Here is a 57,671-nt window from a genome sequence, read left to right on the forward strand (position 1 = left end):
ATTAGAAGCACTTCCAGAAAGTAAGCGTAGTGAAGTTTTAGAGTACGCAAAGAAGATTTATGCAAAGCATTTTAATAAAGCTTAGATTATTAAATTAGCAGTTTTTACAGGTATAAATTGGAGCTTATAATTTAAAAATAAATGCACAAAATATAAATGAAAATTTATTAAAAAGAGGTGCAAAAATATGGGAAGATTTATGAGTGGTGTAACTACTGGAGCAATAGTTGGAGCAGCATTTGGAATGATGATAATGCCTCAACTAGATAGGAAAACACAAAAGTCTCTAAAAAGAGCAGGAAGAATGGTTATGAATCTTGCTGAAGAAAGAGCAGATGGAATGATGGGTTTGTTCAAATAAAAATACTCGAGGACTATTCCTCGAGTATTTTTATTTTGATATAACTTAGGTAATTGTTTATGAATAATAAAAAAAGGTTTTAAATTTAAGTTTTATAAGCATAATTAATGTAAATTAAGGATTAAAGTAACTACAAGTTTTGAAAAAAGTTATTACAATAATTAAAAAGAAATGGTAAAAGTATATAATATTACAAAGTTTTTTAGAAAAAGTAGAGAATAAAATAAAAATTAGAAGAAGTTTGTAATGTTTTGATTTTATTAGCTGAATTATGTGATATAATAAATTATAATTTTAAATCTAAAAAAATTACATAATTAAGGAAAAAGGAAGAGTGTGTATGGAGATTCTTTCACTAGGAGAAAAAATAAAAAGAAGAAGAAAAGAATTGGATATGACTTTAAAGGATTTAGCTGGTGATAGAATAACACCAGGTCAGATAAGTCTTGTTGAGTCAGGAAGATCAAATCCATCTATGGATTTACTTGAATATCTAGCTGCAACATTAAAAACTTCCGTAGAATATTTAATGGAATCAGAAGAAACTCAAGCAGAAAATATATGTACTTATTTTGAGCAGGTGGCAGAATCATATATATTAGACAATGATACGATTACAGCAGAAAGATATATAGAAAATTCACTTTATTATGCAGAGAAATATAGCCTTGAGTATAGAAAGGCTAGAAATCTATATTTGAGAGCTAAAATTTATATGGCAAAAGGAGAAAATGTTTCAGCACAACAGTTTTTTCTTTCAGCAAATGTTATCTTTATAAAAAATAATAATTTTGAGGAAATGGTACAAACTTTCTTGTATTTAGGTAAGATAACCCTTGAACTAAAAGCTTACCATTCTGCAACATCATATCTTAAACAAGCAGAAAAACTGTATATAGATAGAAACATTGGTGATGACTTCTTGCTTGGGGAGATATATTTTACTATTTCAAAGACGTATTTTAAGCTGGAAGATGTTAAAAATTCAATGAACTATGCATTCCTTGCTAAACAGAAATTTGAACAAATATATGATCAAAAAAAGTATGCTAAGACACTATTACTAATATCTGAAGAATACAATAAAAATGGTGATTTAGCTAACGCTATAAAATATTCTAAGAAAACCTTAGAGGTTTATAAGAACTTACAGGACTTGGAAAATGTTTCGTACATAGAAAATAATTTAGGTAGACTTTTCTATCAGTTTGAAAACATAGAAGAATCCTTTAAGCATTATGAGATAGCAAAAGAGCTAAGGGAGAAGAATAAGGATAGTAGACTGCCAGAAACTTTGATTAATATTTGCGAAAATTATATTAAATTAAAAGATATTGCAAGTTGCACCTCTGTTATGAAGGATATTGAAGATAACCTAGATCCAAGTAACTATTCAGATATTATTGAATTTATGTTAATTAAGTTCAGAGTACTAATCATAAAAGAAAGCTATTTAGAAGCTGAATCAGTTTTGTTAGATACCTTTAAGGTGTCACAAGATAGTGAGAATTTGAAAAAAGCAGGAGAGATTGCTGTAATGCTCGGTAAATTCTACCTAGATCAAAAGAAAGATACTGAAGCAGCTAGATTTTTAGATGAAGGCGTAGGAATCTTTAAAAAATTAGGCATAATTAGAAATTAGTTTTTTTGATAGGTGAGGGGAATGGAGATTTTATCAACTGGTGAAAAGATAAAAAGGGCTAGAATATATAAGGGAATAACTTTAAAAGAGTTATGTGATGAAAATATATCTATTTCTAAGATGAGTTGCATAGAGAACGGAAAAGTTAAGGCTGAGCCTTGGATTTTAGAAATTGTGGCAAAAAAGCTAGATTTAGATATAAATTATTTAAATGAAGATGTTAAAGATCAATTAGAAAGTAATCTTAAATTGTTAAAGCAAGGCTTAAGGAATGATAATTATGAAGAGGAATTAAAGTTGTGTGTTAGCTATTCTACATACTATAATTATTCAGAATTAGCCTTTGAGTTTATGCATCTTCTTTTTACATATTATTTAGAAGAACTAAAGTATAAAAAAATACAAGATATGATGAACCAATATTATGAAGTAGCTCAAAAGTTAACTGATAAAGCGTATATATTTTACAAAGACATGGCAAAATACTTTTTTGATAATAAGGAATACAATGAAGCACTAGCTTATTACAGTAAATTAAGAATAAGCCGTCAAGTTATAAAAGAGGATTTTGTCACCGAAATAATTTATTCTGAGGCAGAATGCTACCTAAAATTAAAAAAAGATGACTTAGCGTATAATCTGCTAAGAGATTATATTAAGAAACATGAAAAAATTGAAGATATAATAATTAAAGGGAAGATTTTAAGCTTGTATGGAGGTCTCCTTATAAGATTCAATAACATTGAAAGTGGCAAGTACATAAATAAAGCCTCAGATTTTCTTAAGGGAAGCCCTAAGGATTTAGCTAAAGCTAAGCTTTTTTACGGTGAATCTTATTTTAAGATTGACGATAGTGAAAATGGTATAAAAGAAGTTCGTGAAGCTATGGACATGCTACCTAAAGAAAATAAGGATTTTTACTGTGAATTATTGAATAAAGCTATCACCATTTATATTGAAAATGGTGAGCTTGAAATTGCAGATGAGATGGCATCCGAAGCTTTAAACATAGCTATAGGATGCGATAATGTCAGATTGATTGAAAGATCCTATTATTTAAAAGCATTCGTTTTTCAGAAGAAAGGATTATACGAACAATCAGAGATGTATATGAATCTTTCAATAGATTCTTTAATGAAGTTCGGAAATTACTCACAAAGATATAATAGATACATCGAGATGGCAAATATGTATCATGAGATTGGTGAAGTAAGAGAAGCAATAAAATATTTTACACTTGCAATGAGTATGGAAAAGAAGCTTTAACATTATGTTAAAGCTTCTTTTTTTATCTATTCATTAAGAAAATATTTATCATATTGTTAAGGCGTTTTTGTATTTAGTGATAATAAATCAACGTTTACATTTACAATATGAAAAATTAATAAATTAATTATGAATTTAGTATAAATAGTATAGTATTGTTGGAATAAATATGATAGAATGATTTATAATGTTTTTTGTATACAACTATACATAAAATATTATAAGTAAAAGCTATAAATAATAATTTATGTATGGAAGTAATTAATTTTATTTTATAATCATGAAAGGGGGCTTCTAAATGGCTGTTTTTGAAAAAGAGACAGGCAAGAAAATTTATATTGTAGATACAACTCTAAGAGATGGTGAACAAACTGCTGGTGTTGTATTTGCAAACCATGAAAAGATATCCATAGCTGAGATGTTAAGTGATCTAGGGGTGGATCAGCTTGAGGTTGGTATTCCAACTATGGGTGGAGATGAAAAGCAGGCTATAAAAGCCATAGTTAAAAAAGGACTTAAGTCAAGTATAATGGCATGGAATAGAGCTGTAATCAGTGATATTGAGCAATCAATAGACTGTGGGGTAGATGCAGTAGCTATTTCTATATCAGTTTCTGATATCCATATACAGCATAAACTACAGACTTCTAGAGAATGGGTTATTGAAAATATGCTTAAAGCAGTTGAATTCGCTAAGAAAAATGGGCTTTATGTTTCTGTAAATGGAGAAGATGCTTCAAGAGCTGATAATGAATTCTTAGTGCAGTTCATTAATGCAGCAAAAAAAGCAGGAGCAGACAGATTTAGATATTGTGATACTGTAGGTATAATGCACCCAGCTAAGATACAACAAGAAATAAGTTTTTTAAGAGATAATACAAATTTTGATATAGAGATGCATACTCACAATGATTTTGGTATGGCTACAGCAAATGCCTTAGCTGGACTTGCTGGTGGCGCTACTCATTTGGGGGTAACTGTAAATGGACTAGGTGAAAGAGCTGGAAATGCAGCATTAGAAGAAGTGTTAATGGCATTAAAACACGTTTACGGCTATGATGTAAATGTTGATACAAAGATGTTTAAAGAAGCTTCAGAATATGTTGCTAAGGCTTCTGGCAGGGAACTTCCTGCATGGAAAGCAATTGTTGGTTCTAATATGTTTGCACATGAATCAGGAATACATGCAGATGGAGCAATTAAGAACCCATTGAATTATGAAGTTTTTGAACCTTCAGAAGTAGGTTTAGAAAGACAAATTGTTATTGGAAAACATTCTGGTAAAGCTGCTATTGTAAATAAATTTAAAGAGTATGATATAGAGCTAACTCAACACGATGCTGATGAACTTCTTGTTATGGTAAGAGAATTATCAGTAAAGCTAAAAAGAAGTCTTTTTGATAAAGAACTTGTACAGTTATATAAAGACTATTCAAAAAGATAAGATAGATATACTACTTTATCATATGAGTAATTTTAAAATTCTAATAGATTATTAAAAGAATTTTTTAAGGTTTAATGCTATGACAAAGTAGTATATCAATAATAGTGAGAACAAGGAGGAATAAACATGGGATTAAATTTAGTATATAAAATTTTAGAAAAGCATTTAGTTGAGGGACAACTTATTCAAGGTGAACCAATTGGGATAAAGATAGACCAGACGCTTACCCAAGATTCTACTGGAACTATGACTTACCTTCAATTGGAAGCAATGGGGATAGATAGAGTAAAAACTAAAAGATCTGTAGCTTTTGTTGATCACAATATGCTTCAACAAGGTTTCGAAAATGCTGATGATCATAAGTATATACAAACTGTTGCAGCAAAATACGGAGTACTGTTTTCAAAGCCAGGTAACGGCATCTGTCATCAAGTCTTCCTAGAAAGATTTTCGACTCCTGGAGATACTTTAATTGGTTCTGACAGCCATACACCAACAGCGGGTGGTGTAGGTATGATAGCTATAGGTGCTGGTGGTCTTGATGTAGCGGTTGCTATGGGTGGGGGAGCATATTTTATAAACGCTCCAAAGGTATGTAAGATAAACCTTACTGGTAAGTTATCACCTATGGTTTCAGCAAAGGATGTAATCCTTGAAGTTTTAAGAAAACTTACTGTAAAAGGCGGAGTAGGCAGAGTTTTTGAATATGGTGGAGAAGGTGTTAAAACACTTTCAGTTCCTCAAAGAGCAACTATTACAAACATGGGAGCTGAACTTGGAGCAACTACTTCTATATTCCCAAGTGATGAAAAGACTTTTGAATACTTTAAAGCTCAAGGTAGAGAAGATGAATGGAAGGAACTTCTACCAGACGAAGATGCTGTATATGATGAAGAAGTGGTTATAGATTTAGAAAAATTAGAACCACTTGCTGCAAAGCCACATAGTCCTGATAATGTTGAAGAAATAAGAACTATAGGTAAGATTAAAGTTGACCAGGTAGCTATTGGAAGCTGTACAAATTCTTCCTATGAAGATTTGATGAAGGTAGCTAAGATTTTAAAGGGTAATAAGGTTCATCCAGATGTGTCATTAGTTATAGCTCCAGGTTCAAGACAAGTTATGGAGATGATATCTCGTAATGGAGCTTTAGGTGATATCATAAGTGCAGGTGCAAGAATTCTTGAAAATTCCTGTGGACCATGTATAGGAATGGGGCAGGCTCCTGGAACAGAAGGAGTTTCACTAAGAACCTTCAACAGAAATTTCTATGGAAGAAGTGGAACTTTAACAGCTAAGGTTTATTTAGTAAGTCCAGAAACTGCTGCTGTAAGCGCAATAACAGGTGTTCTTACAGATCCGAGAGAATTAAAAGCTGATATAAATATAGAACTTCCTGAAAGATTTATATTAGACGATTCTATGATATTAAAGCCAGCTGATACATCAGCAGAGGTTGAAGTTGTAAGAGGACCTAATATAAAGCCATTCCCAAATGGAGTTGCTTTAAAGAATAGCTTAGAAGGAAAAAATCTTTTAAAGGTTTCAGATAATATAACAACAGATCATATAATGCCTTCAAACTCAAAATTACTACCATATAGATCAAATGTACCTTATCTTGCAGATTTCTGTTTTAATACGGTAGACACTGACTTCCCGGCAAGAGCTAAGGAATATAATGGTGGATTTATAGTTGGTGGCAATAACTATGGTCAAGGTTCAAGCAGAGAGCATGCGGCATTAGCACCATTATATTTAGGGGTAAAAGCTGTAATAGTAAAGAGTTTTGCAAGAATTCATAAAGCTAATCTAATTAACAGTGGCATACTTCCATTGACTTTTGAGAATGAAGAAGACTACGATACTTTAGAACTTCTAGATGAGTTAGAGATAAACAATATAGATAAAGACATATATACTGGAAAGCTTAAAGTAGAAAATAAGACTAAAGGAACTAGTTTTTCAGTAGTTGCAGATTTATCTCAAAGAGAAATAGAAACACTACTAAGTGGTGGAAAGCTTAACTATACTAAGGAATTAATGAAAGAAGGTACAGAGAATGCATAAGATAACATTAATACCTGGAGACGGAATAGGACCTGAAGTTAGTAATGCTATGAAGATGGTATTAGAAGCATCAGGAGTAGAAATAGAGTGGGAAGAGGTTCAGGCTGGAGAAGCTCAGATAGAAAAATACGGCACACCACTTCCAGATCATGTTATAGAAGCTATTAAGAGAAATAAAATTGCAATAAAAGGACCTATAACAACTCCTGTAGGAAAGGGTTTTAAAAGTGTTAATGTTACTTTAAGGCAAAATCTTGACCTTTATGTTAATCTTAGACCAGTTAGAAGCTTTAAAGGGATAGAATCAAGATATTCAGATATAGATCTAGTTATCGTAAGAGAAAACACAGAAGATCTTTATGCTGGTATTGAACACAAAATTGGCGACTATGGTGCTGAAAGTATAAAACTTATAACAAAGCCTGCATCTCAAAGAATTGTGGAATTTGCTTTTAAATATGCTAAAGATAATAAGAGATCAACAGTAACAGCAGTTCACAAAGCCAATATAATGAAGCTTTCTGATGGATTGTTCTTAAATACCGCAAGAGAAGTTGCTGAAAATAACGCTGAAATTAAGTTCAATGATTTAATCGTAGATGCTGCAGCGATGAATTTAGTAATAAATCCCCAAAAGTATGATGTTATGGTTATGCCTAATCTTTATGGAGACATATTATCAGACTTATGTGCTGGCCTTGTAGGTGGACTCGGAATAATACCAGGAGCAAATATAGGTAGAGATTATGCAGTGTTTGAAGCTGTTCACGGAAGTGCTCCTGATATAGCTGGCCAAAACAAAGCTAATCCAACAGCACTTATACAATCTGCTATAATGATGCTTAGACATATAGGTGAATATAACCATGCTGATAAGATAGAAGCTGCACTTTCTAAAGTGTTCTTAGAAGGAAAGGTTCTTACAGGAGATCTAGGTGGAAGTGCTACAACCACTGAATTTGCTGAGGCAATCTGTGGAAAATTATAGTTGAATGGAATTTCTAGAGTTGTCTAAGCTAAATTTCAGGATTGAGATATAATTTCCTAAAGAATAAAAAAACTTGCTGACAGTGTGAAACTGTTAGCAAGTTTTTTGTATAAGTACTAAGTAGTTTATTACTATTAATGACCTGCATTTTGAGCAAATTGCATCATAACAGCTTGTACTTCTGCAACCTTTTCAGGCTTTAATAGAGCAATGATTTTTACAGCGGATTGCTTTACATCTTCAGGAGTGAAAGTTCCTTCTGCTTGCTTCTTGAAGTTATCAGCAAGTAATGCCTTAGCTTCTTCAACCTTGTCTTCTTGTACTCTTTCTAAAATATAGCCTAAAAATCTTTCTTGTCCCTCGTTCATAAATTAATCTCCTTTAATCATATTTATAGTAAATTACCTTGTTGAAGTTTAAGAATATTTAATGTTATTCTGATGTTTATTATAGCAGATAATAAAATTGCATTAAATATCTTTAAAATAGTTTGAAAGTTTATCTCTATCTGGAATAAAGATTTTTTTGCTTTCAACTATTATCAAATCTAGCTCTTGTAATTTTTTTAAAGCTCTAGATATAGTTTCTCTTTGGCTGCCAAACATATCAGCAAGATATGTAACTGATACGTTAAGGTTGATTAAAGTTCCTAAAGGATGAGAAACACCATAATCCTTAGAGAGCTTCCAAAGTTTTGCTGCTAATTTTTTTTCTATCTTTATAGGAGTAGTATTTTTCATCTGTCTATAAAGTCTTCTGACTTTTTTAGCTAAAGAGTTTATAACATTTTTAGTGAAAGTAAAGTTTTCTTCCATAAGTTCTATGAAAGCTTTTTTATCGTATACGAGAAGATACCCATCTTCAAAGGTCTCACAGCAGATTGAAGATTGTAAGTCATCTAAAATAACTTCATTTAAAATCTTTCCTTCTCCTAAGATAAAAATAACTTTTTTTTGTGCATTTTCGCTTAATTTATATAAAGAAAACTTGCCCTTTAAAACAATAAAAATATTGTTAACTAGATCCTTATCTAAAAAAACATGAGCATTCCTATCAAACCTTTTTACTTTTCCAAGAGTGTAAAGCTTTAATAAGAACTCGTCGTCAAGTCCTGCAAATACTTCTAAATTTTTAATGTAATCAAAGTTAAATTCAGTCATGTTATCCCTTCTTAAAGAAAATATAAATTTATTTTATCAGAGTTTAGACAAAAGATACACAGTAACATAAATTTAAATTTAGATCGTATTTAAAGAAAAACTTTATTTTTGCTATACTTTGTTGAATTTTACAATGGTTAAATTTTAAGATTAATTTAAAAATTTAGAGGGGAATTTTTTTGGTTTTGACTGCACATAATAATACCGTTCCAAAGTAGGCTTAAAAAATATATATTATCTTTCACGAAAAGCCTTAATAAAATATAAAGGAGGGAATTCCAATGGCAAATGCAAGACAAAACGTACAAACAACTTGTGATGAGTTAAATCACTGCAAACAACATCTTCAAGATGCTTTAAACACAGTTGAAAAGGATCAAAACAGACAAAAAATCCAAAGATCTCTAGATGCTGTTAACAATGCAATCAATGTAACACAAGACACACTATCAAGCTATACTGAAAGCTAGTGTACATAGATATTTAAGAGGAACCCTTGATTTTCAAGGGTTCTTTCTTTCTTTATTTATTTATAGGAAAGTATATTATAACAAGTTCTATTTTAGTAAATATACTACAATTTATATTAAGTCTAGCTTAATGTAAAAATTTCAAACAAAGTATAAACTTTTTTAGTTAAAAATTTGTCTATTAAACATTTTCCGTCTTTGGAATGATATGTTTATTAAAGAAACATTAGTAATGTCAAATTTTTGTTAAAAGATTACTTGGATTAGTAAAAGTTTTTAAGCGGATCGTGATAAAAATCACAGTCTGCTTTTGTTTTTTTTAGTAAACTAAGGATATACGGGAGGGATTTTTTATGTTTAGTGAAGAAATTAACAAAGTTGCCCAGGCGGCAAAAGGAAAAAGCGAATTATTAAAAAAGAATAAGGTTGGTTATTTATTATCATCAGCTTTTGCAGGATTGTACGTAGGATTAGGTATAATGCTTATATTTACTGTAGGTGGATTGCTATCAGCAGCAAACTCACCAGCTACAAAGATAGCAATGGGAGCATCTTTTGGTGTAGCACTTTCATTAGTTGTTTTTGCTGGATCTGAGTTATTTACAGGGAATAACTTTGTAATGACAATAGGTGCTTTAAAGAAAACCGTTTCATGGTTAGACGTTATATTAGTTTGGATTGTAAGTTTTATAGGTAATCTTGCAGGTTCAGTGTTTGGTGCATTCCTATTTTATTCTGCTGGACTAGCATCAGGGCCAGTTGGAAAGTTTGTATTAAGTGCAACTAATACTAAGATGCATTTATCAAGTCAGGAACTTTTTGTTAGAGGAATTTTATGTAATGTGTTAGTATGTCTTGCAGTTTGGTGCAGTTTTAAGATGAAAGAAGAAATAGGAAAGTTAGTTATGATCTTCTGGTGCTTATTTGTATTTATAACAGCAGGTTTTGAACATAGCATAGCAAATATGACACTTTTATCAATAGGTTTATTTGTCCCACATCAAGCTACTATAAGCTTAATTGGATTTATTCATAATTTAACATTTGTAACTTTAGGCAATATTGTTGGTGGTGCTGTAATATTGGCAATACCTTACTATTTAATTTCTAGAGAAAAATAAGGAGTGCTATTATGGGATATAAGATGACTGTAGAAAGTTATAACGAGTATTTAGAAAAGCTTTCAGAAAAGTACAAGATATTTGCGCCAAAAGTATTTGAAGGAAAAGGAAGTTATTCAGATACAGATGTGGTTAGATATGGCGAAATAAGTGATATAAGTGAAGTTGTGTTTGATAAAAAATCAGATTTTTCATATAAGGAAGTATTGCTTCCAATTACTCAAACTTTGTTCTACTTTACAGAAGATGAATGGATAGAGCCAAAGCAAGAGGAAAAAGGAGCAATAATATTCTTAAGAAGCTGTGATATGCATTCTGTAAGAAGAATTGATGATATATATTTAAGAAATGGTTTCGAAGATCCATATTATAAAGCTCTGAGAGAGAGAACAAAATTTGTTCTTATAGGATGCAGTGAAAGCTTTGAAAACTGTTTCTGCGTAAGTATGGGAACAAATAAAACTGATGAACATCAAGCTTATATAAAAGTTGAAGATGATATGGTTTATTTTGATGTTAAGGATGCTGAACTTGAGGCTATCTTAGGAGATCTTTCAAGAGAAGAAGCAGAAGTTGAAGTTGATTTTGTTACTGAAAATGGTGTAAAGGTCAACATACCAGAAAACTTAGATTTAAGTGTAATGAATTCATCTATGTGGAAAGAATACTCAGCTAGATGTATAGCTTGTGGAAGATGTAACTTTGTATGTCCTACCTGTACATGCTTTACAATGCAGGATGTATTCTACAAAGACAACAAAAAGGCTGGAGAAAGAAGAAGAGTTTGGGCTTCTTGTCATGTAGACGGATATACAAACATGGCTGGGGGACATGGCTTTAGATTAGACAAGGGTCAAAGAATGAGATTTAAGGTTCTTCATAAGGTATATGATTATAAGAAGAAGTGGGGATATAACATGTGTGTTGGTTGTGGTAGATGTGATGATATCTGTCCAGAATATATATCCTTCTCAAACTGCGTAAATAAATTAGAAAAAGGAATGGAAGAGGTGAAAGCAAATGAATAACCCATATATGCCATCAAAGTCAACGATTTTAGATATAAAAAAGCATACAGAAATAGAATATACTTTTAGGCTTTCATTTAAAGGTGATGTAAAACCAGGGCAATTCTTTGAGGTTTCTCTTCCAAAGTACGGAGAAGCTCCTATATCAGTAAGTGGAATAGGTGAAGATTATATAGAACTTACAATAAGAAGAGTTGGAGTAGTTACAGAAGAAATATTTAATTACTACGTTGGTCAACAATTATTTTTAAGAGGACCATATGGTAATGGATTTGATATAGAAAATTATAGAGGAAAAGAAGTTATAGTTGTAGCAGGTGGAACAGGACTTTCACCAGTAAAAGGAATAGTTGATTATTTCTCACAAAATCCTAGTGAAGCTAAGAAATTCACTTTAATATCAGGATTTAAGTCTCCGACTGATATGTTATTTAAAGATGATATGGAAGTTTGGAAAAACAATATAAATCATATTTTAACTGTAGATACTGCTCCAGAAGGATATGAAGGTAATGTTGGACTAGTTACTAAGTATATTCCAGAACTGCAGATTGATGATATGGAAAATGTTGAGGTTATAGTAGTTGGACCTCCAATGATGATGAAATTTACAGTAGGTGAATTTTTAAAGAGAGAAATTAAAGAAGAAAAGATCTGGATATCTCACGAAAGAAAGATGTGCTGTGGTCTTGGAAAATGTGGACATTGCAAGATCGATGACACTTATGTATGTTTAGATGGTCCTGTATTTAATTATTCAGTTGGAAAGCTTCTAAGAGATTAGAAGGAGGTAGAGATAATGGATATAAACACTAAAGCACTTAAAAAAAATGCCTTCAGAGTTACTAAGAAAAGAGGAATAACTTCATCTAGAATAAGGGTACCCGGTGGACATTTAGATTCAAAGTATTTAGCAAAGATTGGTGAGATTGCTGAAAAGTTTGGAGATGGTTCTGTTCATATAACTACAAGACAGGGATTTGAAATAACTGGAATAGATATGAAGGACATGAATGAAGTAAACTTAATGCTTCAGGACTTAATCGAAGGTTTAGAGATAAACCAAGAAGAAGAAGGAAAAGGATATCCAGCGGCTGGTACTAGAAATGTGACTTCTTGTATAGGTAATAGGGTGTGCCCATTTGCTAACTATGATACAACTGCCTTTGCTCAAAGAATTGAAAAAATGATATTCCCAGACGATCTTCACGTAAAGATAGCTTTAACAGGTTGTCCTAATGATTGCTTAAAGGTTAGACAACATGACTTTGGAATCATAGGGATGACTGAACCTCAATATGATGCTTATAGATGCATAGGCTGTCAAGCTTGTGTTACAAACTGTAAGAAGAGAGCTACTGGAGCTTTAAAATTTGAAAATTTCAAGGTTGTTAGAGATCACGACAAGTGTATAGGATGTGGTGAGTGTGTAGGTAAGTGCCCAACTGGAGCTTGGACTAGGAGCGAAGAGAAATATTATAGACTTGCTATAATGGGTAGATCAGGAAAGAAAAACCCAAGACTTGCAGAAGATTTTATAATCTGGGTCGATGAAGAAAGTATAAAGAAGATAATAATGAATACTTACGAGTACGTAAGAGAATATATAGATAAAGATGCTCCAGGCGGAAAAGAACATATTGGATATATAGTTGATAGAACTGGTTTCCAAGAGTTTAAAAAGTGGGCATTGAAGGATGTTGAGTTAGGTCCTAAGGCTATTCTTAAGGATAATGTATATTGGAGTGGAATAAGATATTAATTTTAAGGGGAGCAAACTATTGCTTCCCTTAATGCTTTGGCCAAGATACTTAATGTTACATTTTTCACTCTTTACTATTCTGTAGCAAAAGTAAGATTTCGGCAATTACTTATGTTAATGCTAGATATAAGTAGTATTAGAATTTATATAAATATGTATTACTTCAATCTGAAGAATATTTTCAAAACTTCTATGGATTTTGATAGGAGCATTAAAAGGTATAAATTTGATTATGAAGTGGTACATCAATATATAATTAAATAGGAGTAAATATGTCCACTTTGTTGAAGTATAGCTTTTATTAGGTTATACTTTTGTTGTTAAGAATTTATACAGAATTCCACTATGATAACTTGGTTACCTATAAAATTTATTAATAAAAAAATTCTTATAGGATTTTTGAGCGTATATTATTTGCCTTTTATTTTCTTTATGTAGTATTTTTTAGTGTGGAGTAATTTAATGAATAAAATTATAATCGATAAAAAGCAAAGTGATAGTTCAACATAGTGAAATGTAGTATAATAATAAGAATGTATAAATGTAAAATTTTATATTAATAAAATTATAAAAATATAAGAATATAAGAATTTACAGTAATACTGGGGCTTAAGAATATTTGGAGTGATAATTTATGAATCAGCTTATTGGATTTAAACGAAATGTATCTCTTGATATAAGAGAAAAGTTTGCCATAAGGCAAAGTAAGACAGAGCAATACCTTTGTGAACTCACTAAAAGATTCTCAGAGGTTGTTATTATAAATACTTGTAATAGAATAGAGATTTACTTTAATGCAGATAACTGCAGTAAAGCAAATATAGATTTCATATTTGATATATTTAATTGGGATAAAGATTTAAAAGAGTACATCTTTCATGATAAGGATGACAAAGTCACAGAGCATCTAATGGAGGTTGCCTGTGGCTTTCATTCTAAGATATTGGGTGAAGATCAGATACTTGGGCAAGTGAAAGATAGCTTTTTATATTCAAAGGATAGAGGGGCAGCCTCTAATGAACTAGGAAGGTTATTTCAAACTGCTATAACTTGTGGAAAACAATTTAGGACAGAAGCGAAATTATATGAGATTCCAGTCTCATCATCTTCAATAGCAGTTCATGAAGCCATAGATAGAGGCCATAAGACCTATATGGTTATAGGTTATGGAGAGATAGGAAGTCTGGCTGTAAAATATCTTTTAGGGCAAGATGTAGGTAAGATATTTTTGGTGGTTAGAACTCCTGAAAATGTGAAAGATATATTTGATCCTAGAGTTGAAGTAATTAATTTTAATAGAAAAAATGAAGTTCTGAACGAAGTTGAATGTATCATATCTTGTACGTCAGCGCCGCATCCTGTTGTAAGATATGAAGAGATTCCTAAAAAAGTAGACTTATTTATTCTCGATCTAGCAGTACCAAGAGATGTGGATAAAGAAATTAGGGATTTAGATAATGTAGAGCTTCTTGACATTGACGATATATCAAGGATTGATGATAAGAATAAAGCTTTAAGAAGAGCGCGAATGATAGATTTTAAGTATATAATAAAGGAATACTTTACTGAGTATAGTAACTGGTTGAAGATGAGAGAATTATCTCCTGTAATTTCAGCTATGAAAGAAGCGGGAAAAGAGGTTGTAAGTGATAGATATGCAAGTTATAGAAATAGAGCAAATGCTAGAAACTCTGGAGAGTTAGCAGAAGTTCTTATAAAAAGTACTTCAGATCACTATATAAATAAAGCAATTAATGTACTTAAAGAAGCAAAGTTAAAGGGATGTGAAGATCAGTGCATGGAGATAATAAGCAGGATATTCCTAAGCTAGAATATATGTTTTTATCCTTTATAAGTAGTAAGATAAGAGTTTTAATCATCGGTGGAGGAAAGGCCGCTTTGATAAAGGCCACAACTTTGATTAAGAATGGATGTAGGTTAACAATTTTAGCTGAGCATTTTGATGAAGAGATAGAAGCTTTGATTTCTACAGGAGTAGTTAATCTCATAAAAGAAAGCTATAGTGAGACGTGTTTGAAGGATAAGCATTTAATATTTATATGTATTAATGATAAAAGCACCATAGGAAGAATTATTGAGGACTGTGAGAAGCAAAGCAAGGTGTATATAAACTGCAGTGATTCTAAAAATGGTTTGGCAGTTTTGCCAATACAAAATAATAATGAGAGTTTTTCATATGCGATCCATACTAATGGTGGTAATCCTAAGATGTCTAGAAAGCTATTGAGCGAAATGAGTAAAGCTGTGGAACCTTTACAGGCCATAACAGATTTTTCAACTTCCTTAAGGATTAAGATGAAAGAAATAGGTTTTATTGATAAGACTATAATAGAATTTATTATTTCTAATGAGTACAGTTTTTTCTTTGAAAAAGGTTATGGAAAAAAAGTACTATACTTGTATTTTAGTAAAGAATATTTAGATAAATTACTTGAAGATGATTTTGTTTTATATGGAGGATATGACCATGAGTTTGATTATAGCAACTAGGAAAAGTAAGCTTGCACAGACCCAAACTGAAATAGTTATGGAGCTTCTAAAAGATAAATGTGGAGCTGAAAGTGAAAAGCTTCTAATGAGTACAGAGGGAGATAGAAGGTTAGATGTAGCACTTAATAAGATAGGGGGAAAAGGATTATTTGTAAAAGAAATAGAATATGCTTTGCTTGACGGAAAAGCTGATGCTGCAGTACACAGTATGAAGGATGTGCCTTTTGCATTAGAAGAGCCTTTCGAGATTGTAGCAATGCCTGAGCGTGAAGATCCTAGAGATGTATTTGTATCTATGAAAAATATCAGTTTTTATGATTTGAAAAAAGGAGCTAGAATAGGTACTTCTAGTATAAGAAGGAGCTCTCAACTAAGAGTCTTAAGACCAGATATTGAGATTGTTCCTATCAGGGGAAATGTTCAAACAAGACTAGATAAGATAGAAAAAGAAAATCTAGATGGAATAATTCTAGCGGCAGCAGGTTTAAGAAGGTTAGATATGGAAGATATAATAACTGACTACTTTAATGAAGAAGTGTTTCTTCCAGCAGTGGGGCAAGGGGCTCTAGGTATAGAGACCTTAAAAACAAGTGATAAAAAACATATTTTCTCCAAGCTTGATGATGCTAAAACAAGAATCACTGTAGAGGCTGAAAGAAGCTTTATGAAAGAACTTAATGGGGGATGCCATTCTCCTATAGGTGCTTATGCAAGGATTGAAAATGATGATATTTATATATTAGGTATATATGAAATTAATGATAGATTGGTAAAGAAAGATGTTCAAGGTAAAGTTGAAGAGCATATTGAGCTTGGGAAGACTTTAGCTAAAAAGATTATAAAAGAACTATAATTATCAGCTGAGTTTAAGTTTCGTGCTGAAATTAGAAAAGAGAACTACGATTGATGAGGTGGAAAAATGTCAAAAGCATATATTATCGGGGCTGGTCCAGGAGATGAAGGACTACTGACTTTAAAGGCAGTAAAGGTGATGAAGGAATGTACTGCGGTACTTTATGATAGACTTATAGGAAATAATGTATTGTCACATTTGAGTGATAGCTGTGAAGTTTACTTTTGTGGGAAAGAGCCGGGGTGTCATTATAAAACTCAAGATGAGATAAATGCTATGTTAGTAGAACTAGCTAAAAAGGGACACACTGTAGGAAGAATAAAGGGTGGAGATCCTTATGTATTTGGAAGAGGTGGTGAGGAAGTTCTAGCTTTAGAAGCTGAAAATATTCCTTTTGAAGTTATCCCTGGGGTGACTTCAGCAGTTGCTGTTATGAGTTATGCTGGAATACCAATAACTCATAGAGGGCTTTCTCAAGGTTTCCATGTGCTTACAGGTATGAGTGCAGCTACCTTAAACATTCAATGGGAGGTATTAACCAAATCACAAAATACCTTGGTATTTTTAATGGGACTAGAAAATCTAGGTGATATAGTTAGAAATCTTATAGAAAATGGAAAGCCTAAAGATACTCCATGTGGAGTTATAATGAGAGGGACCACTGCAAAGCAAAAAAAGGTGATTGGTACTTTAGAGAACATACAAGAACTAGTAAAAGCTAATAATTTGAAATCTCCTTCAATAATAGTTGTGGGAAAGGTTGTAACTTTAAGTGATAAATTAAATTGGTTTGAAAGACTGCCGCTTTTTGGAGCAAATGTCTGTGTAACCAGAACTAAAAAACAGGCTCAAAGTATGAAGGAAAAGCTAAGAAGCTTAGGTGCAGAGGTTACTGAAATACCAGCGATAAAGATAGTAAGCACCTCTGAAAATCTAAATCAATATAAAGATAATATAAGTTCCTTTGAATATATAATTCTAACTTCAGTTAATGGAGTTAATATATTCTTTGATTATTTAAGAGATAATAGTATGGATATTAGAGAAATTAAAGCTGAGTTTGCAGTTATAGGAAAAGCAACTCTTAATGCATTGAAGGAAAGAGGAATAATTGCAAATATAATGGCTGATGAATTCGTAGCTGAAGGTCTTGTAAAAGAACTGAAAAACTATAAACTTAAGGATAAAAAGATTCTTATGCCTATTTCTAAGAATTCAAGGAATGTAGTAGAAGAATTTTTAAGAGAGCAGGGAGCTATAGTTGAAAGAGTACATACATATGAAACTCAAAAGGCTGAATTTAAGAATATAGCTGCTTTTGATAATGTGAATACAATTATATTTACAAGCCCATCTACAGTAAATAATCTAGTAGATATGGTGGGAATTGATAAGGTTAAGGAAAAGTTATGTATAGCTATAGGGCCTATAACTTATAAGGCGTTAGAAGAAAAGGAAATAAAAGCAGTATTATCAGAAGCCCATAGTGAAGATGGAGCTATAGAAAAACTTACAGAAGTATGGAGTGAACGACATGAATAAGAGAAATAGAAGACTGAGAACAAGAAAAGAGATAAGGGATTTAGTTAGAGAAAACTCTTTATCTCCTATGGATTTTATATACCCAATTTTTGTGGTTGAAGGAAATAATATAAAAAAAGAGATAGAATCTATGCCGGGAAATTATCATTTCTCAGTAGATAGATTACAAGAAATAGTTGAAGAGATTAAAAAAGCCAAGGTAAGAGGTATTATGATTTTTGGAATTCCTGATGAAAAAGATTGCTGTGGATCAGAAGCTTATGCAGAGGATGGAATAGTTCAAAAAGCTGTAAGAAGAATAAAAGAATTAGATAAAAACCTATGGGTAATTACTGATGTTTGCTTATGTGAATATACAGACCATGGTCATTGTGGAATTATAGAAAACGAATATGTTAAGAATGATGAAACTTTAGACGTTTTATCTAAGGTTGCAGTATCTCATGCAAAGGCAGGAGCAGATATGGTTGCGCCTTCTGACATGATGGATGGGAGAGTAGCAGCAATAAGAGGAGCCCTAGATGAAAATAACCTTGAAAATGTAGGAATAATGGCATACAGTGCTAAGTACTGTTCAGCTTTCTATGGACCATTCAGAGAAGCTGCAAACTCAGCTCCACAATTTGGAGACAGGAAGAGTTATCAGATGGATCCTGCAAACAGCAGAGAAGCAGTAAGAGAAATGGAAAATGATATAGAAGAAGGCGCAGATATCATAATGGTTAAACCTGCTCTATCCTATTTAGACATAATAAAAATGGCGAGAGATAAATTTGATTATCCAGTAGCGGCGTATAGTGTAAGTGGTGAGTATGCTATGATTAAAGCTGGTGCAAAGCTTGGATATATAGATGAGAAAAAAATAGCATTAGAAAGTCTTCTTTCTATAAAAAGAGCAGGTGCTGATATAATAATAACTTATTATGCTCTAGAAGCATCAGCTTGGCTTAAGGAGGAATAAAAATGAATAATAGTGAAATATTTCAGTTATCACAAAAGTATATGCCTGGTGGAGTTAATTCACCAGTAAGAGCCTTTAAAGGACTAGAGATAGATCCTCCTGTAATAAAGAGAGGGGAAGGGGCTTATATCTATGATGAAAATGATAAGAAATATATAGATTTTGTTGGAGCTTGGGGACCTATGCTTTTAGGACACAAGGATGAAGATGTTATTTCATCGATGAAGGAAGCTTTAGATAACGGTCTAGCTTTTGGTGCTCCAACCTATTTAGAACTTGAATTAGCCAAATTTATGTGCGAAACCTTAGAAAATGTAGATATGGTGAGGATGGTTAACTCGGGCACTGAAGCTACTATGAGTGCTGTAAAGCTTGCTAGGGGATATACTGGAAGAGATAAGATAATAAAATTCTCAGGTTGCTATCATGGACACTTTGATGGCTTCCTAGTAAGTGCAGGTTCAGGAGTTCTTACTGGTGGTATACCTGGTAGTGCAGGAGTTCCAAAGGGAAGCATATCCAATACATTAGTTGCTGAGTACAATAATATATCTTCTGTAAAAGCTATCTTTAATGCTTTTGGTGAAGATATAGCTGCAGTTATCATAGAACCAGTGGCAGGAAACATGGGAGTAATAAAAGCTGAAGATGCTTTTATGAATGAACTTAGAGCTCTATGTGATGCAAATAGAAGCCTTTTAATATTTGATGAAGTAATGAGTGGGTTTAGAGTAGCTTACAAAGGTGCGCAATCCTTATTTGATGTAAAACCTGATTTAGTTACTTATGCGAAAATCATGGGTGGAGGAATGCCTTGTGGTGCTTATGGCGGAAGAAGAGATATAATGGAAAAATTATCTCCATCAGGTCCTATATATCAAGCAGGTACAATGTCAGGTAATCCTATAGTGATGACTGCAGGAATAGCTACTTTAAAGAAACTACATAGCAATCCTATGTATTATGAAAACATAGAAAAGTATGGAGCAATGCTAGAAAGGGAAATAAAAGACATTTTATCACAAAAGGGAATAGCTAACGTTATCAATAGATGTGGTGGAATGATGACTTTATTCTTTACTAAAAATGAAAATGTAAAAACCTATGATGATGTTAAAACTTGTGATATAGATTTATTTAATAAATATTTTACTCATATGTTGAGTGAGGGAATTTATCTTCCTCCATCACAATATGAAGCTATGTTTTTATCAGTAAAGCATGGGGATAAAGAAATACAAAGTTTTTCTGAGGCTTTAAGAAGACTTTAAAACGAGGTAGAAATGAAAAAAGGGTTGATTGTATTAAGTAATGGTACAGCAGATTTAGAGGCTTTAGATAGATATGAGCAAGTTATAGATAATATAGATACAAGTAGGTACTCTGAGGTAATTAAGGCATTTGCCTCAGATAAAATAATCGGTAAACTAAAAACTAGATATAATATTTCAAAACCTAACCTAAGAGATGGAATAGAGAAGCTTATAAAAATTGGTGTTGAAGATATAACTGTAGCAACTTTGTTTTTAATAGAGGGTAAAGAGTATGAAGAGGCTGAGAGACTAGTTAAAGAGCTTAGAGAAAAATATAGTAATTACAGTATAAATATAACTCATGCAGCTCTTATACAACAAGATAAACATAGAAGTTATGAATTTATTGATAGAATTAGTCCTATTATAAATAGAGAATATGAAATAATTTTGGTAGCGCATGGAACAAGTCATCAAGCACAGCTGAGCTATTATGAATTTCAAAAAAGTCTTAGAGATAAAGGCTATGAAAACATTCATATAGGTACAATAGAAGGAGAACCTTCTTTTGAGGATATAGTGAATCAATTAAAGAAGAGAAATATTAAAAGAATTGTACTTCAGCCGTTTCTTTTTGTTGTAGGCTTTCATGGAAAGAAAGATTTGATTACTGACAATCCTAACTCTTGGAAGAGCAGACTGATTAGGGAAGGTTTTGAGGTATTTACGTCAGATAAATCATTATCAGAGATACAGGGCGTTATTGATTTCATTATTAATAGCGAATATAAAAAAGAATATCTTTAATATAAGTTTTTCTTTTTTCATCTCATAATAAAGTTAACCGTTATAAGCTATAAACCCCACTATATATAAATCCTTTAGCACAAGCTTAAATTTATATATAGTGGGGTTTTATTTAAAGAGATGGTCTACAGAGAACATTACTATTCATTATATCCGCAGTTGAACTGGAATATCTCTGCAGTTTTTTTAAAGCGTTCAGCTTTTTCTAGGTCACCTTTAAGCTCTTCAAGTTTTGATATCAAAAAGTAAGTTTCGCCACAATCATCTTTAATAGTAAGAGTTTTCTTTAAAACTTCCTCAGCTTTTTCAATTTCATTTTCATCAAGAAGCTTCTTCGCAAGAGTTAAATGAGCAACTAAGTTATTTTTTATAGAATCCTTCTTAAGTACTTCATCTAATACAGCCTTAACTCTTTTACTTGTGAAAGGTTTCTGAAGGTAAGCCGCAGCACCAAGTTTTGTACATTCAACAGCATTTTTTATCGTACCGAAAGCTGTCATAACTATCACAGTTATATTCTTATTGTATTTTTTTATATATCTCAATAATTCAGTGCCACTAACCTCAGGCATTTTTATATCAGTAAAGACTATTGCTATTTCTTCTTTTCTTATGATATCTATAGCTTCGTTAGCGTTTATGGCTTCAAATACATGAAAACCTTCCATATCCAAATATGTTTTAAGCATCTCTCTTATGTTTTTTGTATCATCTACTACTAAGACTTTTTTCATAATTAATCCCCCTTATTTGGCAACTCAAAAGTGAATATACTACCTAGGCCATACTGACTTTCACAATAGATGCTTCCGCCGTGAAGCTCCACAATCTGTTTTGAAAGTGCTAAACCAAGACCAGTACCTTCGCTTTCACTATTAGCTCTAAAGAATTTTTCAAATATTCTAGTTTGATATTCATTAGTTATACCTATTCCATTATCTTTAACGAATATACTTATATGATCAAAATTTTCATAGGCACCAATCAGCACAGTTCCAAAATTTCTAGTGTATTTTATTGCATTAGATAAAAGATTGTTAAGCACCCAACCTATCTTTTCTTCGTCCACATATACTTCAGTTAGGTTGCGCTGGATACCTATACGAAGTTCTATATTTTTATTCTCTAGTAGTGAGTAGTATTCATCTACGCTTCTATTTATAATATCTTCCACAGAGCAGAAGGACATGTTTAATAGTTTTTGATCAGACTCTAACTGACCATATCGTAAGAAGTTATTTATTAAGTTTAATAGTTTTTGGCTATCCTCACTTATTGCAGAAACTATTTTATTAAAGTTTGTGTTAGATTCCATAAGCTCAGAATCTTCAAGTAAGCTTGCGCCCATCATAATAGAAGTTAATGGAGTCTTTATCTCATGAGATAGTGATGATATTAAATCATGTTTTAATTTTTCTATCTTTTTAATCTCAGTTATATTTTGAAAATATACAACTATACCATTTGTTTTATTAGCATTGTCTTTAATTAATGATAAATTAATCTTAAATACTGTGCTATTATTTTTAAAACTCATGATTTTGCTGTCTTTTTCTAGGGAATTATCCATTACATTTGATATAAAGTCAAATAACTCTCCATATGTTAAGGTCTCTAACACATGTCGGCCAACAGCTTGAGCTTGAGATATCTTAAAGTAATTTTCTGATTCATCATTAAGAAGAACTATTCTGTAATTTGTATCTAAAACTATGATTGGGTCAGATATACTTTTTAAAATAGCTAAAGACCTATTCTTTTCATCTAATAGTTTACCAAAAGTGCTGTGTTGAAATTGGCCTATTTTTTCACTCATATTATTAAATTCTTGAGCTAAAATACCAATTTCATCATCTGATAATATCTCTGCTCTATGTGTAAAGTCACCTTCCTTGGTTTTTATTATATCGTCGTGAAGAGAATATAAAGGACTAAGGAATTTATTTATATATCTTTTGGAGAAAGCTAGTCCTACTAAAATCAAGAAAATGCTCAAGCCTATGGTTGTATTTATGGAGAAGCTTATACTGTTTTTCATTGAGTCTTTTTGGTTTACGATAGCAGTATCATTTATATTAATTATTTTACGCAATGATTTTGTAAGGCCTTCATATAATGGTTGTATTTGTTCTGTATATTGTGATAAGGCAGCTTCTTTACCTTTTGAATCTCTTATAGCTATTATATTGGTCAACGAATCTAAAAAAGCAGAGTAATCAGTGTTTATCTGTTTAATAGCAGATGATTCTCCTTCCTCGGTTATATTGTTTAATTCCGAGAGATAATTTTCATGAAAACTATTGTTTGTATCATAAAAGTTTCGTATGAATACAGGATTTTTTGTGTTTATGTAGCTAATTATGTCTTGAGATTCTTCATCTATAATTTGGATCATTTTATTTGAGGTTTGTATGCTGTCATAATTATTAGACACCAATTTATTAGTATCCTGTTTTACCTCGAATAAATTAAAAAGTGATATTCCTACAATAATGAAATTGATGAATAACAAAGCTAGAAATAAGCAAATAAACTTTAGCTTTAAACTGTTTTTCATAATGTCCCCTTTGATTATGTTTTGTATAATATATTATCGTACTTGAATCGTAAATTTATATAACATTAAAATTATACATTAAATAAGGTTCAAGCGCTATGCTTGAACCTCATAATAATGTAATCTATTTTATTGAATGTTCGTATTCAGCAATCATTCTCTTAACCATTTCTCCGCCAACGCTGCCACATTGTCTTGAAGAAAGATTACCATTGTATTCCTTGAAAGGAACTCCTAATTCATTAGCAACTTCATTTTTAAATTTTGATAGAGCAGCTTTTGCTTCTGGAACTAATTTTTGTGCCATAGTAAAATCCTCCTTTAAGATTTTTATTTGCTAAAGCTTCTTTTGCTTTGCAATATTATTATGTGTACATATGTTTTTTATAAACTATGAAAATAAGTCTAATTAAGGAAATCGGCACAGAAAAAAGCAGATTAAGGAATAAATATTATCCTTTAATAAATACTCACCATGATAATTTTAGCATTTTAAATTGAAATTATTTATTGAAATTTTTACAAATTTATTTTTTCTTTATAGGATTTAAAACCGTAGCTAGATTCAGCTGATTTTATAGCATTAATAATGGCCTTTTCCATAACTCTGGCTGAGAGAAGACCTACAACATTGATATCAGAATTTACCTTACCTGTTGCCATTGTAAAGATTGTATCTCCATCAACCATTGTATGCGCTGGTCTCATTGTTCTTCCAAATCCATTATGAGCCATAGAGGCTACCTTATTAGCTTCTGCCTTTGTAAGGATAGCATTAGTAGCAATGATTCCAATGGTTGTATTTCCATTGAATACATTATTCTTTTTAGAATATTGAGATATCATAACCTCTTCAGTATTAACAAAGCTTTCAAGGTTTTCATCTAAAGCGCCAGCGATAATTTCATTAGTTGAAGGGTCGATTACATCTCCAAGACAATTAACTGCAACTATTGCACCTATTTGCAAATCACCTATTTGAACAGCATATGTTCCAAGGCCGCCTTTCATGGAAAACTGGGGTCCTAAAATCTTTCCCACAGTAGCACCGGTACCAGCTCCAATATTTCCGTTTAAATCCTCTTTTAGTGATTCTGAGTTTACACAAGCATCAAAGCCCATTTTTTTATCAGGTCTAATTTTCCCGTTTCCACATACCAGATCAAATAGGACAGCTTGACAAACAATTGGTACTTTGGTTATAGAAACATCAAAACCAATATTATTACTTTCTAAGTATTCCATTACACCTGCAGCAGCGTCTAAACCAAAAGCGCTACCACCTGAAAGCATAACTGCATGAATCTTTTCTACCATTTCCGTAGGGTTTAATAGATCCGTTTCTCTAGTACCAGGAGCTCCACCCCTTACTTCAACTCCACCAGAAGCGCCTTCTTCACATATTACAACAGTACACCCAGTTCCGGCTTCAAGGTTTTCACTGTGCCCAACTCGAATGCCTTCTATATCGCAAAATTTTATCTCGTTCATTTCTTTTACTCCTCTCGAATAATAATGAAATTAAAGATTACATAATAAATAAATTAGTTCATTGATTTGGGTATGATGTTTAAGAGCATTATTTAAATTAATTGGTTACACAGGAGATGCTATATGAGCGAGCTATTAGAATTAATATGATAAAATCATATTAATTCTTTGCGTAAGCTCATTAAAGAGTAGGATGAGTAAGCAATTAATTTAAACTGCTAATTATATTAATACCAAAAAAGTGTGCGGCTATTTTTATAGCTGCACACTCATAATATTATTTTCTAAGTTTAAGTATTGCTAATACAACTGGAACTGTTATTATTGTTGAAACTAAAGCTTCTGGAATACCATTAGTCATTCCGATTGCAACTATAGTCTTTCCAGCTGCTGAAGAGCTTATATTTATAGCTTTCGCAAATCTATCAACATAGACAATGTAAATCAAGCTTAAAACTAAAACTGTATTTGTAAGAGTACCAAGTACTGCGGCAGTCCCTACTGATAGTGCATCGCTTTTTTCACTTAGTCTAAATTTTACAAATAAGAAGTTAAGTAATACCAAAACAGCAGCGGCTATACCATAGCTAACCATTACAGGTAATAATACTTTAAGGGCTAAAGCAACTATAACTGATAAAAATGTTATTACAATAGCACCTGAAACTGCAGGATTCTTCTTAACTGCTTTTGTTATTCCAACATATGAGTAGTAACTTACAACACCGATTAGTATTCTAGGAAGTAAAGCTACTATTGGATTCCAGAATACAAAGCTTGTAACTGTTGGAGCTGTAAATGCTTGATACATACTAAATAATCCAAAACATAGTCCTATTAGACCACCAACAATTGGTCCTTCTACTATAGCACCTATTATAACTGGTATATGCATTATTGTAGCATTAACTGGCGGTATTTTTATAAATCCTAAACCGCTTAGTCCTAAGAAGATTGATATGGCAGCTAACATTGCAGTTACCACCATTTGTCTAGTACTGAATTTTGATTTGTTTAAACCTCTTTCCATGTTTTGCCTCCCGTTCTTATTCCTTTAATATAGTAGGATATAATTCGGCTTTTAGTAAAAAACCATTTAGTTCGGTTTCGTGAGAATACCGACAAATGTATTTTAGCATGTATTAATTTTTTATCAAGACATTTAAACAAAAAAATATTTTTCATAAATTCATTGTAAAACTATAGTTATTGGTATTACTATATTAAATGTAAGTATAAATAATATTCTGAATTTTACTGGTGAAAGTAGATACTTTGACCAACACAGTATAATACTAGAAATTTTTAAAGCTTAATCATGATTGTACATATTGTAAATTAACAGTTTTTATAAAGAAAGAAGTGAAATATTTTAGGATAGATATTTATACAAGATCATTAGCTGAATCTTTATATAAAAATAGGGTAATAATAATTAAAGAGAAACGGAGGTGGTATATTTGTCTAATTTAGAAATATTTAATGATATAGAAGCACATTTGTTATCTGATGATAGACCATCAGAATATTTAAACAAGCTTAAAAAAGATGGAGTTTTACATAAAAGACCTTTTGATATAATAGGTGGATTAGAAAATATTGAGCAGGAGAAGAAATTTCATCCTGAAGGAAATGTGTGGAATCATACTATGATGGTAGTAGATCAGGCTGCCTCAAGAAGAGAAATCAGTGAAGATAAAAGAAGTTTTATGTGGGCAGCACTACTTCACGATGTTGGGAAAATAAAAACAACTGTAAAAAGAAATGGAAGATGGACAGCTTATAATCATGATTCAGTTGGGGCTGAGATGGTTAGACGTTTCTTAAGAGATTTTTCAGAGGATGAGGTTTTCAATGACTCTGTAATTGGTCTTGTAAGATGGCATATGCAAAATCTTTATGTAAATAAAAGACTTCCTTTTGCAGAAATATCAAGTATGGTAGAAGATTGTTCAGTGCATGAAATTACGCTTTTATCATTATGTGATAGATTAGCCAGGGGTGAGATGAAACCTAACGAAATATATGAAATAACTGAAAAACTTGAGAAATTTGTGGACACAATAGCGTCTACAACAGGTGAAAACTATGCTCATATCAAAGAAGAAATATTGAATAAAGAGATTCAGCATGCTTAATTACAATAAAGTAATGTCAATAAAATGGTTTATTCTAGATTAATAGGATAAATCATTTTTTGCTGTAAAGGAAATTTTTTATTTTGTAAAAATCAAACAGACATAATTAAGATAAAATTAAGATGATTTTAATTTACTTTTTATTAAATCATAGTAAGATGTATATATGAAGATATGTGCTTTTGTAGTTAAAGAACATTGATTTGGTTATAATTTTGTGATTTATTAATAAGACAGACAAGGTAGAATATCTAAGAGGAGGAGTTTATGAATAAACTAATAAGCTCATGTAAGAAGAACAAAGGAATAATTCTTCTAATACTTTCTATATTAGTTTTATTTTTATTGTTTATTATATTTAAAAGAGATATACACAACATGATTGAAATACTAAAGAATAATGAGAAGTTTAAAAGATATTTACTTTCCTTTGGACCACTAGCTCCAATAGTTTATACTCTTCTTCAATTTCTTCAAGTAGTAATATTCTTTATTCCAGGAGAAGTGTTTCAAACTGCTGGGGGATACGTGTTTGGAACAATAGAAGCTACAATATTATCGATAGTAGGAATAAACTTAGGATCAATTATATTATTTAATCTTACTAAAAAGTATGGAACTAGATTTGTAGAAAAGGTAGTGCCAGATGTAGCAATAAAGCCTTTTGAAAGGCTTATGAATTCTGAAAGATTAAATCTTGTGGTTTTTCTAATATATATAATGCCAGGAATACCGAAGGATAGCTCTATATTTTTATGTGGTCTATCAAGAATTACATTAATAGATTTTTTGATATATTCAACTTTAGGAAGATTACCGATGCTAATTCTTTCAAGTTATTACGGAGCAAATATAGCAATTGGAAATAAACTAGTATTTTATACTGGAACAACTTTGTTTATAATGTTAATTGTAATTGGGTTAGTTTTTAAAGATAAGTTATTTAAGAGATTAGAAAAAGTAGGTTAGTTTAAGAAATAAATATAAGTAAATTTGGGTGTTTAGAGTAGAACAGTGATATATTTTTAAGTATATCACTGATTTTTTTTGAAAGAAGCTACTTAAAAATCAAGTGCTGTTAAAGTATAGCGGTGAAATCAAGTATATCAAGTTAATTTACAGTTGAAAAAAGTGAGATAATAATGTAAAATATTATATTTGATGATTGTAAATAAAAATATTTATAATTTCACATATTTGGTAAATTGTACAATGATTGATTTACAGATAATAGTATAAAGGCTTTTAACTTTATAGTGGCTGTAGTTTAATATAGAATTGTGAAAATTATGATACTGAGAGGGTGATAAAATGGAGGTGTATTTTGACAACAGTGCAACCACCAAACCTACTGAAGAAGTTATTGAAGCAGTAATAAATGGAATGAGGGAGTTCTACGGTAATCCTTCATCATTACATAAAATGGGTATAAAATGTGACAGAGAACTTTTAAGCTGCAGAGAGAAGTTAGCGAGCTTAATTAACTGTACAAAAGAAGAAGTGTATTTTACTTCTGGAGGAAGTGAAAGCAATAATATGATAATAAAAGGTATAACTAAGCCTGGAAATCATATTATAATATCAAATTTTGAACATCCAAGTGTTTTGAGTACTTGTAAGGAACTAGAGGAACACGGAGTAAAGGTTACATATTTAGATGTAAACAGTGTAGGTCAAATTGATATAGAACAGTTAGAAGAAAGCATTTGCAAGGATACTGTTTTAGTATCTATAATGCATGTAAATAATGAAATTGGAACAATACAAGATCTTGAAAGAATAGGTAATCTTATTAAAGAAAGAAGTCAAAGAGCTAAGTTTCACGTTGATGCAGTGCAGAGTTTCGGAAAGTTTAAGATAGATGTAAAAAAATATAAAATTGATATGCTTTCAGTAAGTGCACATAAGATTCATGGACCTAAAGGAATTGGGTTTTGCTATATAAGAAAGGGACTTTCTCTTGCACCTCTTATAAGTGGTGGTGGACAAGAAAAAGGCTTTAGATCTGGAACAGAAAATTTACCATCAGCTTTGGGAATGGTAAAGGCTGCTGAAGAAATTTCAAAAAATATAGAAAGTAATTTTAATAAGGTTACAGAATTAAAGAGATATTTTATAGATAAATTACAAAATATAAAGGATATAAAGATAAATAGTCCTTTAGATAATAAAATCTCACCATATGTTTTAAATGTTTCGTTTATAGGAGTAAGAGCAGAAGTTCTTCTTCATCTGCTTGAAGAGAAAGATATATATGTTTCGACAGGATCAGCTTGCTCCTCTAGACATATATCTACTAAAGGAAGCCACGTATTAAATGCAATAGGATTAACTGAAAAAGAGATAACTGGAGCAATCAGGTTTAGCTTCTCTAGCTTTAATACGATTGAAGAAGTTGATTATGTAATAGAAGTTCTAAGAAATTCACTAACTTTTTTAAGGAGAGTAAAGATATGAAAAAATTAATTCTTGTAAAATATGCCCCTGAGATATTTCTTAAGGGTTTAAACAGAGGTAAGTTTGAAAGAAGACTTAAAGAAAATATAAAGAAGAAATTAGTTGGACTAGATTTTGAAATAGTTGAAGATCAAGGTAGATGGTTCATAAAGTGTGAAGATCTTGAAGAAGCTTGTAAAAGATCAAAAAGTGTATTTGGAGTTATGGAAATTTGTGTGGTAACTCAGGTTGAAAGAGATATGGATGCCATAAAAGCCTTAGCGCTTGAAAAAGTTAAGGAAAGTGGATCAGAAACTTTTAAAGTAGAAACAAATAGAGCAGACAAAAGATTCCCATTTAACTCTATGGAAACTTCTAGAGGTGTAGGTGGATACGTACTTAGCAAGCTTGAGACTGTTTCGGTTGATATACATAAACCACAATGCACTTTAAAGATTGAAATAAGAGAAAATAATGCATATGTTTATACTAATAATGATAAGATAAAGGGTGCTGGTGGACTACCATATGGAATGAATGGAAGTACTATGCTTATGCTTTCTGGAGGAATTGACTCTCCTGTTGCTGGATATCTTATGGCAAGAAGAGGTGTAGAACTTAGTTGTGTATACTATCATTCACATCCATACACATCCGAGAGAGCAAAGGATAAGGTTAAAGACCTCGCAAAAATATTAGCTCAATATACTGAAAAGGTTAGATTATATGTAGTTCCTTTTACTGATATACAAATGGCTATTATGGAGAAGTGCAGAGAAGATGAGCTTACCATCATAATGAGAAGATTTATGATGAGAGTTGCATGTAAACTTGCAGAAATCAAAGGAGTACAATCAGTTTCAAGTGGAGAAAGTATAGGTCAAGTTGCATCACAAACTATGGAAGGTTTAATGGTTAGTAACGATGTTGCGGATAGACCAGTATTTAGACCATTAGTTGCAATGGATAAGGAAGATATAATAGAAATAGCAAATAAAATAGGTACTTTTGAAACTTCAATATTACCATATGAAGATTGTTGTACAATATTTGTTCCAAAACATCCTAAGACAAAACCAAGAGTTGATGTTACAAGAAAGTCAGAAAGCGTTCTAGCTATAGATGAACTTGTTGATAAAGCTATAGAAAATATTGAAACTTACACTTTCTAACATAAGTAGGAGATAAGATGTATTATATTTACATCTTATCTCCTTTTTTCGAATGTTAATGATATTCTTAAGCATATGATATTGAGTAGATGTATATATATTCAAAGATTTTTGATAACTTTTACATTAATTATAAAATGACCTTTTTAAAAGATTTGGAATGTGATAAAATAGTTGTGAAACCGTATGCACAACTTTTAAATTTAAATAGAGGTGATATATAGATGGAACGAAAATGGTGGAAAGAAGGAGTTGTTTATCAACTTTATCCAAGAAGCTTTAAGGACTCTAATGGAGATGGAATAGGTGATTTAAGAGGTGTTATAGAAAAATTAGATTACCTTAAAGAACTAGGTATTAATATAATGTGGCTTAATCCTGTATATAAGTCTCCGAATGATGATATGGGGTATGATATCAGTGACTATAGAGATATAATGGACGAGTTTGGTACTATGGAGGACTTTAAAGAATTACTTAAAGGGCTTCATGAGAGAGACATAAAACTTGTAATGGATCTTGTGGTAAATCATTCTTCGGACGAGCATAAATGGTTTGCCGAAAGTAGGAGTTCTAAGGACTCTAAATATAGAGATTATTATATATGGAGAAAAGGTAAGAATGGACAGCCTCCTAATAACTGGGGGTCATGCTTTAGCGGTAGTGCTTGGCAATATGATGAAATAACAGAAGAGTATTATCTTCATCTATTCTCAAAGAAGCAGCCTGATTTGAACTGGGAAAATCCAGAGGTTAGAAAAGAAGTATATGACATGATGAAGTATTGGTTTGAGATGGGAGTAGATGGATTTAGAATGGATGTAATTAACTTTATCTCAAAGGTGCCTGGTCTTCCAGATGGACCTAAGGGTGAAGGCGATTTATATGGAAACTTTGCTCCATATTCTATGAATGGGCCAAGAATTCATGAGTTTATGCAAGAAATGCATAAAGAAGTTCTAAGTAAATATGACGTTATGACTGTAGGGGAATGTCCAGGAGTTTCACCTGAGCTTGCAAAGGACTATGTTGGTAGGGATAGAAATGAGCTTAATATGATATTCCAGTTCGAGCTTATGGATATAGGAAAAGGTAGAACTAAGTGGGAAGAAAAGCCATGGACTCTTGGTGAATTTAAAGCAATAATGAGTAAATGGCAGGAAGAATTAAGTGATGATGGATGGAACTCACTGTACCTAAATAACCATGATCAGCCTAGACTGGTATCAAGATTTGGAAATGATAAGGAATATAGAGTGGAATCAGCAAAGATGCTTGCTACAATGCTTCATACAATGCATGGAACTCCTTATATATATCAAGGTGAAGAAATAGGAATGACCAATGTTAAATATGCGTCAGTTAATGAATACAAGGATTTAGAAATTTTGAATGCCTATAAGGAACTGGTTGAAGGCGGTCTTATGAAAGACGAAGACTTTATGGCTGGTGTATATAGGATGGGAAGAGATAATGCCAGAACTCCTATACAGTGGAGCAACAGTTTAAATGGTGGATTTTCTAATGGAACTCCATGGCTTAAAGTAAATCCTAACTATACAGAAATAAATGTTGAAGAAGCTTTAAAAGATAATAATTCAATTTTTTATTATTACAAGAGATTAATTCAATTAAGAAAAGAAAATGATGTCATAGTATATGGAACTTTCAAAGAATATTATAAGGAAAGTGAAAGTATTTACTGTTATACAAGGCAATTAGAAGATAAAAAGCTTTTAGTAGTACTTAACTTTTTTGAAGAGGAAGTAGAGTTCCTAGTTCCGGAAGAATTAAGAGGATCAACAAGAAATGTTCTGATTTCAAATTATGATAATGTACCACAAGATGATCATATTAAACTTAGACCTTATGAGGCTATAGTATATAAAATATAGGATTAAGTAACATGCTTTTTTACTGTATAGGAAGTTATAAAATTCTCAAGCTATTTAAACCTATATGTTTCAATGGTGTTGTACGTTTTCTGTGCCTAAAGATGAACCACTTCAATCCGAAATCTATTTTTAAAACTCTCACGGGTTTTAGTGAGAGAATTTAAAAATATAAATTCTACTATGAAGTGGTTCATCTATATACAGTAAAAAATAAAACTTATTCGCATATAAGTTTCCTAGTGTACATTTGGAAAGACATATGCGTAAAAAACTATCGTAATTGTAAATTTATAATTTCAGATATTCTTTTATGTTAATAGATTTAAATTTAGGAGGGGTTATCTTGGAAAGAAAGTGGTGGAAAGAAGGCGTAGCATATCAGATTTATGTAAGAAGTTTTAAAGATTCCAATGGAGACGGTATAGGTGATTTAAGGGGGATAATTGAAAAGTTAGATTATATTAAATCTCTAGGAGTTGATATGATATATTTAAATCCAATTAACAAATCTCCGAATGAAGATAATGGATATGATATCAGTGACTTTGAAGATATAATGGTGGAGTTTGGTGATTTAGATGTTTTTGATGAACTTCTAAAAGGCATACATCAAAGAAATATGAGGCTTATAATGGATATGGTAATAAATCATAGTTCTGATGAACACCCTTGGTTTATAGAAGCGAAAAAATCAAAAGAAAATAAATACAGAGATTACTATATTTGGAGCAAAGGAAAAGGAAACAATCCACCTAATAATTGGGGGTCATTCTTTGGAGGAAGTGCATGGGAATTAGATGAAAATACAGAGGAGTATTATCTTCATATATTTTCTAAGAAGCAGCCAGATTTAAATTGGACAAACAAAAAGCTAAGGCAAGATATGAAGAGTATGCTTCGATATTGGGTTGAAAAAGGTGTAGATGGTTTCAGAATGGATGCCATAAATCATTTAGCGAAGGATATGAATTTTCCAGATGGAGAAATCAAAGAAGGAGCGCTTTATGGTGACTTCATACCTTATGTGCAGAACCTTCCTGAAGTTCATGATTATCTTAAAGAGTTAAAAAGAGATGTATTTACTGACAGTCATGTGGTTATTGGAGAGACTGGTGGAATCAACTACGAGAATGCTCATGTGTATACTGGAGTTGATAACAAGGAGTTAGATTTTACTTTTCATTTTGATTTACATAGTGTAGGTAAAGGCGACAATCCATGGGAGAGAATTGGTATTGATCTTATAAAAGATGTAAAAGAAAAAATGACTGGTTGGGCTACTAGAGATGAAAAAGAAGGCTGGTGTCCAATATTTTACTCAAATCATGATACTACAAGAACTGTATCAAGATTAGGAGATGATAAAAAATATCATAAGTTGTCTGCAAAGATGTTAGCAGCCTTGCAATTAACTCATAAGGGAACACCATTTATATATTATGGTGATGAAATTGGTATGACTAATGCAGAAAATTTTAAGTTAGAGGACTATAGAGATGCATCTATATTTACCCGTTATGATGAATTTGTTTTATCAGGTATGGTAAGTCATGAAAATTATATTAAAGGATTAAATCTTACTTCAAGAGATAACTCAAGAACTCCGATGCAATGGAATGATAAGAAGAATGCAGGATTTACCGATTCAACTCCTTGGATTAATGTTAACTCAAATTATCAAGCTATAAATGTTGAGAAGCAAGAAAAAGACTATGATTCTATACTGAATTTTTATAAAAAGCTTATTGCTTTAAGAAATAAAGAATTAGCCTTAGTGTATGGAACTTTTAAAGAAGTAGATAAAGAAAATACTTCAATTTATTCATATCTAAGAATATTAGGAAATAAAAAAATTCTAGTTATATGTAATTTCTTTGGAAAAGACGCACAGCTCAAGCTTTCTGATGAGATCCTTTTGAGTAATTTTAAGCTTGAAGTTTGCAACTATGAAAGCGATGAAGATAATTCACAAATAAAAAACGAAAGTATAATAAACCTAAGACCCTATGAAGCAAGAGTTTATATATCTGAGACATAATTGGGAATTGATCAATCTTTATCAGCAAGGACTAAAGCTTAAGTATGGTGAATTATGGTTAGATTGAGCTCTAAGGCATGTAAAGATTGATAAGATTCTTAGCTTCATTTTCAATAAGAATAAAATAATATTAGGGGGAAATGTTATGAGAAAAAAATTAAGTAGTTTCATAATGCTTATTTTAACAATCTCTTTATTTTTTGGATGCACAAAGCAAACGGTTGCACAGAAAGATCAAGAGAATTATGATGGAAGAGCTTTCTATGAGATTTTTGTAAGATCTTTTAATGACAGTAATGGAGATGGTATTGGTGATCTCAAAGGAGTAACGGAAAAATTGGACTACCTTAAAGATTTAGGTGTGAACGGGATATGGTTGATGCCTATAAATGACTCGCCTTCATATCATGGGTATGATGTAACTGATTACTACAAAATAAATCCACAGTATGGAACAATGGAAGATCTAAAGAACCTTTTAGCTGAAGCCCATAAAAGGGATATAAAGATATTAATGGATATGGTTATTAATCATACATCCACTGAAAATAAGTGGTTTAAGGAAGCAAAAGCTGATAAGAATAGTAAGTATAGGGATTATTATATATGGAGTACAGATACTAATGTAGAAAATGAAATCTCAAAAATGGGAACAAAACCATGGACTAAAAATACTACACTTAATGATTATTACTATTCTATATTCTGGGAAGGTATGCCTGACCTAAATTATGATAACAAAGAAGTAAGACAAGAGATGAAAAATATAGCTAAATACTATGAAGACTTAGGGGTTGATGGTTTTAGATTAGATGCGGCAAAATGGATATATGATGACCAAGATAAAAATCTGCAGTGGTGGAAAGAATACAATGACTATTGTAAGAGTATAAATAAAAACTTTGTATTAACTGGAGAGGTTTGGGATAATCTTTTTGCTATGGCACCTTATCAGGAATCTTTAGATAGTGTCTTCGATTTTCCACTTGCTGATTCAATAACCAAAGGTGTTAGTGGTCAAAGTATAGAAGATTTACCTACTGAGATTAAGGATAACTATGATACACTAAAAGAAAAAAATAAGAACTTTGTTCCAGCACCTTTTTTAAGTAATCATGATCAGAATAGAGTTATGGACAATCTTGGAGATACTGAGAAGATGAAAATGGCAGCAGCTATATATCTTACATTGCCTGGAACACCTTATATATATTATGGAGAAGAAGTTGGAATGACTGGATCAAAACCAGATGAAAATATAAGGGAACCATTTATTTGGGACAACAAAGATACTAGTAAAAATACAAAGTGGATGGAAAGTACAAATGATGCTGATAAGGTAGCTCTTAATGTACAAAAAGCTGATAAAGATTCAATATATAATTTTTATAAAAAGCTTTTAGAATTAAGAAATAATTATAAAGCCCTTAGACTCGGAGATGTTGATAAGGTTGAAACAAATGACAGTGGAATATTAGATATGAAGAGAACATATGAAAAAGATAATATATTTGTAATAGTAAATAGTACTTCTGCTGACTGCAAGATTCCTTTAGAAAAAGGAAAATACGAAGTTTTACTAGATAATAAGGATAATAAAAAAATTAAGAGTGATGGAAATATAAATATCAAAGCAGGAGAAATTCTAATATTGAAGAAGTAATTAAAGTCGGAATTTTTTATAGTAGAACTTGAGAACAACTCCGATGAGCAGATGAACTACTTCAGTCATTTAGCCCGAAATGAATATTTCGATGTAAATATGAAGTAGTTTATCAATAAAAAAAATATATATATATAAATGAAGGTGAACATTAATGTTAATGTTCACCTTTAATCTTCTTTATTAAAAATAACGAACTTATTTATTATAAAACCTAAAATTCCTGTAAGCATAGCAGCTAAGAAAGCTGATATGTTGGCCCAAAAAAATCTGTGTATATGAAAAATATTATGTCTTGTAAGGTTAGCTATTATTACAGCATCTAAGAACGATAATATCCCTAGAAGGCTTACATATCCAAAATAAGAAGAGGATTTAGATTCAGTTTTAAATGTAAACTTCTTGTTTAATAAATATCCACTAGTTGAATATATGCAAAATGAAATCAGCTTAAATAAAAAGTTTATTCTGCCAACTGTTAGTCCAGTAACTGTCCATAGTATATTTAAAACGATAAGATCAATTATTACATTACTTGAACCAACCAATGAATAAGTTATAAATTGTATTATAGCTTTTAGTTTAGAATTTTCTTCCATAATGCACACTCCTAGTATGAGGTCCCTCTACGAAAAATTAATTTATACTTTTTCTGAAATCGTGTACTTAATAAGTTGCGAATCTGTATAAATTAATAATTAAAGTTGGAACAGTATATTTATTACCTATATTAATATACCTGTTTTTTAGCTTTAATTCAACTAATATATATTGTCGAAAACATGATTTTTTTGTTGAAAATATTTTGGAGTGATGATATTATAACATCTGTACAAAAAATATATAAAAATAATTTTATCCATATATTTCTGATAATAAGGTTCAGATGTTTCTACGAGAAATCCGTAAAAATTTCTCACTATGGGTAAATCAAAAGGTACATGCCGTTATTTGATTTACTCTAATAACGGTATTTTTTCGCTTCGGCGACTTTTTTATTTCGCGAAAGCGATTTTTTATTTTGAAGGGAGAAAACTTAATATGAACAATTTATTAGAGAAGCTGTTTAAATTAAAAGAGAATGACACAGATGTCAAAACAGAACTTCTTGGGGGATTAACATCTTTTATTACTGTTGCTTATGCGCTTTTGGTTATTCCAAATATCTTAAAAATGAGCGGAATGAACTTAGCAGGCTTAAAAGGCGATGCAGCAGCTAAACTTCTAATTTCAAATGATCCAATTGTAGCCTCAGCTTTTGCGTCTACATGTTTAGCAGCAGCAATAGGAACTCTTATAATGGCATTTCGAGCTAACCTGCCATTTATATTAGCACCAGGTCTTGGACTTGTATCTTTTTTTTCTTTTAATGTTTGCTTAAACTTAGGTTATACTTGGCAGCAAGGTCTTGCAGCTGTGTTTATATCAGGATTAGTATTTGTTCTTATTACTGTAACTTCTATAAGAGAGAAGATAGTAATGGCACTTCCTGAAAACATAAAACTTGCAATAACAGCAGGAATAGGATTATTTATATCATTAATAGGACTTAAGAGTGGTGGGGTTATAGTAGCTAATCCAGCAACTTTAATGGCTTTTGGTGATTTTACAAATAAAGCTACTATATTAACCATTATAGGAGTTTTAATAATTGCTGTACTTATGGCTAGAAAAGTTAAAGGGGCAATATTAATAGGAATAGTGGTTACAACTTTAATAGGTATACCTATGGGGGTTACAACTATTGATACTAGTACAAAGATTTTCTCGATGCCTACTATAGGAGCTACATTCTTTGCATTAGATTTTAAAGGTTTATTATCTCATAATGGATCAGGTGTAATTGGAGCTTTCTTAAGTGTAGCAATGGTAGTAATAACTTTAAGTTTAGTAGATTTATTCGATTCTATAGGTACTTTGGTTGGTACTGCTGGTAGAGCAGGAATGGTTGATAAAGAAGGAAATGTGAAAAATCTTAGAAAAGCTCTTGAAAGTGATGCTATTGCAACAACTATAGGAGGACTACTTGGAACTACGACAATTTCAACAGTTGTTGAATCTGCATCTGGTATATCTGAAGGTGCTAGAACTGGACTTGCCAATATTGTTCCAGGAGTACTTTTCATAGTTTCAATGTTTTTTAGTGGAGTTGTTGGTATAATACCATCAAGTGCAACATCACCAGCACTTATAATAGTTGGAGTTTTAATGCTTAGTGCAGTAAAGGATATTGATTTCAGTGATTTTACAGAAGCTGTTCCAGTATTTTTTACAATTGCAATGATGCCATTTACATACAGCATAGCAAATGGAATAGCGGTAGGATTGATATTCTATCCATTGATGAAAGTCTTAAACGGAAGACATAAAGAAGTTCATCCAATTCTATATGTATTTGCAGTTTTATTTATAGTAAGATTTGTTTTATTACCAGGTTAAGACGTGAATTTCAATTCACATAAAATGGGCTAAAAAGCTTTCTATCCTTTAGTAAATTATATTTTCGATAAATATGTGAACATTGTACGCAAAAAACTCACTGAAAAGTGATATGCTCCCTTTATATAAACAGTTTTATTATTTTAACTGTCTACAATAAAGTGAGCATATCGTAAGGTTCAGTGAGTTTTTTTGTTCGTTAATGTTATAGATTATAATTCTAAAAGCTTTGCAGTAACATATTCCAATGAATTTAATTCTTCTGAAAGTTTTACTATTTGTTCTTTCTCAGCACTCAGCAATTCAAGAAGTATTAATCCAGTAGTAGAGCAGTCATCTGTAGAAGCTTCATGTAGACCTAACCTAACCTTGATTATGCACCCGTATTTGGTTAATATTTCTTGCACTGTTGGAGCTATCTTAGTACGAGGAGACAGCTTAATTGCCATTATTGTATACATAAAAAATCCTCCTGAGATTTATATTTAACTTAGGAAATAAGAAAATGAAATTTTGTTGTTTATATAATTTTATAATACTAATATAATGAAATATATCAATACTAAATTTTAAGGAGCAAGTATGAAAAAAAAGAAAAATATATTAATAGTATTAACAATAATTTTAGTTCTAATACTTACTTCAGCTGTGATTTATTTAAATACTTACTATAAGGCTGATGAAAGTGTAGAGGTTATGGCAAGCAAACAACCTACTATTACGATAATAGATAAAGACAAATATATAGAATTGCTACCAAGAGAAAAAAGTGATGTGGGATTTATATTTTATCCAGGTGGAAAGGTTGATGAAAAAGCTTATATAAAATTTATGCAAAAGATTGCAGATAAAGGTTTCAATGTGTATATCGCAAAAATGCCGTTTAAATTAGCTGTTTTTAACAGTAATGCAGCAAATCAGATAATTAAAGATAACAAAGATATAAATACTTGGGCCATTGGTGGACATTCTTTAGGAGGAGTAATGGCAGAAAGTTTTGCTTACAGTAACCAAGACAAGATAAAAGCACTGGCATTTTACGGATCATATCCATTAAGTGATAAGAGCTTGAAAGAAAGTCATATTAAAGTCATAAGTCTTTGGGGATCGGAAGACAAAGTGGCTGACTTAGATAAGATTAAGGCTTCAAAGGATGATCTTCCTGATACTACTGTGTTCAAGGAAATAGATGGCGGTAATCACGGTGGCTTTGGAAGTTATGGACATCAAAAAGGAGATGGAGAAGCTATAATAGATAACAATCAGCAACAAGCTATAGCTGCTGAAGCTACTGTTAATATGTTAAAAGATATTAAATAAAAAATTAGTTGCAAAGACTTTATATTAATGCAAATTTAAAATTGTAAAAAAATTGTTAAAAATGAGGATGACAAAATTTTGGTTTTGCCATCCTTTAACTATATAAAGATGGTATCGTAAAATGTTATAAAAATAAAAAAAATAAACATGAAAAGAATAAAAGTAGTAAAACATATTACAAGAAAGGAATTTTGAAGTATAAAGTATGGGATTTAGTATAAGAATATTGAACTAGCCAAATTTATATTAATTAATAATATAAAAATATGAACTAAAAACTTGTATTTATTTATGGGATTAATTACTATGGAATAAAGTAGAATTTTGAAAGGAGAAGTTTAAATGACTTTAAGATTAAATGAAGTACAACATGGTTTTAAACTTATAGAAGAAAGAGAAATAAAAGAGATAAGTTCAAAAGCATATGTATTTGAGCATGAGAAAAGCGGAGCAAGATTAATTAAAATAGATAATAATGATGATAATAAGGTTTTTTCTATCGGATTTAGAACACCTCCAGAGGACAGTACAGGGCTTACTCATATATTGGAGCATTCAGTTTTATGTGGTTCAAGAAAGTTTAATACAAAAGAACCTTTTGTAGAGCTTTTAAAGGGTTCTTTAAATACCTTTTTGAATGCCATGACGTACCCTGATAAGACCATATATCCAGTAGCTTCAAGAAATGAAAAAGATTATTTTAATTTGATGGATGTATATATGGATGCAGTTTTATATCCTAATATATACAAACATCCTGAGATATTTATGCAAGAAGGCTGGCACTATAATATCGAAGATCCAAAGGATGAATTGACTTACAATGGTGTAGTTTACAATGAAATGAAAGGGGCGTATTCGTCTCCAGAATCCTTGATGTATAGAATGGTTACTAAGACGGTTTTACCTGATACTCCTTATAAAGAAGCATCAGGAGGAGATCCGGATGTTATCCCGGATTTAACTTATGAAAAGTTCGTTAATTATCATAAAAAATATTATCACCCATCCAACAGCTATATATTGTTATACGGAGATGGACAATTAGATAAGGAATTAAAATTCTTAGATGAAAACTACTTAAAAGATTTTGATAAAATTGAAGTTAAATCTAATATACCAACTCAAAAGTCTTTTGAAAGTTTAAAAGAACATTCTTTTGAATATGGAATTTCAGAAGAGGATACTCTAGATGATAAAACTTACTTGAATCTAAACTTTGTAATAGGAAAAGCTGATGAAGGTGAGTTGGCATTAGCTTTTGAGATACTTACTCATATGCTTCTAAAAACACCTGCAGCTCCACTTAAAAAAGCTTTATTAGATAATGGAATAGGTAAAGCTGTATCTGGAGAGTATAGTGGTTCTACAAAACAACCTGTACTAACCATAGTTGCTAAAAACTGCAATGAGAAAGATAAAGATAGATTTAAGGACGTTGTATATTCAACCTTGAAGGAACTTGTAGATAAGGGCATAGACAAAGAAACAATAGAAGCATCAATTAATAGAATAGAGTTTGAATTAAGAGAAGGAGAGTATGATGGATATCCAAAAGGACTTATACACTATACTCGAATTATGGATAGCTGGTTATATGAAGGAGATCCTTTTGTTCACTTAGAATATGATAAATACTTTGAAAGCATAAAGACTGCTTTGAAAACTAACTATTTTGAAGATCTAATAAAAAAATATATATTAGACAATAATCATAGTTCATTTATTATACTTAGACCTAAAAAAGGTCTTAATGAAGAAAAGCAAAAGGCTTTAAGAGATAAGTTAGACAGCGTAAAGAAAACTTTAAGCGAAGCTGAGATAAAAACTTTAATTGATAAATGTAAGACTCTTAAAGAAAGACAAAATACTGCAGACACTGAAGAAGCATTAGCTTCAATCCCAATGCTTTCAATTGATGATATAGATAGAAAGGCTGAAGTATTACCGCTTGAAGAGAGAACTTTAGGGGGTGTTAAAGTTCTATATCACAAGTTGTTTACAAATAAAATAGCATACCTAAATTTATATTTTAACTGTAAGGCCCTAAGCAGTGAAGATGTGGTTTATGTTAGATTTTTAGCAGATATATTAGGAAAACTGGATACTAAAAATTACAATTATGGAACCTTATCAAATAAAATTAATATAAATACAGGTGGTATTGCTTACAGCCCAGTAAGTTACTCACTAAATGGAAAAGAAGGAGAATATACTCCGTATTTACTTATAAATCTTAAAACATTACTAAGTAAGTTAGAAAATGGAGTGGATTTATTAGGAGAAATAATACAAAATACGATTTTTGATAAGGAAGACAGACTTCTTCAATTGATTAAAGAGATGAGATCTAGAATAGAAGGTAGACTAATAGATAATGGGCATAGATTGGCTTTAAGAAAGATATTAGCTTACTGCACAGAAAAAGGGAAATATGATGAAATAACCTTAGGACTTACTTATTATCAGTTTTTATGTAAGCTTGAAGAAGATTTTGATAGCAAAAAGAGTGATATTATTTCAAAATTAAAAGAAAGTTCTGAGGCTATATTTAATAAAAATAATCTAGTAATAAGCTATTCCTCAGAAGAAGAAGATTACAATGTATTAGAGAAAGTTGCACCTAAGATTTTATCATACTTAGGAGAAGCAGACATTTTTAATGATAGATTTGATTTTGGTGAGATTGTAACCAATGAAGGTCTTTTAACTCAAGGAAATGTACAGTATGTTGCAAAAGGTGGAAACTTCATTAAGAAAGGCTTTAGCTATCATGGTTCTTTAAATGTATTAGAGACTATATCTGGTTTTGATTATTTATGGAATAACGTAAGAGTCAAAGGTGGAGCTTATGGTGTATTTGCAAACTTTAGGAGAGATGGAGGAGCATACATCGTTTCTTATAGGGACCCTAATATTAGGGAAACAATAAAAGTCTACGATGAGATGAAGGATTACCTAAATAACTTTAGAAGTAATGAAAGAGAAATGACAAAGTATATTATAGGAACTGTGCGAAAATTAGATTATCCGATGACAACAGCATCAAAAGCAGAGGTTGCCACTGCAAATTATTTCAGTAATATCACATCTGAAGATATACAAAGAGAAAGAGATGAAGTGCTTCAAACTGATGATAAAACTATAAGAAGCTTTGCGCCATTAGTAGAAAGTGTAATGAATGAAGATTTGATTTGTGTTGTAGGTAATGAAAATAAGATAAAAGAAAATAAAGAATTATTTAACACTTTAGAAAAAGTAATAAAATAGACTGCATTTAGCGTTGTGCTGAAATTAATTGGTTAATCATCCGACGCTTTAATGAGCTTACGCAAAGAATTAATATGATTTTTTCATATTCCATGGCTAAAACTGTAAACTCACTACGTTCGAACAGTACAGTTTATTAACGCCATTCCATCTGAAAAAATCATTTAATTCTAATAGCTCGCTCATAGAGCGTCTCCTGTATAACCAATTAATTTCAACAATATTCTTAAATTGAGTTTAAAAGTAATATTATGAAACGGAATGGCGTAGTGAAACGTACATTCCGTTTTTTGCTGTGTAGGAGATTATAGAATTAGGCATAATTTATGCTATATGTTGATATTTTACAGTAATAGTAATAGAATAGTTAATGTAGCTTTAAGAGCAACCTTATTTTTGCATTTATAATAGTTTTTAAGTATTTTTGAATAATATATAAACTTAATCACGATTTTAGGAGTTGATTAGATGTTTGGAAAAAGAAACTATATTCAGTACTTAAGATACATATGGCCTAAAGGTGATGAAAGAAGTCGCGAATTTAAAATCATAAGGCAATATCATGATATTATGAAGAAGGATTCTCGGTTTTATATCGATGATCAGACTTGGAATGATCTGGATATGGACAAGGTTTATAGCGGTATAGATAGAACTATTTCTTCACCCGGTGAAGAAGTGTTTTATCATATGTTGAGGGAACCAATAGATGATGTGAATGTTCTAAAAGACAGAGACAAATTGATTGAATTTTTTAGAAACAACAATGAAGCAAGAGAGAAAATCCAACTTCAGCTCTTCAAACTTGGAAGAAAGAAAAATAATTATATTATAAAGATGTTAAAAGAAGGTCTTACAGAAGATAAATCAAAAATGTGGCTTTATAACCTATTAGGTTTAATTATACCAATTATAATTGCCATCGGTGCTGTCTTTAAGGGAGTACCATTTTTAGCTTGGCTATTACCTGTATATTTTATAAATACATATATTCATTCTAAGGAAAGAAACAGAATGAATGTAGATGGTATTATGTATTTAGGCTCAGTGATTAAAACTGCTAAAAATCTCAGCAAAAACCAATATGAAGAATTTAAATGTTACTCAACAAGACTAGGTGAACTTTACAAAAAAATAGAATATATTGCGAAGAATTCTATTTCATTTGGAAGAATGGAAGGTAACGACGCTTTATTAGATTTTGCATATATCTTTTTCTTGATGCAAGAGAGAGTCTATCTGAAAATGGCAGATAAAATTAATCAAAATAAAGAGGAATTAATTGAAATATATAAATTAGTAGGTGAAGTTGATAGCTTAATAGGATTCGCGGCCTATAGGGAGTGTATTAGCAGTTTTTCAAAACCTACTTTTGTGAATGGAGAGGCTTATCTTGATATAAATAAGGGGATACATCCTCTAGTTGAAAATCCAATCGATAACTCAATAACGTTATCAAGGAATGGTATCATTCTTACAGGAACAAATATGTCAGGTAAGTCAACTTTTTTAAGAATGGTTGGTATAAATGTTTTATTGGCTCAAACCTTTTATACATGTTTAAGTGAAAGTTATGAGGGAACATATATGAAGCTTATGTCATCTATAAGTCCATCAGATGATGTAACTAGTGGTAAGAGTTTTTATTTAGGTGAGGCAGAAGCTATGCTAAGGCTTATAAACAGTGCGAAAGATGGAAAACCAATGTTATGTCTTATAGATGAAATATTCAGAGGGACAAACCCTGTTGAGAGAATATCGGCATCAGGAGAAATTCTTAAATATATTATGAACTATAATACTTTGGTAATAGCTGCTACCCATGATCATGAAATTGCAAAGCTAGTGGGGCAAAAATATAAGTGCTATTATTTTAGTGAAGAGATTAATGATGATGAGGGATTGACCTTTGACTATAAGATAAAACAGGGAGTTTCACCAACAAGAAATGCAATAAAACTTTTGAAATTCTTAGGATATCCTAAAGAAATAATTGACGGTTCTTTAAACAATATAATAGATAATTAGTAAAAGCCCTTGAGAAAGGGTTTTTACTTACTCCAAAGGCGGAGCGCAGAAAATGCAAATGAAAGTCTCATCAATGATTTTCCCGTAAACATAAATTTATAGAGAGTAGTTCTTATAACAAATGTTCAATTCAGTAACTTTTTGGAGGACTTAATGTTGGAAAGGATTAAAGAAGCTTTATTTTCAGCAAATGATACGAATTATGATGAAGAGTTGATTCAGTTAAGGAATAGATTGAATTATAAAAGAAGTTATTTTGCATTAAGAACAATAGCTTTCATTGCCTTAATTATTACTATAGCTTCATTTATTTATGGTAGTATCTATGATTTTCAATGGGATCAATATAATATTTCAAACTATAGGTTCTATTATTTGGGATTATTTTGTATCTCAATAGTGTTGCTATTAATGCTGAACTTGATAAAAAAGAAAAAGAAATTTATAGAAAAACATTTTTCTTATATGCAGATTGCTATGATATTAGTAGTAATAATCTGGACGATAGCGTATATGGAGAGCTCAGCAGAACAAAGTGTTACAAATTCAATACCATATAACCAGATATTATTTTCTAGTGCGGCTACATTTTACTTATCTAAAAGACAGGTTATACTTACATATGGTCTTATACATATATTATTTATTGGAGATTTTATTAGGATACATGGTTATGCGAATAACACTATTTTCTTTATTAATTTAACTTTGACTTTAGTTGTTTCTATAATAATCGCTATTAGAAATTATGATAATATGATAGAAAGACATAAACAGGATATCAGTATAAAAAATAAAAATTTAAGTCTTATGAAAATGAATAATTCTTTACATTTTGCAAATAAAAAGCTCAAGGATATGAGTGACAAAGATTTCTTGACAAATATCGCAAACAAGAGAAAGCTTGATAGAATGACATATATGTATTGGAATAGTTTGAAGAAGTTTTCAAGTAGCTTATCTATAATGATTGCAGATATTGACTTCTTTAAACAATATAATGATTTTTATGGACATGTTAAAGGTGATAGTTGTTTAGTTAAGATAGCAACTAGTATAAATGAAGTTGTAGAAAAGAATTTAGGGGTTGTTGGAAGATATGGTGGAGAAGAATTTTTTGTTATACTTCCAAACAGAAATTTTGACGATGCAGTTGCCATATGTGAAGAAATAAGAAAGAGGATAGAGGAAGAAAGAATTCCAAATGAAGCTCTTGGAAAAGATAAATTCGTTACTATAAGTGCAGGGGTGGCAACTGTGGTTCCTACTGATGACTTTAATCTAGATTTTTTTATCAATATATGTGATAATAAACTTTATGAAGCTAAGAAAAAAGGACGAAATAGAATTGAAAGTATTTACCTATGATAAGGATGTGTGATTTTGATGAACCCGTTATTTGTAATAGAGAATGAAAAGTTTTTTAAAGAAGACTTCTTGGATGATATTAATGAATATGACGACATTATACCTATAATTAAAGAAAGAGCTAGTAAGATAAAGCTTGACGAGATTGAATGTGTGGATTTAAACGATTGCTGTAATAAGACTAAGAGTAACCTTTATGGTGACATAGTTGGATATACAGATGAAGATGAAAACTTTATATTTCAAGAAGAAATTGAAGAATACAAAAAACAATATGGTGAAAGATTCCTTAACTTATATGTTATAAGGATCTATAAATGTTTAAACTGCAAGAAATGGCTTATCGACATAATGGAGTAATAGTATAAGTACATAAAAGAACTAAATGATATTAATTGTAATATCATCTCATATTATAAAAACCTTAATAGAACTCTTCTTTTAAGGTTTTTTTGCTATGTAAATTTATAAGGTTTCTGAAATACAGGATTAAATTATGAAAACTTAAGTTATGCATGTTATAAAATCATTAGTCTACTACTTTTAGGTGTGCAAAACTTAATAGTTAAAGCTGGAACAATATAAAAAGAAGTTATGACATTCATAACTTCTAAAGATAAAGTTTTTGGCTGGTAAAGATTTTGTCTTTTATAGATGTACCACTTCGTATTAAAATTTATATTTTCAAATTTTTCTATCAGAACCCAGGAGAGTTTTGAAAATAGACTTCGGATAGAAGTGGTAAATCTTTAATGAGACATTCTTTATTAATATATTAAGCTATGAATATTAAGAGAATGTTATTTACATATTAATTCTGTGTAAATGTTTTGAAATAGCAATATCTTAAAAGGATATGAATCAGTATCGATTAAATTGTCAATAAATTAAATGAGGTGATATGTTATGCAAATAATAACAAACTTTAAATTTATGTTTAGTTTCTTTATTTTATGTATTGTTATAAATAAGATATTAAGTGTAGTTACATTTTTTATCTCTAAGAAAAATATATCTATAAGGCAATCCTATAGACTATTTTCTAGAAATGATCTAAAAACATCAGAGACAGAGTATATTCTTGAACATTTATGTAGTGTATTAGAAGAGTGGGGATACAAGAATTCAACTATATCCGAAAACTTGGAGGAAGTTATCTGCTATAAGAATAATATAGCTACCGTTGTGTATTACTTACAAGATAAGGAGGGCATAATTGGATCTGAGTCTTTATATTCTATTGTAGGTAAAGCAAGAGCTAAAAAGATAAATCATTGTATTATAGTAACTACTAGCGATTTTGATTCCAAGTGTTCTAATGCAATTAAAAGTATCAAGAAATCTGGAATAGATTTGAAGATTATAGATGGTAATGAGCTTACCAAGCTAATACGAGAAAATATAGAGAAACAAATATTAGCTGAAGGGGTAGTTTAAGATGTTTACGATAACAGGTATAATAGTGATACTTTGTGTTTATCAATTGTTTAATATAGGGAGAAATATTTTAAAGATCAGCGCTAAGATCAAAACGAATTTTAAAACTAATACTTTGCGAGATGAACTTAATAAGTTAACAAAAGAGGAGTATATGGAGTGGTGTATAGATTTTTTAAAAAGAAAGAAATATAACTACGTTAGTAAGTTAGATGACAGTACTATTGTTTGTAATATTGATGGCGAAAAAATTTATGTCAGTTGTGTAAAAGCTGAAGAATTAAGTAAAAGAAATATATATAAACTTTTAGGGTTAAAAGGAATTAATAGAGTAAATAAATTAGCAACTTTAAGTAATGCTTCTCGGCAGGATATAGATGAGGAAACTTTAAAGGATTTTCATAAATTAGGTATTGAACTTATAGGAATTGGAGAATTTGATATTAGTTATGAAGAATATATTAGGAATAATAGATTTTTTGCTTAAGAGTCTCATAGCATAAGTTGTGCATGCTTTAAAAGTAGTAAACTTCTTTAAAGCATGCGCAATTTGAAATATGGAAATAGTGTATAAATACATATAATTTATTATCAAAATAGGTGCAATTTCCTTAATATCCGTAAAAAAAATGTAAACAAACAGAGAATAATAAAAAAAAACTGAAATTATAAAGAAAAATGTAGTATAATTAAAGTTAGAATAATATTTGGGGGTAAGGAGAGATAAGATGAAGAAGAAAGTTTTATCTTTAATACTGTGTTGTTTTATTGCGTCTGGTTTTAATTCTGTACAAGCTATAGCAGCTACTACTGATTCATTACAAAACCAGATTGATTCAAATAAAGACAAAATTAATGATTTACAAGATCAAAAAGATCAAGTGCAAAATGCTAAGAGTCAGCAAAATGACCAACTAAAAACTGTTCAAGATCAGTTAGATAAGAAAATTAGCGATTTAAAAGCTTCTCAAGCAAAAGTTGACACTTATCAAGGGAAAATAGATACTCTTCAAGGTAAGATTAACTCAATCCAATCAAATATAAATAAGGTTTCAAAAGATATTGGGGATGTTCAAAAGAGTATTGAGGGAAAAAAGCAGGAAGAAGCTGAAAAGAAAGAGTTACTTGGTAAAAGATTACGTAACGCGTATAAAACAAGCATGGGAGAGCAACTATTAGGAGTAGTATTGGGAAGTAATGACCTTAATGACTTAATTGAAAAGATTACAACAATAACTACAATTATTCAGAAGGATAATGAATTAATAGAAGAAGTAAAAGACATCCAAAAGGATTTAGCTCAGAAAGAAAAAGATTTATCTGATAAAAAGGCTGATATGGATGCTCAAAAAAATCAAGTTTTAGCAGAACAGAATGAATTAAAAGATACTCAACAAGCTTTGTTACAAGAAAGAAATGCTAACAAGCAACAATATGATGAATTAATGTCTTTAAAGAACCAAAAAGATAGTGTCATCAATTCTTTAAGTGATTCTGAAAAGCAGCTTGCTGAGAAAATTGGTGAATTAGAAGAAGATAATAAAGAAGCTCAAGATGAGATAGATAGAAAAATCGCTGAAATTAATAATAAAAGTGGTAGCGATACTAGTAATAGTGATGCTTCAAAAGGACAAAACTTTATATGGCCAGCTAGTGGACCTATTACCGATCCATTTGGTTGGAGAATTCATCCTATTAAACATACAGAAAGTTTTCATACTGGCATGGATATTGGTGCGTCCTTAGGGTCTGCTGTAAAAGCTTCGAAAAGTGGAACAGTAGCGGTAGTTGAAACAAATAATCTTGTATATGGTCATATGATTATAATTGATCATGGTAACGGGGTACAGACAATGTATGGACATATGAGATCTGTGAATGTTTCAGTAGGGCAAAAAGTTAGCCAAGGTCAAGTTATTGCTTCAGTAGGAAGTGAAGGTATTTATAGTACTGGACCTCACTTGCATTTTGAAATAAGGATTAATGGACAAGCTGTTAACCCTGCTGGTTATCTTGGAAAATAAAATACGAAGGCTTCTGATATGAACTTTATGTTTGTATTAGAGGCTTTTTTGCTGTAAGAAAAATATAAAACTTTTATGGAATTCTCATCAGCGACTTTTTTACTGTATAGGAGGTGTAAATTTTTTTTGTTAGCTAAACTTTGCAATATAAAGGGGGTAGAACAGATGTTTAGGGTTAACAGTAAAAAATAAAACTTATTCGCCTGCCAGATTTTCCTCATATACATTCGGAAAGGCAGATGCGTTAAAAAAGCTCGCTGAAGAAGGTCGCTTCAGCGACTTTTTTACTGTATAGGAAAATATAAATTTTTTTGTTAGCTAAACCTAGCAATATCAAGGATTTAGGACAGCTATTTAGGGTTGACAGTAAAAAATAAAACTTATTCGCCTGCCAGATTTTCCTCATATACATTCGGAAAGGCAGATGCGTTAAAAAAGCTCACTGAAGAAGGTCGCTTCAGCGACTTTTTTACTGTATAGGAAAATATAAATTTTTTTGTTAGCTAAACCTAGCAATATCAAGGATTTAGGACAGCTATTTAGGGTTAACAGTAAAAAATAAAACTTATTCGCCTGCCAGATTTTCCTCATATACATTCGGAAAGGCAGATGCGTTAAAAAAGCTCACTGAAGAAGGGCGCTTCAGCGACTTTTTTACTGATTAAGAATCGTAGTAGAATGTGTAAAAGTAAGTGCGTATTAAATACTATTCAGTTGACTTCTTTTAAAAGGTTATATAAACTTTAGTATGTAAGTTGAATTGTCATTTACTTTGTTTTGAGATTCGCTTATATAGGTGTTATAACAAAATATTTGTTAAATAAGTTGAGGTGCATAGAGATATGATTCAAATAGCAAAAAAGTCTTTTCTTAAAGATACTCCAGACTATGAAGATTACAGCGAAAATATAGCAACACTTACTGCTGATGAAGCAAAGGGACTAGGTATTAGTTTAGGTTGTTGTCAAAATAATGGTGGTTGTGATAGCTGTGGAGGATGTTCATCAAAAGGATGTTGCAATAAATAATACACAGTTCATATATAATTAAAGGGAAGTCAGTTGACTTCCCTTTAATTATATATTCCATGATATTAACTATCATCTCTGTTTAACATAAAATTTATGAGTTTATCTATATTAATACGATTATAATAAAGATGGATTTTTGGTGAGTAAAACTAATTGATATAATATGATATTATGGAAATTAGTTTTATAAATTAAAGTTTGAAGATATAGAATTGTTTTTTTTCTTCATTAGGGCAACCAATACTATAATTGTGATGATACTTATTAAGGTATCTGCTAGTCCACCTTCTGGACCAAATAATCCTCCGTTAATTAAGTTATTTATCTTATAATTAATGAAAGCTAAAGTGTTTCCAGAGGCATGTGTTCCGCTGACTAAGAATCCATATATATTGCCTTCTGCAAAATTCCAAGCACTATGCAATGCACAAGAAGCCCACAGACTTTCTGTATATAGTGCTAAAAGTGCGGCTATTACTCCAAATAAAGTTAAGTTTATGAAAGCTAGCGATGAGATGCCAGGATTAAAAAGATGAAGCGCCGCAAAAATTAAGGATGACACTAATACACCAACTAGTACATTATATTTAGCAATGATAGCTTGTAATGCAAAACCTCTAATTAATATTTCCTCTGATGCTCCCTGAATAATCCAAGAAAGTATAACTACTAAAAAGCTTAAGAAGTTATAGAAAGTAAAATTACCTTTAGAAATTTCAGCGTTATTAGTAACACATAAGAATACTGCCTCTAAAGACATCAATAACAAGCCTAAAAAGAATCCGTATATATAATTCGAGCCGAATCCAATTCTATGAAAGCCTAGGGATATAGGTTTTCTCTTTTCGTATAAGTAAATCCAAAGAAAGCATATTATGATTGAAAGTGAAGTGGTGAGGATCATTACATAATTGCTTCCGATAATATTTTCTTGTCGGAATGGTGTTTTAGCGAAGAAAAAAAATAGACCTAGTATAATTCCGCCCAATATTTGAGCAAGAAATACAAAAACAAATGAGAGTATTACTACAAGAATTAATGGGGTAGATCTGATTCCTGATTTTGAATCAGTAATCAATCTATTATCATTAAAATAACTATTCATAAAAACCTCCTTAAATTTATAGTAAAATTATACTCTTGAGTAGAGATATATAGAACTAAAGATGAACTACTTCAATCCGAAATCTATTTTCAAAACTCCTCAGGGTTCTGAGAGGAGAATTTGAAAATATAAGTTTAATTGTGAAGTGGTTCATCTATAGATAAACTACTTCATATTAGAATATATCAAAATAAAGATTAGTAGAATCATCGAAATCTTTATTTTGAGTTCAATGACTGAAGTAGTATATATAAATTTCTTAAAAATAAATAAAAAATATGCGAATATACAAAGTAAGAAATGTATATCCGCATATAAACTTTAAATATTTTAATCTTCTTTAATAATGTCTAAATCAATCTCGTCTAAATCTGAGGGAACAATAAGGTTATCACTAAAGAAGTATCTTCCTTCAGCACAATAGTATTCTGGTTTGCTTACGTAATTTTTATCTTCAGTATGAATTAAGATTAAGTTTTTTATATTAAGCTTTCTTCCATTTTCACAGGCTTCTTTAACTGTAGTATGGTGTTTTTCGTAAGGCTTAAATAAATCTCTCTCTTCAAATAAACAAAATGCTTCATGCATCATAAAATCAGAATTTATACAATGTTTTTCGAGTTCATCTTTATAAGGTTCATCACCAATAAATGTAAACGTGATGCCTTCTGTGTCCTCAAGTTTAAAGCCATATTGAAGACGCTTTTTACTATTTATATCAAAGAAAGTGAAGTCACAATCTATTATGGACCTCTTTTCGTTGTCATTTACGGGAATAAAAAATATTCTGTCGTCAAAAAATCTTGTGAATTTTTCCTCTAACATAAGCGTGCATATTTGTTTTGCAACTTCTAATACATCAGAATGTCCAAAAAAGTTAAGATTTCCAAAGTATTTCTCGTTTATCATTGATTGAGCAATAGCTCTTACAATCCAAGTAATACCTGCTATGTGATCATTATGAGTATGAGATATAAAAATATTATGTATTCTTGTAATAGGGATATTTAGCTTTTCTAAATTAGTCAGTAAGGTGTTTCCTCCGCCAGTATCTACTAGAAAGTGTTCACCTGCCATATTAGAAATTGTAAAACACGTATTGTAGCACTTGGTTACCATAGCACTTCCAGTGCCTAAAATGTGCAATTTCGTCATATTGACCTCCAATCATAATTAGGTAAGTTATAGTCTATTATACATTAAGATATGAATTTTTACAAAAATTATTATTAATTTTCACATCATTAAGGTATAATATATATGGTCAAATAGGATATTTTACTTTTATATTATATGCAAAATTATATTTGTTAAATAAAATCTGTACATAAAAGCGCATAATAACATAGAAAATATTAGATAATTATCCTAAATAAATAAGCTTTTAATTTAGGTAAAGATATTTATATAATTATCTTTGATATTATATTTTTATAAAGAAACAAATTGTTGAGCTGTAGTGAAGTTTACGGTTAAAAGACTTAAATACGGTACTTATTTGAAACATAAAATAAGAATTGTGTATAAAATTTATTAAACTTTATTGTAACTTATATAAATTTAAAATGGTGTATTTTATGAGTAGGCATTTTTACTTATAGCAATCACAGATTCAATCTATTAATGTTGGTTATTAATAAAAAAATATAATTAGTAATGTAATAATAAAATTAACTAGGAGGGAATAACTTTGGGAAAACCTAGTATATTCAGTAAAGAATATGAAAGAAAGATGAAAAGAAGAAAGAGACTTGTATCAATATTTATATTGGTAGTACTTGTTATAGGAGTAGCATCATTCACGGCTACAAAAATCAATTTTAAGAATGATATTAAAGACAAGGTATCATCTATGTTTACTAAAAAAAGTAATAAAAATAAGACATTAACAAGCAATGATAAGGTAAATAATGATAAAGAGGCAGCAACTAAGCCAAAGGATGATTCTAATAAAGATGGTAATAAACAATCAGATTCAAATGTTTCAAAAGATACTTCTAAAAACAATAATGAAGAAAAGAAGCAAGATGAGGATAAGTATATAGAAGTTACATTAGGAAGCGGAACAGTATCAAAAGTATTCTATGACGAAGTATCTGGAGCTAAGAAATATAAATATCTAGACCCTATTGATAGTGGAGTAAATTTTGATATAAGTCCTTCTCAAAATTCTATACTTATAAATGAAGTGAACACGCAACAAATGAAGGTTATTGGCAGTGATGGGCAACAAAAAGAAATCACTAAAACTTCCTATGTTACTAAGGATGGCAGAACTTTTAGTCGAGAATCTATAATGAAACAATATCCTGGATATTTGTGGTCAGTTAACGCAAAATTTATAGATGATAATCATGTAGCGTATGTGAGTCAATTACCATGGTTTGGAGTGCCAGATCTTTACTCTTATATTTGGATTGTGGATATAAACTCTGGAGAACATAAAGCCTTGATGAACATAAAGGCTAAAAGTTTAACTATATCAAATTTGGCAGCAGACGGGCTTCATATTAAGGCTGATGATGCAGAAAAGGTTATTACTGTACAACAGTTAATAAGCGGTTAAAATTATGATGCAGGTTGGATTGTCTTCTGCATGCTTTTACCCAAAGGTGCTTGCTGAAGATAGTATTAAGATTATGAAAAAGATTGGGTTCGATTATGGAGAAGTGTTTTTAAACACATTTTCTGAATATGAAGAAGATTTTATATTGAAGATTAAAGAGCAGTGTGAAAAGAATGAATTTAATATAAATTCTGTTCACATTTATAGCACAATGTTTGAACCTTTTCTATTTGATGCATATAAACGGCGTAGAGAAGATATGATGGAAATATTTAAAAAAGTTTGCAAAGCTATAAATATATTAGGTGGAAGCAAAATATACACTTTTCATGGTATGAGAAGAATAGATTCTATGCAGGTAGACTATGAATTAATCATAGATATGTACAATAGACTTACGTATTATGCGGGAGAAAACAATGTGAAATTAGCACAAGAAAATGTATCGTGGTGTATGTCTTCTGATTTAGGGTATCTGAAGATATTAAAAGAAAAGGTTAAATATCCACTATACTATACCTTAGATTTGAAACAATGCTATAAGGCGAATATCGAACCACAAGAATATATTAATGTAATGGGAAAAGAAATTTGTAATTTTCATATAAATGATAAAAATGAAAATGAGAGTTGCATGCTTCCTGGTAAAGGAAATATAAACTATGAAAAAATTTTTAAAAGTTTAGATGATATAAATTATAAAGGCAGGGCAATAATTGAAGTGTATGCTGATAATTACAAATCTTATGACGAAATTTTAGAAAGTAAGATTTATTTGGATAAACTTATAAAAACCATACAATAATAACATAGGTAGAAGTTAATGGGTGTTTTAGTTAATATTATAAAGAAATGTTTGTAAATAAAAGAAGTAATGTGTTATAATATCTAAGTCTAAAGACGATTAGTACACTTTTTAGGAGGAATTTTACAATGGACGTTAAAATGGAAAAAATAGAGGCAAATATAGTTAAATTTGAAGTGAAAGTTGAAGCAAAGAAATTCGATGAAGCTTTAAATAAAGCATACAAAAAGAATATAAAGAAATTTAATATCCCAGGATTTAGAAAAGGTAAAGCACCAATGAATATGGTGAAGCAATATTATGGAATTGGAGCATTACTTGAAGATGCTATAAACATTGCTATAGATGAAACATATCCTGAAGTTTTAGCAAACAATAACATTAAGCCAGTAGATTATCCAAAGATAGATGTTTTAGAAGTTGAAGAAGGAAAAGATTTAGTTTACACAGCAGAAGTTACTGTTTACCCTGAAGTTGAATTAGGGGAATACAAGGGTGTTGAAGTTAAAAAAGCTTCATATGAAGTTTCAGAAGAAGAAGTAGAAAAACAATTAAAAGCAATGCAAGAAAAGAATGCAAGAATCGAAACAAAGACTGAAGGATCTGTTGAAAAGGGAAATATAGTAACAATAGATTTCAAAGGATTTGTTGATGGAATAGCATTCGAAGGCGGAGAAGCAACTGACTATTCATTAGAAATAGGTTCAGGTACATTTATAGATACTTTTGAAGATCAATTAGTTGGTACTGCTGTTGGAGAAAAGAAAGATGTAAATGTTACTTTCCCAGAAAACTACGGAAAAGAAGATTTAAATGGTAAGCCAGCAGTTTTCGAAGTTACTGTAAAAGAAATTAAGGTTAAAGAACTTCCAGCATTAGATGATGAATTCGCAAAAGAAGTTTCAGAATTTGATACTATTGAAGAAGTTAAAGCTGATATGAGAAAGAAAATAGCTGATTCAAATGAGCAAAGAGCAAAGAAAGAATTTGAAGAAGCTGTAGTTAGTGCAGTAGTAGAAAACGCAAAAGTAGAAGTGCCTTCAGTTATGGTTGATAGAGAAGTAGAAGCTATGGTTAAAGATTTAGAAAACAGACTTAGCTATCAAGGATTAACACTTGCACAATACTATGAATTCACTGGAAGCAGTGAAGAACAAATGAAAGCTTATATGCAAGAAAGTGCAGTTAAGAAGGTTAAGACTGATTTAGTTCTTGACAAAGTAGCTGGAACTGAAGCTATAGATGCTACTGAAGAAGAAATGAAAGCAAAGGCAGTTGAATTAGCTAAGATGTACAGTGCTGGAGAATCAGAAAAAATGGCTGAAATATTATTAAAGGGTCAAGAACAAGTTATAAGACTAGAAGTTGTTACAGAAAAAACTGTAAAATTATTAGTAGACAATGCTAAAGTAACTGAATAATATAATGTATATATGGATTGCCAGAAGAAATTCTGGCAATCATTTTAAATATATAAGTTTAGGTATAAATAGGGATAACACAATTCATTATTATTTAATTTATAACTTTTCCCGAATTAATAAGCTATCTATGAAAATAAATATAAAAATTAATTTATTTTCATTATTAATTATATTTAACTTTTAATGAATAGTTAAAGCTGAATATTAATATATTAAAAGTTGCTC

The 57,671-nt window shown here is 30.7% G+C and carries 50 protein-coding genes, 1 pseudogene and 1 riboswitch (1 of these 52 only partly in view); of the genes and pseudogenes, 39 read left to right on the top strand and 12 right to left on the bottom strand.

Annotated features, from left to right (window positions below; genetic code table 11):
• The 7 genes from bsdtw1_RS04760 to bsdtw1_RS04790 form a co-directional block, all read left to right on the top strand.
• On the top strand, positions 1-85 hold the 3' portion of the coding sequence (locus bsdtw1_RS04760) for a ribonuclease H1 domain-containing protein (RefSeq protein ID WP_183276460.1). It extends 812 nt beyond the left edge of the window; only the last 85 of its 897 coding nucleotides appear in the window; the start codon falls outside the window, past its left edge; the stop codon is at positions 83-85.
• 102 nt (positions 86-187) lie between these two features.
• Positions 188-361, top strand: coding sequence for a hypothetical protein (locus bsdtw1_RS04765; RefSeq protein WP_183276461.1), 174 nt, complete (start codon positions 188-190; stop codon positions 359-361).
• Positions 362-701: 340 nt separating this feature from the next.
• Positions 702-2,003 (top strand): helix-turn-helix domain-containing protein, encoded by a 1,302-nt coding sequence (locus tag bsdtw1_RS04770; RefSeq protein ID WP_183276462.1) that lies wholly within the window; start codon positions 702-704, stop codon positions 2,001-2,003.
• A gap of 21 nt (positions 2,004-2,024) precedes the next feature.
• Positions 2,025-3,269, top strand: coding sequence for a helix-turn-helix domain-containing protein (locus bsdtw1_RS04775; protein WP_183276463.1), 1,245 nt, complete (start codon positions 2,025-2,027; stop codon positions 3,267-3,269).
• Positions 3,270-3,567: 298 nt separating this feature from the next.
• The gene (gene nifV / locus bsdtw1_RS04780) at positions 3,568-4,713 is read left to right on the top strand and encodes a homocitrate synthase (protein ID WP_183276464.1); all 1,146 of its coding nucleotides are present in this window, start codon (positions 3,568-3,570) and stop codon (positions 4,711-4,713) included.
• Between the two features lie 126 nt (positions 4,714-4,839).
• The gene (locus bsdtw1_RS04785; protein ID WP_183276465.1) at positions 4,840-6,783 is read left to right on the top strand and encodes an aconitate hydratase; all 1,944 of its coding nucleotides are present in this window, start codon (positions 4,840-4,842) and stop codon (positions 6,781-6,783) included.
• On the top strand, positions 6,776-7,771 hold the full coding sequence (locus tag bsdtw1_RS04790) for an isocitrate dehydrogenase (NAD(+)) (protein WP_183276466.1): 996 nt from the start codon (positions 6,776-6,778) through the stop codon (positions 7,769-7,771). Before bsdtw1_RS04785 ends, bsdtw1_RS04790 begins: the two co-directional genes overlap by 8 nt.
• A gap of 134 nt (positions 7,772-7,905) precedes the next feature.
• On the opposite strand, the gene bsdtw1_RS04795 is transcribed toward bsdtw1_RS04790, so the two are convergent.
• Entirely contained in the window at positions 7,906-8,139 is a 234-nt protein-coding gene (locus tag bsdtw1_RS04795) for a hypothetical protein (RefSeq protein ID WP_183276467.1), read from the bottom strand.
• A gap of 102 nt (positions 8,140-8,241) precedes the next feature.
• Positions 8,242-8,931 carry a Crp/Fnr family transcriptional regulator gene (locus tag bsdtw1_RS04800; RefSeq protein WP_183276468.1) on the bottom strand — a complete coding sequence of 230 codons (690 nt, stop codon included), beginning with the start codon at positions 8,929-8,931 and terminating at the stop codon, positions 8,242-8,244.
• A gap of 281 nt (positions 8,932-9,212) precedes the next feature.
• On the opposite strand from bsdtw1_RS04800, the gene bsdtw1_RS04805 reads away from it, so the two are divergent.
• From bsdtw1_RS04805 to bsdtw1_RS04860, 12 genes are all read left to right on the top strand, one after another.
• Positions 9,213-9,401 (top strand): EscE/YscE/SsaE family type III secretion system needle protein co-chaperone, encoded by a 189-nt coding sequence (locus bsdtw1_RS04805; RefSeq protein ID WP_183276469.1) that lies wholly within the window; start codon positions 9,213-9,215, stop codon positions 9,399-9,401.
• Positions 9,402-9,754: 353 nt separating this feature from the next.
• Positions 9,755-10,522, top strand: coding sequence for a formate/nitrite transporter family protein (locus tag bsdtw1_RS04810; RefSeq protein ID WP_183276470.1), 768 nt, complete (start codon positions 9,755-9,757; stop codon positions 10,520-10,522).
• A gap of 11 nt (positions 10,523-10,533) precedes the next feature.
• Positions 10,534-11,550: an anaerobic sulfite reductase subunit AsrA gene (gene asrA, locus bsdtw1_RS04815; protein WP_183276471.1), complete on the top strand. Its 1,017-nt coding sequence runs from the start codon at positions 10,534-10,536 to the stop codon at positions 11,548-11,550.
• Positions 11,543-12,334, top strand: a complete 792-nt coding sequence (gene asrB / locus bsdtw1_RS04820; protein WP_183276472.1) for an anaerobic sulfite reductase subunit AsrB — start codon at positions 11,543-11,545, stop codon at positions 12,332-12,334. Before asrA ends, asrB begins: the two co-directional genes overlap by 8 nt.
• A 15-nt stretch (positions 12,335-12,349) precedes the next feature.
• Positions 12,350-13,312 (top strand): sulfite reductase subunit C, encoded by a 963-nt coding sequence (asrC, locus tag bsdtw1_RS04825; protein ID WP_183276473.1) that lies wholly within the window; start codon positions 12,350-12,352, stop codon positions 13,310-13,312.
• Between the two features lie 634 nt (positions 13,313-13,946).
• Positions 13,947-15,143, top strand: coding sequence for a glutamyl-tRNA reductase (hemA, locus tag bsdtw1_RS04830; protein WP_183276474.1), 1,197 nt, complete (start codon positions 13,947-13,949; stop codon positions 15,141-15,143).
• The gene (locus bsdtw1_RS04835; RefSeq protein WP_183276475.1) at positions 15,107-15,823 is read left to right on the top strand and encodes an NAD(P)-dependent oxidoreductase; all 717 of its coding nucleotides are present in this window, start codon (positions 15,107-15,109) and stop codon (positions 15,821-15,823) included. The genes hemA and bsdtw1_RS04835 overlap by 37 nt, the downstream gene beginning before the upstream one ends.
• Positions 15,801-16,676 (top strand): hydroxymethylbilane synthase, encoded by an 876-nt coding sequence (gene hemC, locus bsdtw1_RS04840; protein ID WP_183276476.1) that lies wholly within the window; start codon positions 15,801-15,803, stop codon positions 16,674-16,676. The genes bsdtw1_RS04835 and hemC overlap by 23 nt, the downstream gene beginning before the upstream one ends.
• Before the next feature lie 66 nt (positions 16,677-16,742).
• The gene (gene cobA / locus bsdtw1_RS04845; RefSeq protein ID WP_183276477.1) at positions 16,743-18,218 is read left to right on the top strand and encodes a uroporphyrinogen-III C-methyltransferase; all 1,476 of its coding nucleotides are present in this window, start codon (positions 16,743-16,745) and stop codon (positions 18,216-18,218) included.
• Positions 18,211-19,179, top strand: a complete 969-nt coding sequence (hemB, locus tag bsdtw1_RS04850; protein ID WP_183276478.1) for a porphobilinogen synthase — start codon at positions 18,211-18,213, stop codon at positions 19,177-19,179. Before cobA ends, hemB begins: the two co-directional genes overlap by 8 nt.
• 2 nt (positions 19,180-19,181) lie before the next feature.
• On the top strand, positions 19,182-20,450 hold the full coding sequence (hemL, locus tag bsdtw1_RS04855; RefSeq protein WP_183276479.1) for a glutamate-1-semialdehyde 2,1-aminomutase: 1,269 nt from the start codon (positions 19,182-19,184) through the stop codon (positions 20,448-20,450).
• A gap of 12 nt (positions 20,451-20,462) precedes the next feature.
• The gene (locus bsdtw1_RS04860) at positions 20,463-21,239 is read left to right on the top strand and encodes a sirohydrochlorin cobaltochelatase (protein ID WP_183276480.1); all 777 of its coding nucleotides are present in this window, start codon (positions 20,463-20,465) and stop codon (positions 21,237-21,239) included.
• 140 nt (positions 21,240-21,379) lie between these two features.
• Here the strand turns inward: bsdtw1_RS04860 and bsdtw1_RS04865 are convergent, their stop codons facing one another.
• The 6 genes and pseudogenes from bsdtw1_RS04865 to bsdtw1_RS23710 all read right to left on the bottom strand — a co-directional run.
• Complete coding sequence (locus bsdtw1_RS04865; RefSeq protein WP_183276481.1) at positions 21,380-21,973, bottom strand: response regulator; 594 nt, start codon at positions 21,971-21,973, stop codon at positions 21,380-21,382.
• Positions 21,974-21,975: 2 nt separating this feature from the next.
• Entirely contained in the window at positions 21,976-23,796 is a 1,821-nt protein-coding gene (locus tag bsdtw1_RS04870) for an ATP-binding protein (RefSeq protein ID WP_183276482.1), read from the bottom strand.
• Between the two features lie 124 nt (positions 23,797-23,920).
• Complete coding sequence (locus bsdtw1_RS04875) at positions 23,921-24,103, bottom strand: alpha/beta-type small acid-soluble spore protein (RefSeq protein ID WP_183276483.1); 183 nt, start codon at positions 24,101-24,103, stop codon at positions 23,921-23,923.
• A gap of 212 nt (positions 24,104-24,315) precedes the next feature.
• A complete protein-coding gene (locus tag bsdtw1_RS04880) occupies positions 24,316-25,287 on the bottom strand; it encodes a P1 family peptidase (protein ID WP_183276484.1) in 972 nt (323 codons plus the stop codon).
• 277 nt (positions 25,288-25,564) lie between these two features.
• Positions 25,565-25,882, bottom strand: a complete 318-nt coding sequence (locus bsdtw1_RS23705) for an ECF transporter S component (RefSeq protein WP_371874748.1) — start codon at positions 25,880-25,882, stop codon at positions 25,565-25,567.
• 57 nt (positions 25,883-25,939) lie between these two features.
• A pseudogene (locus bsdtw1_RS23710) lies at positions 25,940-26,317 on the bottom strand (ECF transporter S component); the annotation flags it as partial.
• A 430-nt stretch (positions 26,318-26,747) separates the two neighbouring features.
• On the opposite strand from bsdtw1_RS23710, the gene bsdtw1_RS04890 reads away from it, so the two are divergent.
• The 7 genes from bsdtw1_RS04890 (at position 26,748) to bsdtw1_RS04920 (ending at position 36,629) form a co-directional block, all read left to right on the top strand.
• A complete protein-coding gene (locus bsdtw1_RS04890; RefSeq protein WP_183276486.1) occupies positions 26,748-27,425 on the top strand; it encodes an HDIG domain-containing metalloprotein in 678 nt (225 codons plus the stop codon).
• A gap of 267 nt (positions 27,426-27,692) precedes the next feature.
• On the top strand, positions 27,693-28,394 hold the full coding sequence (locus bsdtw1_RS04895) for a TVP38/TMEM64 family protein (RefSeq protein ID WP_183276487.1): 702 nt from the start codon (positions 27,693-27,695) through the stop codon (positions 28,392-28,394).
• A 342-nt stretch (positions 28,395-28,736) separates the two neighbouring features.
• Positions 28,737-29,882: a cysteine desulfurase family protein gene (locus bsdtw1_RS04900; protein WP_183276488.1), complete on the top strand. Its 1,146-nt coding sequence runs from the start codon at positions 28,737-28,739 to the stop codon at positions 29,880-29,882.
• Complete coding sequence (thiI, locus tag bsdtw1_RS04905; protein ID WP_183276489.1) at positions 29,879-31,033, top strand: tRNA uracil 4-sulfurtransferase ThiI; 1,155 nt, start codon at positions 29,879-29,881, stop codon at positions 31,031-31,033. The genes bsdtw1_RS04900 and thiI overlap by 4 nt, the downstream gene beginning before the upstream one ends.
• A gap of 224 nt (positions 31,034-31,257) precedes the next feature.
• Positions 31,258-32,928 carry a glycoside hydrolase family 13 protein gene (locus tag bsdtw1_RS04910; RefSeq protein WP_183276490.1) on the top strand — a complete coding sequence of 557 codons (1,671 nt, stop codon included), beginning with the start codon at positions 31,258-31,260 and terminating at the stop codon, positions 32,926-32,928.
• A gap of 343 nt (positions 32,929-33,271) precedes the next feature.
• Positions 33,272-34,966, top strand: coding sequence for a glycoside hydrolase family 13 protein (locus bsdtw1_RS04915; RefSeq protein WP_183276491.1), 1,695 nt, complete (start codon positions 33,272-33,274; stop codon positions 34,964-34,966).
• Between the two features lie 145 nt (positions 34,967-35,111).
• Entirely contained in the window at positions 35,112-36,629 is a 1,518-nt protein-coding gene (locus bsdtw1_RS04920; RefSeq protein ID WP_183276492.1) for an alpha-amylase family glycosyl hydrolase, read from the top strand.
• A gap of 170 nt (positions 36,630-36,799) precedes the next feature.
• Here bsdtw1_RS04920 and bsdtw1_RS04925 read toward each other — a convergent pair whose 3' ends face one another.
• Positions 36,800-37,228: a GtrA family protein gene (locus tag bsdtw1_RS04925; protein WP_183276493.1), complete on the bottom strand. Its 429-nt coding sequence runs from the start codon at positions 37,226-37,228 to the stop codon at positions 36,800-36,802.
• A 240-nt stretch (positions 37,229-37,468) separates the two neighbouring features.
• A riboswitch (purine riboswitch) is annotated at positions 37,469-37,571 on the top strand.
• Between the two features lie 99 nt (positions 37,572-37,670).
• Between bsdtw1_RS04925 and bsdtw1_RS04930 the strand changes: the two genes are divergently transcribed.
• A complete protein-coding gene (locus bsdtw1_RS04930; protein WP_183276494.1) occupies positions 37,671-39,068 on the top strand; it encodes an NCS2 family permease in 1,398 nt (465 codons plus the stop codon).
• A 212-nt stretch (positions 39,069-39,280) separates the two neighbouring features.
• Here bsdtw1_RS04930 and bsdtw1_RS04935 read toward each other — a convergent pair whose 3' ends face one another.
• Entirely contained in the window at positions 39,281-39,529 is a 249-nt protein-coding gene (locus bsdtw1_RS04935) for a CPF_0552 family protein (RefSeq protein WP_183276495.1), read from the bottom strand.
• Between the two features lie 121 nt (positions 39,530-39,650).
• Between bsdtw1_RS04935 and bsdtw1_RS04940 the strand changes: the two genes are divergently transcribed.
• From bsdtw1_RS04940 to bsdtw1_RS04980, 9 genes are all read left to right on the top strand, one after another.
• The gene (locus tag bsdtw1_RS04940) at positions 39,651-40,388 is read left to right on the top strand and encodes an alpha/beta family hydrolase (RefSeq protein WP_183276496.1); all 738 of its coding nucleotides are present in this window, start codon (positions 39,651-39,653) and stop codon (positions 40,386-40,388) included.
• Positions 40,389-40,730: 342 nt separating this feature from the next.
• Positions 40,731-43,658, top strand: a complete 2,928-nt coding sequence (locus bsdtw1_RS04945) for an insulinase family protein (protein ID WP_183276497.1) — start codon at positions 40,731-40,733, stop codon at positions 43,656-43,658.
• A gap of 468 nt (positions 43,659-44,126) precedes the next feature.
• Positions 44,127-45,686 carry a MutS-related protein gene (locus bsdtw1_RS04950; protein WP_183276498.1) on the top strand — a complete coding sequence of 520 codons (1,560 nt, stop codon included), beginning with the start codon at positions 44,127-44,129 and terminating at the stop codon, positions 45,684-45,686.
• Positions 45,687-45,839: 153 nt separating this feature from the next.
• Complete coding sequence (locus tag bsdtw1_RS04955) at positions 45,840-47,054, top strand: GGDEF domain-containing protein (protein WP_183276499.1); 1,215 nt, start codon at positions 45,840-45,842, stop codon at positions 47,052-47,054.
• A gap of 18 nt (positions 47,055-47,072) precedes the next feature.
• On the top strand, positions 47,073-47,414 hold the full coding sequence (locus tag bsdtw1_RS04960) for a hypothetical protein (protein WP_183276500.1): 342 nt from the start codon (positions 47,073-47,075) through the stop codon (positions 47,412-47,414).
• Between the two features lie 546 nt (positions 47,415-47,960).
• Positions 47,961-48,491 (top strand): restriction endonuclease, encoded by a 531-nt coding sequence (locus bsdtw1_RS04965; RefSeq protein WP_183276501.1) that lies wholly within the window; start codon positions 47,961-47,963, stop codon positions 48,489-48,491.
• 1 nt (position 48,492) lies between these two features.
• Complete coding sequence (locus bsdtw1_RS04970) at positions 48,493-48,978, top strand: hypothetical protein (RefSeq protein WP_183276502.1); 486 nt, start codon at positions 48,493-48,495, stop codon at positions 48,976-48,978.
• Between the two features lie 241 nt (positions 48,979-49,219).
• Positions 49,220-50,515 (top strand): murein hydrolase activator EnvC family protein, encoded by a 1,296-nt coding sequence (locus bsdtw1_RS04975; RefSeq protein ID WP_183276503.1) that lies wholly within the window; start codon positions 49,220-49,222, stop codon positions 50,513-50,515.
• An 842-nt stretch (positions 50,516-51,357) separates the two neighbouring features.
• The gene (locus tag bsdtw1_RS04980) at positions 51,358-51,543 is read left to right on the top strand and encodes a hypothetical protein (protein WP_183276504.1); all 186 of its coding nucleotides are present in this window, start codon (positions 51,358-51,360) and stop codon (positions 51,541-51,543) included.
• A gap of 187 nt (positions 51,544-51,730) precedes the next feature.
• Here bsdtw1_RS04980 and bsdtw1_RS04985 read toward each other — a convergent pair whose 3' ends face one another.
• On the bottom strand, positions 51,731-52,651 hold the full coding sequence (locus bsdtw1_RS04985; protein ID WP_183276505.1) for a CPBP family intramembrane glutamic endopeptidase: 921 nt from the start codon (positions 52,649-52,651) through the stop codon (positions 51,731-51,733).
• A 330-nt stretch (positions 52,652-52,981) separates the two neighbouring features.
• A complete protein-coding gene (locus tag bsdtw1_RS04990) occupies positions 52,982-53,806 on the bottom strand; it encodes an MBL fold metallo-hydrolase (RefSeq protein WP_183276506.1) in 825 nt (274 codons plus the stop codon).
• A 535-nt stretch (positions 53,807-54,341) separates the two neighbouring features.
• Here bsdtw1_RS04990 and bsdtw1_RS04995 point away from each other — a divergent pair.
• The 3 genes from bsdtw1_RS04995 to tig all read left to right on the top strand — a co-directional run bounded on the left by bsdtw1_RS04995 (position 54,342) and on the right by tig (position 57,443).
• The gene (locus bsdtw1_RS04995) at positions 54,342-55,217 is read left to right on the top strand and encodes a hypothetical protein (protein ID WP_183276507.1); all 876 of its coding nucleotides are present in this window, start codon (positions 54,342-54,344) and stop codon (positions 55,215-55,217) included.
• A gap of 7 nt (positions 55,218-55,224) precedes the next feature.
• Positions 55,225-56,022: a sugar phosphate isomerase/epimerase family protein gene (locus bsdtw1_RS05000; protein WP_183279735.1), complete on the top strand. Its 798-nt coding sequence runs from the start codon at positions 55,225-55,227 to the stop codon at positions 56,020-56,022.
• A gap of 128 nt (positions 56,023-56,150) precedes the next feature.
• Positions 56,151-57,443: a trigger factor gene (gene tig / locus bsdtw1_RS05005; protein ID WP_183276508.1), complete on the top strand. Its 1,293-nt coding sequence runs from the start codon at positions 56,151-56,153 to the stop codon at positions 57,441-57,443.
• Positions 57,444-57,671: the final 228 nt, after the last annotated feature.

Origin of the sequence: Clostridium fungisolvens, assembly GCF_014193895.1 — a bacterium.
In the GTDB taxonomy this organism is placed as follows: Bacteria; Bacillota; Clostridia; order Clostridiales; family Clostridiaceae; genus Clostridium_AR; species Clostridium_AR fungisolvens.

Coding starts and splice junctions, on each gene's coding strand:
- bsdtw1_RS04925 (WP_183276493.1), bottom strand. CDS start 37,228: ATGGAAGAAAATTCTAAACTAAAAGCTATAATACAATTTATAACTTAT.
- bsdtw1_RS04975 (WP_183276503.1), top strand. CDS start 49,220: ATGAAGAAGAAAGTTTTATCTTTAATACTGTGTTGTTTTATTGCGTCT.
- bsdtw1_RS04790 (WP_183276466.1), top strand. CDS start 6,776: ATGCATAAGATAACATTAATACCTGGAGACGGAATAGGACCTGAAGTT.
- bsdtw1_RS04805 (WP_183276469.1), top strand. CDS start 9,213: ATGGCAAATGCAAGACAAAACGTACAAACAACTTGTGATGAGTTAAAT.
- asrC (WP_183276473.1), top strand. CDS start 12,350: ATGGATATAAACACTAAAGCACTTAAAAAAAATGCCTTCAGAGTTACT.
- bsdtw1_RS04865 (WP_183276481.1), bottom strand. CDS start 21,973: ATGAAAAAAGTCTTAGTAGTAGATGATACAAAAAACATAAGAGAGATG.
- cobA (WP_183276477.1), top strand. CDS start 16,743: ATGTCAAAAGCATATATTATCGGGGCTGGTCCAGGAGATGAAGGACTA.
- hemC (WP_183276476.1), top strand. CDS start 15,801: ATGAGTTTGATTATAGCAACTAGGAAAAGTAAGCTTGCACAGACCCAA.
- hemB (WP_183276478.1), top strand. CDS start 18,211: ATGAATAAGAGAAATAGAAGACTGAGAACAAGAAAAGAGATAAGGGAT.
- bsdtw1_RS04985 (WP_183276505.1), bottom strand. CDS start 52,651: ATGAATAGTTATTTTAATGATAATAGATTGATTACTGATTCAAAATCA.
- bsdtw1_RS04960 (WP_183276500.1), top strand. CDS start 47,073: ATGAACCCGTTATTTGTAATAGAGAATGAAAAGTTTTTTAAAGAAGAC.
- bsdtw1_RS04930 (WP_183276494.1), top strand. CDS start 37,671: ATGAACAATTTATTAGAGAAGCTGTTTAAATTAAAAGAGAATGACACA.
- bsdtw1_RS04870 (WP_183276482.1), bottom strand. CDS start 23,796: ATGAAAAACAGTTTAAAGCTAAAGTTTATTTGCTTATTTCTAGCTTTG.
- hemA (WP_183276474.1), top strand. CDS start 13,947: ATGAATCAGCTTATTGGATTTAAACGAAATGTATCTCTTGATATAAGA.
- bsdtw1_RS04810 (WP_183276470.1), top strand. CDS start 9,755: ATGTTTAGTGAAGAAATTAACAAAGTTGCCCAGGCGGCAAAAGGAAAA.
- bsdtw1_RS23705 (WP_371874748.1), bottom strand. CDS start 25,882: ATGGTTAGCTATGGTATAGCCGCTGCTGTTTTGGTATTACTTAACTTC.
- bsdtw1_RS04875 (WP_183276483.1), bottom strand. CDS start 24,103: ATGGCACAAAAATTAGTTCCAGAAGCAAAAGCTGCTCTATCAAAATTT.
- bsdtw1_RS04965 (WP_183276501.1), top strand. CDS start 47,961: ATGCAAATAATAACAAACTTTAAATTTATGTTTAGTTTCTTTATTTTA.
- bsdtw1_RS04860 (WP_183276480.1), top strand. CDS start 20,463: ATGAAAAAAGGGTTGATTGTATTAAGTAATGGTACAGCAGATTTAGAG.
- nifV (WP_183276464.1), top strand. CDS start 3,568: ATGGCTGTTTTTGAAAAAGAGACAGGCAAGAAAATTTATATTGTAGAT.
- bsdtw1_RS04880 (WP_183276484.1), bottom strand. CDS start 25,287: ATGAACGAGATAAAATTTTGCGATATAGAAGGCATTCGAGTTGGGCAC.
- bsdtw1_RS04785 (WP_183276465.1), top strand. CDS start 4,840: ATGGGATTAAATTTAGTATATAAAATTTTAGAAAAGCATTTAGTTGAG.
- bsdtw1_RS04980 (WP_183276504.1), top strand. CDS start 51,358: ATGATTCAAATAGCAAAAAAGTCTTTTCTTAAAGATACTCCAGACTAT.
- hemL (WP_183276479.1), top strand. CDS start 19,182: ATGAATAATAGTGAAATATTTCAGTTATCACAAAAGTATATGCCTGGT.
- bsdtw1_RS05000 (WP_183279735.1), top strand. CDS start 55,225: ATGCAGGTTGGATTGTCTTCTGCATGCTTTTACCCAAAGGTGCTTGCT.
- asrA (WP_183276471.1), top strand. CDS start 10,534: ATGGGATATAAGATGACTGTAGAAAGTTATAACGAGTATTTAGAAAAG.
- thiI (WP_183276489.1), top strand. CDS start 29,879: ATGAAAAAATTAATTCTTGTAAAATATGCCCCTGAGATATTTCTTAAG.
- bsdtw1_RS04990 (WP_183276506.1), bottom strand. CDS start 53,806: ATGACGAAATTGCACATTTTAGGCACTGGAAGTGCTATGGTAACCAAG.
- bsdtw1_RS04895 (WP_183276487.1), top strand. CDS start 27,693: ATGAATAAACTAATAAGCTCATGTAAGAAGAACAAAGGAATAATTCTT.
- bsdtw1_RS04920 (WP_183276492.1), top strand. CDS start 35,112: ATGAGAAAAAAATTAAGTAGTTTCATAATGCTTATTTTAACAATCTCT.
- bsdtw1_RS04770 (WP_183276462.1), top strand. CDS start 702: ATGGAGATTCTTTCACTAGGAGAAAAAATAAAAAGAAGAAGAAAAGAA.
- bsdtw1_RS04765 (WP_183276461.1), top strand. CDS start 188: ATGGGAAGATTTATGAGTGGTGTAACTACTGGAGCAATAGTTGGAGCA.
- bsdtw1_RS04955 (WP_183276499.1), top strand. CDS start 45,840: ATGTTGGAAAGGATTAAAGAAGCTTTATTTTCAGCAAATGATACGAAT.
- bsdtw1_RS04910 (WP_183276490.1), top strand. CDS start 31,258: ATGGAACGAAAATGGTGGAAAGAAGGAGTTGTTTATCAACTTTATCCA.
- bsdtw1_RS04800 (WP_183276468.1), bottom strand. CDS start 8,931: ATGACTGAATTTAACTTTGATTACATTAAAAATTTAGAAGTATTTGCA.
- bsdtw1_RS04945 (WP_183276497.1), top strand. CDS start 40,731: ATGACTTTAAGATTAAATGAAGTACAACATGGTTTTAAACTTATAGAA.
- bsdtw1_RS04940 (WP_183276496.1), top strand. CDS start 39,651: ATGAAAAAAAAGAAAAATATATTAATAGTATTAACAATAATTTTAGTT.
- bsdtw1_RS04935 (WP_183276495.1), bottom strand. CDS start 39,529: ATGTATACAATAATGGCAATTAAGCTGTCTCCTCGTACTAAGATAGCT.
- asrB (WP_183276472.1), top strand. CDS start 11,543: ATGAATAACCCATATATGCCATCAAAGTCAACGATTTTAGATATAAAA.
- bsdtw1_RS04775 (WP_183276463.1), top strand. CDS start 2,025: ATGGAGATTTTATCAACTGGTGAAAAGATAAAAAGGGCTAGAATATAT.
- bsdtw1_RS04900 (WP_183276488.1), top strand. CDS start 28,737: ATGGAGGTGTATTTTGACAACAGTGCAACCACCAAACCTACTGAAGAA.
- bsdtw1_RS04970 (WP_183276502.1), top strand. CDS start 48,493: ATGTTTACGATAACAGGTATAATAGTGATACTTTGTGTTTATCAATTG.
- bsdtw1_RS04950 (WP_183276498.1), top strand. CDS start 44,127: ATGTTTGGAAAAAGAAACTATATTCAGTACTTAAGATACATATGGCCT.
- tig (WP_183276508.1), top strand. CDS start 56,151: ATGGACGTTAAAATGGAAAAAATAGAGGCAAATATAGTTAAATTTGAA.
- bsdtw1_RS04795 (WP_183276467.1), bottom strand. CDS start 8,139: ATGAACGAGGGACAAGAAAGATTTTTAGGCTATATTTTAGAAAGAGTA.